Annotated in this window: 41 protein-coding genes (1 of these 41 only partly in view); 8 read left to right on the top strand and 33 right to left on the bottom strand. The window is 40.2% G+C overall.

The genetic code is table 11. The annotated features are described in order from the left end of the window. Positions 1-146: 146 nt before the first annotated feature. The 5 genes from K0R93_RS02650 to K0R93_RS02630 all read right to left on the bottom strand — a co-directional run bounded on the left by K0R93_RS02650 (position 147) and on the right by K0R93_RS02630 (position 5859). The gene (locus K0R93_RS02650; protein WP_300297175.1) at positions 147-1388 is read right to left on the bottom strand and encodes a cation:proton antiporter; all 1242 of its coding nucleotides are present in this window, start codon (positions 1386-1388) and stop codon (positions 147-149) included. 414 nt (positions 1389-1802) lie between these two features. After that, positions 1803-2678 carry a peptide chain release factor N(5)-glutamine methyltransferase gene (gene prmC / locus K0R93_RS02645; protein ID WP_300297173.1) on the bottom strand — a complete coding sequence of 292 codons (876 nt, stop codon included), beginning with the start codon at positions 2676-2678 and terminating at the stop codon, positions 1803-1805. Beyond that, positions 2678-3628, bottom strand: a complete 951-nt coding sequence (locus tag K0R93_RS02640; RefSeq protein ID WP_300297170.1) for a DUF1385 domain-containing protein — start codon at positions 3626-3628, stop codon at positions 2678-2680. Before K0R93_RS02640 ends, prmC begins: the two co-directional genes overlap by 1 nt. A gap of 142 nt (positions 3629-3770) precedes the next feature. Next, on the bottom strand, positions 3771-4607 hold the full coding sequence (locus K0R93_RS02635; RefSeq protein ID WP_300297167.1) for a copper amine oxidase N-terminal domain-containing protein: 837 nt from the start codon (positions 4605-4607) through the stop codon (positions 3771-3773). 229 nt (positions 4608-4836) lie between these two features. After that, positions 4837-5859, bottom strand: a complete 1023-nt coding sequence (locus K0R93_RS02630) for a stalk domain-containing protein (RefSeq protein ID WP_300297164.1) — start codon at positions 5857-5859, stop codon at positions 4837-4839. 277 nt (positions 5860-6136) lie between these two features. On the opposite strand from K0R93_RS02630, the gene K0R93_RS02625 reads away from it, so the two are divergent. Continuing rightward, positions 6137-6586, top strand: a complete 450-nt coding sequence (locus tag K0R93_RS02625; RefSeq protein ID WP_300297162.1) for a hypothetical protein — start codon at positions 6137-6139, stop codon at positions 6584-6586. Positions 6587-6628: 42 nt separating this feature from the next. Here K0R93_RS02625 and K0R93_RS02620 read toward each other — a convergent pair whose 3' ends face one another. The 13 genes from K0R93_RS02620 to K0R93_RS02560 form a co-directional block, all read right to left on the bottom strand. Beyond that, on the bottom strand, positions 6629-7243 hold the full coding sequence (locus tag K0R93_RS02620) for a thymidine kinase (RefSeq protein WP_300297159.1): 615 nt from the start codon (positions 7241-7243) through the stop codon (positions 6629-6631). A gap of 92 nt (positions 7244-7335) precedes the next feature. Then, a complete protein-coding gene (gene rpmE, locus K0R93_RS02615) occupies positions 7336-7536 on the bottom strand; it encodes a 50S ribosomal protein L31 (RefSeq protein ID WP_300297156.1) in 201 nt (66 codons plus the stop codon). Between the two features lie 234 nt (positions 7537-7770). After that, entirely contained in the window at positions 7771-9111 is a 1341-nt protein-coding gene (gene rho / locus K0R93_RS02610; protein WP_300297153.1) for a transcription termination factor Rho, read from the bottom strand. A gap of 154 nt (positions 9112-9265) precedes the next feature. Then, positions 9266-10234, bottom strand: coding sequence for a class II fructose-bisphosphatase (gene glpX, locus K0R93_RS02605; protein ID WP_300297150.1), 969 nt, complete (start codon positions 10232-10234; stop codon positions 9266-9268). 13 nt (positions 10235-10247) lie between these two features. Beyond that, positions 10248-11243, bottom strand: a complete 996-nt coding sequence (glpX, locus tag K0R93_RS02600) for a class II fructose-bisphosphatase (protein WP_300297147.1) — start codon at positions 11241-11243, stop codon at positions 10248-10250. Between the two features lie 85 nt (positions 11244-11328). Then, complete coding sequence (locus tag K0R93_RS02595) at positions 11329-13173, bottom strand: LTA synthase family protein (RefSeq protein WP_300297144.1); 1845 nt, start codon at positions 13171-13173, stop codon at positions 11329-11331. 219 nt (positions 13174-13392) lie between these two features. Beyond that, the gene (gene fsa / locus K0R93_RS02590) at positions 13393-14034 is read right to left on the bottom strand and encodes a fructose-6-phosphate aldolase (RefSeq protein ID WP_300297142.1); all 642 of its coding nucleotides are present in this window, start codon (positions 14032-14034) and stop codon (positions 13393-13395) included. Between the two features lie 162 nt (positions 14035-14196). Continuing rightward, on the bottom strand, positions 14197-15045 hold the full coding sequence (locus K0R93_RS02585; RefSeq protein WP_300297139.1) for a 3-keto-5-aminohexanoate cleavage protein: 849 nt from the start codon (positions 15043-15045) through the stop codon (positions 14197-14199). Between the two features lie 191 nt (positions 15046-15236). Then, positions 15237-15623 carry a hotdog fold domain-containing protein gene (locus K0R93_RS02580; RefSeq protein ID WP_184310027.1) on the bottom strand — a complete coding sequence of 129 codons (387 nt, stop codon included), beginning with the start codon at positions 15621-15623 and terminating at the stop codon, positions 15237-15239. A gap of 200 nt (positions 15624-15823) precedes the next feature. Further along, positions 15824-17704, bottom strand: a complete 1881-nt coding sequence (locus K0R93_RS02575; RefSeq protein ID WP_300297393.1) for an S-layer homology domain-containing protein — start codon at positions 17702-17704, stop codon at positions 15824-15826. 171 nt (positions 17705-17875) lie between these two features. Further along, the gene (locus K0R93_RS02570) at positions 17876-19339 is read right to left on the bottom strand and encodes a stalk domain-containing protein (protein ID WP_300297131.1); all 1464 of its coding nucleotides are present in this window, start codon (positions 19337-19339) and stop codon (positions 17876-17878) included. A 20-nt stretch (positions 19340-19359) separates the two neighbouring features. Next, positions 19360-20097: a copper amine oxidase N-terminal domain-containing protein gene (locus K0R93_RS02565; RefSeq protein WP_300297128.1), complete on the bottom strand. Its 738-nt coding sequence runs from the start codon at positions 20095-20097 to the stop codon at positions 19360-19362. Between the two features lie 107 nt (positions 20098-20204). Further along, a complete protein-coding gene (locus K0R93_RS02560; RefSeq protein ID WP_300297126.1) occupies positions 20205-22286 on the bottom strand; it encodes a copper amine oxidase N-terminal domain-containing protein in 2082 nt (693 codons plus the stop codon). A 770-nt stretch (positions 22287-23056) separates the two neighbouring features. On the opposite strand from K0R93_RS02560, the gene K0R93_RS02555 reads away from it, so the two are divergent. From K0R93_RS02555 to K0R93_RS02535, 5 genes are all read left to right on the top strand, one after another. Then, positions 23057-23956, top strand: coding sequence for a decaprenyl-phosphate phosphoribosyltransferase (locus tag K0R93_RS02555; RefSeq protein WP_300297123.1), 900 nt, complete (start codon positions 23057-23059; stop codon positions 23954-23956). Positions 23957-24123: 167 nt separating this feature from the next. Beyond that, positions 24124-24624: a transposase gene (locus tag K0R93_RS02550; RefSeq protein ID WP_300297120.1), complete on the top strand. Its 501-nt coding sequence runs from the start codon at positions 24124-24126 to the stop codon at positions 24622-24624. A gap of 139 nt (positions 24625-24763) precedes the next feature. Continuing rightward, positions 24764-25711, top strand: a complete 948-nt coding sequence (locus tag K0R93_RS02545) for a lysylphosphatidylglycerol synthase transmembrane domain-containing protein (protein ID WP_300297118.1) — start codon at positions 24764-24766, stop codon at positions 25709-25711. Between the two features lie 156 nt (positions 25712-25867). Then, the gene (locus K0R93_RS02540; RefSeq protein WP_300297115.1) at positions 25868-26962 is read left to right on the top strand and encodes a DUF362 domain-containing protein; all 1095 of its coding nucleotides are present in this window, start codon (positions 25868-25870) and stop codon (positions 26960-26962) included. A gap of 238 nt (positions 26963-27200) precedes the next feature. Then, positions 27201-28388 (top strand): AarF/UbiB family protein, encoded by a 1188-nt coding sequence (locus K0R93_RS02535; protein ID WP_300297112.1) that lies wholly within the window; start codon positions 27201-27203, stop codon positions 28386-28388. 23 nt (positions 28389-28411) lie between these two features. Here K0R93_RS02535 and K0R93_RS02530 read toward each other — a convergent pair whose 3' ends face one another. The 8 genes from K0R93_RS02530 to K0R93_RS02495 form a co-directional block, all read right to left on the bottom strand. Next, positions 28412-29761, bottom strand: coding sequence for an ArnT family glycosyltransferase (locus K0R93_RS02530; protein WP_300297109.1), 1350 nt, complete (start codon positions 29759-29761; stop codon positions 28412-28414). A 344-nt stretch (positions 29762-30105) separates the two neighbouring features. Then, a complete protein-coding gene (locus tag K0R93_RS02525; protein WP_300297107.1) occupies positions 30106-31710 on the bottom strand; it encodes a CTP synthase in 1605 nt (534 codons plus the stop codon). Between the two features lie 388 nt (positions 31711-32098). Next, complete coding sequence (locus K0R93_RS02520) at positions 32099-33424, bottom strand: S41 family peptidase (RefSeq protein WP_300297104.1); 1326 nt, start codon at positions 33422-33424, stop codon at positions 32099-32101. Positions 33425-33575: 151 nt separating this feature from the next. Then, positions 33576-33938: a four helix bundle protein gene (locus tag K0R93_RS02515; RefSeq protein ID WP_300297101.1), complete on the bottom strand. Its 363-nt coding sequence runs from the start codon at positions 33936-33938 to the stop codon at positions 33576-33578. A gap of 71 nt (positions 33939-34009) precedes the next feature. Further along, positions 34010-35530, bottom strand: coding sequence for an S-layer homology domain-containing protein (locus tag K0R93_RS02510; protein ID WP_300297097.1), 1521 nt, complete (start codon positions 35528-35530; stop codon positions 34010-34012). A gap of 242 nt (positions 35531-35772) precedes the next feature. After that, a complete protein-coding gene (locus tag K0R93_RS02505; RefSeq protein WP_300297094.1) occupies positions 35773-37425 on the bottom strand; it encodes a hypothetical protein in 1653 nt (550 codons plus the stop codon). 4 nt (positions 37426-37429) lie between these two features. Beyond that, the gene (locus K0R93_RS02500) at positions 37430-43822 is read right to left on the bottom strand and encodes an IPT/TIG domain-containing protein (protein WP_300297091.1); all 6393 of its coding nucleotides are present in this window, start codon (positions 43820-43822) and stop codon (positions 37430-37432) included. 17 nt (positions 43823-43839) lie between these two features. After that, the gene (locus K0R93_RS02495; RefSeq protein WP_300297088.1) at positions 43840-47937 is read right to left on the bottom strand and encodes an Ig-like domain-containing protein; all 4098 of its coding nucleotides are present in this window, start codon (positions 47935-47937) and stop codon (positions 43840-43842) included. A gap of 279 nt (positions 47938-48216) precedes the next feature. Between K0R93_RS02495 and K0R93_RS02490 the strand changes: the two genes are divergently transcribed. Both K0R93_RS02490 and K0R93_RS02485 read left to right on the top strand, forming a co-directional pair. Beyond that, entirely contained in the window at positions 48217-48969 is a 753-nt protein-coding gene (locus K0R93_RS02490) for a stalk domain-containing protein (RefSeq protein WP_300297085.1), read from the top strand. Between the two features lie 164 nt (positions 48970-49133). Continuing rightward, positions 49134-49706: an S-layer homology domain-containing protein gene (locus K0R93_RS02485; RefSeq protein WP_300297082.1), complete on the top strand. Its 573-nt coding sequence runs from the start codon at positions 49134-49136 to the stop codon at positions 49704-49706. Between the two features lie 53 nt (positions 49707-49759). On the opposite strand, the gene K0R93_RS02480 is transcribed toward K0R93_RS02485, so the two are convergent. From K0R93_RS02480 to K0R93_RS02450, 7 genes are all read right to left on the bottom strand, one after another. Continuing rightward, positions 49760-50272 (bottom strand): transposase, encoded by a 513-nt coding sequence (locus tag K0R93_RS02480; protein ID WP_300297079.1) that lies wholly within the window; start codon positions 50270-50272, stop codon positions 49760-49762. 86 nt (positions 50273-50358) lie between these two features. After that, a complete protein-coding gene (locus K0R93_RS02475; protein ID WP_300297076.1) occupies positions 50359-51861 on the bottom strand; it encodes an S-layer homology domain-containing protein in 1503 nt (500 codons plus the stop codon). A gap of 15 nt (positions 51862-51876) precedes the next feature. Continuing rightward, the gene (locus K0R93_RS02470) at positions 51877-52947 is read right to left on the bottom strand and encodes a right-handed parallel beta-helix repeat-containing protein (RefSeq protein WP_300297073.1); all 1071 of its coding nucleotides are present in this window, start codon (positions 52945-52947) and stop codon (positions 51877-51879) included. Between the two features lie 230 nt (positions 52948-53177). After that, positions 53178-53939, bottom strand: coding sequence for an OAM dimerization domain-containing protein (locus K0R93_RS02465; protein WP_300297070.1), 762 nt, complete (start codon positions 53937-53939; stop codon positions 53178-53180). After that, the gene (locus K0R93_RS02460) at positions 53939-55495 is read right to left on the bottom strand and encodes a lysine 5,6-aminomutase subunit alpha (RefSeq protein ID WP_300297067.1); all 1557 of its coding nucleotides are present in this window, start codon (positions 55493-55495) and stop codon (positions 53939-53941) included. The genes K0R93_RS02465 and K0R93_RS02460 overlap by 1 nt, the downstream gene beginning before the upstream one ends. A 166-nt stretch (positions 55496-55661) precedes the next feature. Further along, on the bottom strand, positions 55662-57287 hold the full coding sequence (locus K0R93_RS02455) for a MutS-related protein (RefSeq protein WP_300297064.1): 1626 nt from the start codon (positions 57285-57287) through the stop codon (positions 55662-55664). Positions 57288-57289: 2 nt separating this feature from the next. Next, a protein-coding gene (locus K0R93_RS02450) for a hypothetical protein (RefSeq protein WP_300297391.1) crosses the window boundary here: on the bottom strand, positions 57290-57671 show its 3' portion. Its footprint extends 644 nt past the window's final position; the window shows 382 of its 1026 coding nt (coding positions 645-1026); its start codon lies beyond the right edge, outside the window; it ends in the stop codon at positions 57290-57292.

The raw sequence follows: 57671 nt of genomic DNA, 5'->3' as shown, positions 1-57671 counted from the left end.
CTGATTACATTACGGGCGATTCGTGAATCGCCCCTACAAAATACATATTATCATCGTTATATATTCTTCCAAAATACCCAAATTTATACCTACCTCACATGAAAAAACGGCTAACTGCTAACAGCTAACCGCTAACCAAATCGTTTTTAAAACTCTTCTCTATTCTCCAATATCCCCAGCTTCCGAGCAACAAACTTTGTTGTGCTGGCTTGGATACCTAGGGTAATTAATACTGTCATAAATACGACGGAAGAAATCACATCGCTGTGGGGGATTTTCATACTTACAATCATACCGGAAAGGGCTGCTGGAATTACACCTGTTTCCCGAACCCACATCAGAAACCCAATTTCATTGACCGTCCATTTCCCTTTACGGTCTGGCAGCACGCAGGCCAAAACAGAAAGCGGTCTTGCAATAAACATCAACACAACTACAACAACTAAGGCTGCCATCCAGTATTTTCCTAAAACTTGAAAATTCACATGGGTACCTAGCAAAATAAAGATTGCCATTCTCATGACGAAGGCGAGGGTTTCTCTCACATGGGTTTGTGTAACAAAATCCTCTTCTGGTACCCATAATCTTAATTTCTTCTTATTTCCACAGACTAATCCCGTGGTGAATGTGGCCATATATCCGCTGCCCCCGATCTTTTCTGCAAAGATGAAAGCAATAACCACCGATACGATGGAGATGATAGAAGCATAGTCATGCATGATACCGTACTTCGTATCAGAAATCAGCAACGACAAGCTCATACCTATAGCTGCACCTACCAAAACTCCTCCAAACGACATCTGCAGCAGCTGTCCCAAATTGTCCATCAATGAGAACGTACCCGATTGGATGATGGCCAAAATAGAGAATACCATGATGGCACCTACAGCATCATTAAAGGCTGATTCACTGATGACCGTCTGCTTTACCTTATCCTTCAACGTAATTTCTTTAAACACTGGTACTAATGTAGCCGGGTCAGTGGAGGCTACTACTGCGCCTAGGAGTAAAGCATATATAAAAGGTATATGGAAGATTAGCATGGCTGCATAGCCTACAATAAATGCTGAAATTAACACACCTAGACTGGCAAGTAAGGCTACAGAAACTTTCACATCATTCAAAACCCTCAACTTGATTTCCCTACCGCCATCATAGAGGATAAAGGCCGACCCAAAGGTTAAGATCAATTGATTTCCAATGGGATACCCTTCTACACTGGCCCAATTTAATATGGCTGGCCCAATAATAATTCCTGCCAATAAAAACAACACCACATCCGGCAGCTTTACAATTTTGCTTAACTTTCCAAAAATCATTCCTACAACCAGAATAATAACAATCAGTGTTAATATTTCATCCGTTGCGATCATTGACGCATTTTCCATGAGTTTATCCTCCAACTCTATATATTCTTCATATATAGATAAATAAGCCTGATATTTGGTATCCTATGTCTGCGATTCTTTGTCCACTCTTGTTAGCAGTTAGCCGTTAGCTGCTAAACCTTCTTCTTACCGCTAACCGCTATCTGCTAACCAAATCACGTACATATCTTGATAGACAAAGTAAACAACAAAGTAAGATAAATTTTCGAGGCTGTATCTATATATTTTGCACAAAAACCAATGATATCATTATATAGTCGGAGGGGAAAACTTAAAACGCGCCTTTTCCTGCAAGAAATCTTGCCTTTCGACGGCGCACATGAAAAACATCTATCATCTTTCTTATTCTTAGCTTCCTTCACGTTTACGCCGTTTTTCTATGCCTTATGCAGTTTATATCTTGTTATTTATTTATCATTTTCTAACTGTAGCAACCACAACCCTTTCAATATCTGACAAATCTTTTATTTTTCTGATATCTGCATAAATATTTTTATGCTCCATCATTTTTTTTATGGTTTCTCCTTGATCATGACCTACTTCCAAAGCAATCAATCCCCCATTTTTTAGGAAAACGTATGCTTCGTCGATGATTCTCCGATAAAAGTCAAGACCATCTTCTCCACCATCCAGTGCAAGTTTCGGTTCATACTTTGCAACTTCGGTTTGAAGCTTATCTATTTCTTTTTTCGGAATATAAGGCGGATTTGATACCAAAATATCCAAGCAATTCTCCAAACCCTTTTCTCGTAAAGGCTCAAACAAATCCCCATGGACAAATCCAATCCGTTCCTCAACGCCAAGGATTTTTGCATTTTTTCGACCAATAGATAGTGCCTTTGGAGATATGTCCACTGAGTACACAAAGGATTCTCGCAAATAATAAGCAAGGCTCACAGTAATGGCACCACTACCCGTACCCAAGTCAGCAATGATCAGATTGTGTTGATCACCCTGTTCCTTAGCCCATGCCAATACAGATTCCACCAAAATCTCCGTATCCGGCCTTGGAATCAATACCCCTTCCTCCACATAAAAGTCCAAGCTCATAAATTCCTGCTTATTGACAATATATTGGACAGGTACCCCTTCCAGACGTTTAGCAACCATGCTGCTATACGTCTTCAGCTGATCCTCTGTCAGCTCTCTATCACGATGGACATATAAAAATAGTCGATCCATGTCTAAGACATGACATAAAAGCACCTCTGCATCTAGCAGAGGTGTCATAATATTTATAGCTTCCAGTCTTTCTACAGCTTCTCTCAAAGCATCTTGTATGCGAACCATTACTGGTCAGCCTCCTTATCTTCTTCTACCACACTCTTCATGGCTGCAATGGCAACTTCAATTTGACGATCATCAGGCTCTCTTGTGGTCATTTGCTGCATCAGCAGTCCTGGATAACTGATGGCATATACCAGCTGCGAATTGCTTTTCCCAGCCCATTTGATAACCTCATAGGATAAACCCGCTACGATCGGCAAGAGTATAAATCTAGACAAAATCCGTACCCATGGATTGTGCCAACCAATGGCAGAAAACAGAATCATACTGATTACCATAACAATCACCAAGAAACTAGTACCGCATCTCGGATGTAATGTGGTAAATCCTCTTACATTCTCCACTGTCAATTCCTTCCCTGCTTCATAGCAGTGGATGGTCTTATGCTCAGCACCATGGTACTGAAATACCCTCTGTATATCCTTCATTCTAGAAATCAGGGTCACATATCCGATGAACAATACAATTCTGAAAATACCCTCTACACCATTTAATAGGAATGTATTGGTAATCATTTTACGCATGAAGTTGGTTACAATCGTTGGCGCAATGATAAACAATAGTATTGCCGCAGCGAGGGCAATAAATACAGAAAAACCTATATAGATATCATCTGCCTTATCCCCATATTTCTTCTCGATCCACAGCTCTAGCTTGCTCTTTTCTCCAACCTCACTGCCATCATCCCAGAATTCTGCTGAATAAGTCAGGGAAGTTACCCCTAACATCATAGATTCCACCAACGCAAAGACACCTCGTACCAAAGGCAACTTCTTAATAGAACTTTTCTTTTTAGCCTGTACAGGATCTTTTTTAATGACAATCTCACCATCAGGCTTTCGCACAGCGATAGCCATGGCATCGGGTCCTTTCATCATGACCCCTTCGATAACCGCCTGACCGCCAACACTGGTAGGCGTCGCACTCTTTCTGAATATATCTTCTCGTTTCATATTTCGCCTCGTTTCTAATGTATCTCAATCAATAACACTTCTATTCTATTGTAACACGAAAAGTGCATAAAGGAAATGATCGTCAAACATCTTGTACATAACACTATAGACAAATAAAAGAGCCGAGGCTCTTTTTATTTGTCTAATCAACTATAGAAAATTTTCCATAAGCTATTAGCTTTTCATTACAAAATACTTCAATTTTATAGGGTCCTATTAGCCACTTATTATTATCATATTTCCAGCTCATGTGTAAAGATGATTTGCTTTCATCTTTTTCAATTATATGATTATATTTTGATTCATAAATAGACTTGCCACTCGATGCATAAACAACTATTTTAATTGGTATTTGTAATTGCCTTCCGGGTAATGAATGAATAAAACTAACTTCTGAATTTATGTATTTTGTTGTATCTTCTGGGAATCTATCCGTATACTGCTTCTCACCATAACTTGGGATTCCATCTTCAGTGCTATAAAACCTAGTTGAGGTTACAGTTATATTTTTCATCTCACCATTTACATAGTCAGCCTTTCTATAATCCTCAATGGTTGCTGTCTTCGTATCATTATCCCATTCAATTGTGGCACCTAAACTTTCTGCAGAGAATCTTAATGGTACATAGGTTCTTCCATTGATAATGACAGGTGGTACATCTAGGTCCTTTTCCTTTTTATTTACTTTAGCCACCTTCTCATTAATTACTAGTATAACATCTTTTCCTTCCTTTTCAGCACTTACAGTTTGCGTTTTGGGATCCCAATCCAATACTGCACCAAGAGCTTCAAAAATAGACCGCAATGGCACAAGCACTCTACCTGTTCTTATAACTGCAGGCTGTTCCATGGAAAGCTTGATACCATTCACAATAATGGTCACCTCATTATCTGCCGCAAATACTTGTTGAGCTGGCATCAATCCAATTAGAAAACTTAAAAATAACAAAACACAAACCACAATCTTTTGAAATTTCAAATTAACTCCTCCCTATCTACTCTCTTATTTTATATAATTATAATTCCTATTTATAGAAAACGAAACATTTCTCTTAATATTCTATACATTTTTATTATCATTAATTTCTACTTCTGATAAAAATACTCCTTTTAAAACTTTAGCTTACGGGACAGATTGCCTCAAATGAAAAAGGACGAATCAAATTCGCCCTATCCAATTTCCAATCTCATAAAATTAAATATTAAATTTATCTAGGATCATATCCATCTTCATATGTATAATCTCCCAGGTATTCATCATTGTCTGTATCGTATACATATCCTTCAATATCAGCATCATCAAATTCATCTTCAATGTCATTATGGATATAATTCATCAGTCTTTCGATTTGATTTGTAGATAATTCCTCCCACTCATCGCTATAATCATCGTAGGCAATTTCAACATAGAAAGTAATCTCATCTTCATCACCATCTAATTTTACTGATAGAATGAAATTATCAAAGTAATTATAATATTCATCGTCTAGCTCATCTTCTAAATCACCCATATCAGCATCATCGTTCAGTGAATCAAGGGTTACGTCTCCATCAGAATCTACAGAGAAATCCACCAATGTATCTCCGCTATCCTCATCTTCTATATATCCTTCAATATCTGCATCTTCAAATTCATCTACAATATCATCTACAATATCCTGAAGATAGTACTTAATATCAGAGCTAGTTAGCGCATCCCACTCATCATCAAAATCATGTAAATCCACATAGATTTCTACTTCGATATCATCCTCATCACCGTTTAGATAAATCTTAAAATCGATATCTTCATATTCTTCATAGTCATCATTCAGCTGATTTTCAAGATCATCTATATCTCCATTTCCTTTGGATAACTGGACTTCTAAGTCTGCCACCTGCTTTTGCAGCGCTGCTATTTGTGTATCTTTCTCTGCAATTCTGCTGTATAGATATGTAACCGTAGGATCTGGTTTATTGTTGATGATTACCTTATAATTCGTACCATCCCACTGGACATCCTTATTAAAAATATCCGCAACTGCACGGACAGGTACATATGTTCTTCCATCAACGATGAACGGCTCTACGTCCATAGCAACCTCTGCCCCATTAGCAACTACTTTAATGTTGCTGTACCAAGCATCTACTGTCTTTTTTATTTGCGATGCATATCCTATGGAATTTAAGGATAATAGCAGCATCGTAATCACAATCGTTACCACAATCATCTTCTTTTTGTTCATTAGCATCTTTATTTCCTCCATTTCCCAATTTTATAATACCATTATAAATCATTTACTAAGGAGGTACAAGTTATTCACTAGAAATAAAAAAATGTTATGTTTGGCACAATAGTATAAACGCTGTAATTTCTATTATATTTATCCATAGCCTTTGCACCTGACTTATGCTAGAATAACAATAGCTAACCATTGTTTGTGTTTATCTTTTTGGTATAGCTATCTCTGTATGAAACAGGCATACCTGTTTCACAGCAATTCAATACAACGAAAAGGAGCATCTTATATGTTTAAAAAATTTAAAGTAGTTCTTCTTGTTTTTTGTATTAGTTTTTCCCTATTGGCCTGTACTCCTAGAATAAACAGTACCCCGGAAAATGCGGTCCTCAACTTCATTGATGCGGGACTGAATGAAAAGAAAGAGGTTTTTAAAGAAATTCTAGATCTTCCCCAGGACGAAGATGCCTTTGTAGAATCGTATATCAAAATCTATACTGATTATAAGAATGAAAACAATATAAAGATTGAAGATATCCAAATTAGATTAATTCCAGAAGGTGAATTTGTTGAAGGTGTTCTCAAAGATATGGAAGAACAGCAAGGCTTTTCTCCTATTATTGTAGAAGTTACAAACCTTGATCCGCAACCGCTCCTATTTTTGCTGAAGAAAGAGAATGATAAATACTATATCCGAAATATTGATACAAAAGAAAGATACAAAGATATCTTTAAATAGTTTAAAAGGCATTGTCAGCTAGACAATGCCTTTTGTGTAATTTTATTTTATAGTTGCTGCTATTTCATGAAAGCATTCCCCATCATGGGGCACCTCATGATGAAGCCTGCATCTAGCTTCATAGCTCTCTGTTGCACCTACCAGAATAATTGGATCCGAATAATTGGCAGGCTTTCCGTTGATCAATCGCTGGGTCCGGTGAGCTGGTTCACCGCAAGTCATGCATATGGCACTGAGCTTGTCAGCGAACTCCGCGATAGCCAAAAGGTCAGGTGTTGGCCCAAAGGGTTCTCCGCGAAAATCCATATCTAATCCGGCCGCGATAACCCGTACCCCCTGATCCGCTAGGTGTTTACATATTTGAACAATCTCATCATCAAAAAACTGTACTTCATCGATTCCCACTACCTGGGTATCTTTCTCTATGTATTCAAGAATATCTTTTGCGTGAACAATACGAACCGCCTTAAGCTTTGAACCATTATGAGATACGATGTTTTCAATGCAGTAACGATCATCTATAGCTGGTTTGAATACTACTACTTTCTGTTTGGCGATCTGCGCTCGTTTCATTCTTCTGATGAGCTCTTCGCTTTTTCCACTATACATGGGTCCTACAACCACTTCTATGGAACCATGATGATTGGGTCTATACATTACAATCCTTCCCTTCCCTCGGAAATTCTATAATATATTAAAGGTTAGAGATATGCTCTCTAACCTTTCAGTGACTTATTCTATGGACTTTATTATTTTCTATTATATTTCTGCTTAAACTTCTCAACTCGTCCACCTTGGTCAACAAACTTTTGTTTACCAGTAAAGAACGGATGGCATTCTGAACAAATTTCTACTACGATTTCATCTTTAACAGATCCTGTTTCGAATGTATTTCCACAAGCACATCTTACAGATGTCTTCTTATAGTTAGGATGGATACCTGGTTTCATTCCCTTCACCTCTTTCTTTCATGTATCTCTGTATATAAAAATATACTTTAAGGCTAGTTATCAACTTCTATATTATAGCATAGGCATTTTCACATTTCAAGGAATAATTTTCGATTGTTTCAACGGATTAGCATCATTGACCTCTGATAAATTTAATGCTGTTTTTTTAACCTTAACCTCAGCCTTAACCTGCTCTTGCCCTTATCTTTTCCTCAATCTTGAACTCTATCTTTTCTACCCTATAATCTTATTTCTCACATTCTCCACAAATTCTAGATTTGTCTTTGTGGCCATAAGCTTATTGATAATAGACTCTGTTACCTCTTGGGTAGAATTATTTGACATAGCTCGCCGTATACTCCAGATTGTCTCAAGCTCTTTTTGACTTAACAACAGTTCTTCCCTTCTTGTTCCTGATTTATTCAAGTCAATTGCTGGGAAAATTCTCTTTTCTGAAAGCTTTCTATCTAGGTGAAGTTCCATGTTTCCTGTGCCTTTAAACTCTTCAAAGATTACATCATCCATTCTGCTTCCTGTATCTACCAAAGCCGTTGCCAAAATGGTAAGACTTCCGCCTTCTTCCAGATTTCTAGCAGCACCGAAGAATCTCTTGGGCTTATGAAGCGCACCAGGATCTAAACCACCGGATAATGTCCTTCCTGTAGGAGGAATCGTAAGGTTATAGGCCCGCGCCAGTCTAGTGATACTATCCAGTAGAATTACCACATCTTTCCCATGCTCTACCAGTCTTTGCGCTCTATTTAATACCATTTCAGCCACCTTGATATGATGGCTGGGAAGCTCATCAAAGGTAGAATAGATTACCTCTCCTTTAATAGACCGCTGCATATCTGTTACTTCCTCCGGTCTTTCATCAATCAGGAGGACAATAATTTCCATCTCAGGGTGTTTCTCTGCAATACTATTGGCAATTTTTTTCAGTAAAATTGTTTTTCCTGCCTTTGGCGGCGCAACAATAAGACCTCTCTGGCCTTTACCAATAGGTGCGATTAGGTCAATAATTCTTGGGGAAAGATCGCTAGGACTATATTCAAGTGAAATTCTCTCATTGGGATAAATAGGGGTAAGATTATCGAAGTTAGGTCTTCGGGAAGCCAGTTCAGGATTGTCGCCGTTTACTTTCTGTACATAAAGAAGAGCTCTAAATTTTTCTCCAGTCTTGGGTGGTCTCGTAATGCCAAGAAGTTTATCGCCAGTCTTTAGATTGAATCTTCGTATTTGGGATGGGGATACGTACACATCCTCTTCACTGGTTAAAAAGTTTGAAAATCTAAGAAATCCAAATCCACCTTCGGTCAGCTCTAAAACACCTTCTACTGTATTTACCTCTTCACTTCTATCAATTTCGTTATTGACCTTTTGGGGCAACTTCTGCCTGTCCATGTCAATGATTTTTTCGGGTTCTTCTACCTTTATTTCTTCTTTCTTGGAGTTGGCAATGATCAGTTCAATCAGTTCTTGTTTCTTATGTTTTGTAATATTGCTTATATCAAGGACCTTTGCCATTTCTCTTAGCTCGCTTATTTTCTTTTTTTCAAGCTCAAATAAATCCAAATTTACACCTCCGTGTTAACGCTATAAAATTTCATTGTTATTCTAGTTCTATTTCCAATATTATCATGTTTTATTCAAATAGGAAACAGTTAGCGGTTAGCCGTTAGCTGTTTTATCTTTTCACCTCTAACTTCTAACCTCTAACTTCTAACCCTTACTTCGCATACTCAGGTTTCTGGTCTAGTCTATGAATCGCTTCAATAAATCTTATGGTTCCTGTTTCTGCTCTCATGACGACTGAATGGGTCTTAGCCATGTTGTTGCCATAATAGGTTACACCTTTTAATAGATCTCCATCGGAGATACCAGTGGCTGCAAAAAATACCTCATTGCCTTTTACCATATCGTCTAGCAAATATACTTTGTTTAGATCTACACCCATCTTTGCGCATCTTGCGCTTTCTTCATCGCTATAGGAAACTAGCTTGCCTTGGAACTCTCCACCTAGGCACTTTAATGCTGCCGCTGCAATAACCCCTTCTGGGGCACCGCCAATTCCAAGCATGATATCAATGCCTGTATGATCAAAGCAAGTGGCAATAGCAGCACCTACATCCCCATCCTTGAACATCTTAATTCTTGCACCTACTTCTCTACATTCCTTGATGATTCCCTCATGACGCTCACGGTCCAGCATGGTTACGGTAATATCCTCAATATTCTTATTTAAAGCCTTGGCCACATTGAAAAGGTTCTGCTTCACTGACGCATTTAAATCAATGACCCCTTTTGCTTTTGGACCCACGGCAATCTTATCCATGTACATATCTGGTGCATTTAGCAGATGTCCTTGAGGCGCAATAGCCACTACGGCCACAGCGTTAGGTAATCCCTTAGCAACACAATTGGTGCCATCCAATGGATCTACCGCGATGTCTACCTTGGGCGCACCATCCGATGCTTTCCCAATTCTCTCGCCGATATATAGCATAGGGGCTTCATCCATTTCGCCCTCACCGATCACTACTACCCCATCGATATTTAGCGTGTCAAACATGTTCCTCATACCATCTACTGCCGCTTGGTCAGCAATGTTCTTATCTCCACGTCCCATATACTTGGCAGCCCCTAAAGCCGCTGCTTCTGTTACCCGGGCTAAGTTTAAGGCTAGATTTCTATCCATGAGTAAATCCCCCTTATTTATGTTTTTTCATCATTTCAATCATTGTCTCGTTCTTGTCTAGCTTATGAACAGCATCTACAAATCGAATCGTTGATGTCTTCGATCTCATAACGATGGAATGGGTAGATGCGCGATTATTTTCCAGATAAGTTACACCTTTTAATAAATCTCCATCAGTTACACCCGTAGCTGCAAAAAATACATCATCGGATTTCACCAAATCATCCAAGGTCAATACCTTATTAATATCCTCATTATTCCAACCTAACGTATGGCACCGCTCTATTTCTTCATCGGAAAATGGATTAAGCTTCCCTTGCATTTCTCCCTCTAAGCATTTTAGCGCGGCGGCTGCAATCACGCCCTCGGGAGCACCCCCGATACCCATAAAGATATCTACACCTGTATGGTCAAAACAAGTGGCAATAGCCGCTGCTACGTCACCCTCACCAAAAAGCTTAATTCTACATCCAACTCTTCGTATTTCTTGAATCATTTCAAAATGTCGAGGTCGATCTTGAATAATTACAGTTAAATCATAAATATCTTTATCCAAAGCCTTAGCTACTGCTCGTAAATTCTGCTCAATGGGCGCATCGATATGTACCAAACCTTTTGCCTTTGGTCCTACGGCAATTTTCTTCATGTAGGTATCCGGTGCATGGAGTAATGTTCCTCTCGGCGCCATGGCTACTACAGCAATGGCATTGGGCAAGCCCTTTGCAATCAATGAAGTTCCATCTAAGGGATCTACAGCGATATCTACTTCCCGGTCTCCTGGCTGACAGGTACCAACTTCTTCACCAATATATAACATCGGCGCTTCATCCAGCTCTCCTTCGCCAATAACCACAGTGCCGCGTACAGATACATGAGAAAATGCCTTTCTCATACCATCTACCGCCGCTTGATCCGCAGCGTTCTTATCTCCTCTACCCATATATCTCGCCGAAGCCAGTGAGGCTGTCTCCGTAACTCTTACAAGCTCTAATGCTAAGTTTCTATCCATAAGATAACTCCTTCCAAATCATATATGTTATATTATATCATATTTTATTATACACTACTTCGTGTGTTTCCAGTATTTATGCCAATTATTTCATTTTATCTAATTGCTTTATCAAATTATTTCTCAATATGTACTCTGATCTTCCTATCTCTTCAAGGGCACGCTCATAATTCTTGCGGCATAACTCCACATTTACAGGCTGCTGATTTTTAATGTACCAAGCTCTGCTGTTTTCAAACACACCATCTCTTGACATTTCCAGGGCCACATAGTCATCGAAATAGGAACCCTTCAGCATATAGGTCTGATGGGCTACAAAGCCCTCTGAAGCATTGTTTAAATCCTGTCCTAGCATAATGGCTTTTTCACTATCTATTCCCATAAGATTCAGTACCGTAGGCATAAAATCTATCTGTCCTCCAGTTATGCTATTTTTCTCAACCACACCCGCCCCAGGCACATGAAAAATCAGAGGAATCCGAAACATCTCATCAAAATCATAGGTTATACCCAGATATTCTGTCATGATTTTATTAGACTCAGAATGTTTACTAGATAATCCATAGTGATCTCCATAAACTACAATCATAGAATTCTCATATAATCCTTGTTTTTTTAGCTCTTCAATAAATTCTCCAATAGCAGCATCTGTATAATGAATGGTTCGTAAATAGTTTCCAAAAAGAGTATTTCTATGCTCCTCTTTCAAGGGTATCGTATCATAATGCTCTGGCAACACATAGGGATGATGACTGGTCAATGTAATCATAAAAGCATAAAAAGGCTGCGGCATTGCCTGTAAATGCCCTATTGATTGATGAAAAAAATCCATATCTGTTAATCCAAAGCCCACATAATCCCCTAGAATGTAATCTGCATCATGATAAAACCGGTCGAATCCCTGCTTTGGATATGCTTTATCACGATTCCAGTAGGTAGGGTCATGTCCATGAAAAGCAGCGGTATCATAGCCCTGCTCTTTTAATACCCATGGCAGTCCATAAAAGTCATTTTCCCCATATTTATCATAGGTAGATCCATCCATGGCGGGATACAGGGAATTGTTGGATACAAACTCTGCATCTGACGTATTTCCCTTTCCCAGCTGCTGATAATAGTTATCAAAGTAGATACTGTCCTTTTGAAGCAATCTATTTAAATTGGGCGTGATTTCCTGCCCATTGTATTCTCTATTCATTACAAAGTTCTGTAAAGATTCTACTTGAATCACGATTAGGTTCCTGTCCTTTGCCATACCAAAATATTTTTTACTTTCAGCCATAACCCCTTGGGTTTTCTTTTGTAATAGATATGACTCCAGGCCATAATCATCTATTTGCCCATCTGCCTTGGCGATCATCGAACTATACATGTCATACATATGATAAGTTAAGAACTCTTGTCTTATTAGCTTTTCCACAAAGTCACCATTTATGAATAGCAATGTCATCATGCATAAGAATATGGTTAAGGTTCCCCTATCCTTGATCATCCAAGTATTGTTTATGGATATATTAGAAAAATCTTCTTTTCTTTTTATGATGAAAATCCCTAAGGGTATTAAATCAGATAGGAATAACCAATGATTTTGTTGTATAAGATATTGGATACTAGATCGTACTGCACCCAGTTGAGAGGTAAGTCCTACCAATCGAATAGACGGCATCTGGTGAAAGTATTGAAAGTATACCACATCACAAAACATGATAACTGACAGAAAGGCATATGTGCCATAAAAGATATGTAAATCTTTTCTTGAAAAGGCTCTATATATTGCGATACGTAAAAACACGAAGTATATCAATGATACAATAAGCAGTTTACCATATCCATTGGCAATTTCAATATATTGATAAAACAACTGACCTTTTAATATAAACAGAGAAACTATCAGATAATCAATCAATGAAATTCTTAGCTTTTCTTCCAACCTATCTCATCCTTTATTCAGTATAAATCCTTATACCTCTTTTATATCCTATCTATTATACCATTATTCTCTTATTTATGCTAAGAATTCCTGATTATCTATATTTTATTCACTAAAAAACACATGGAATTGGCACGCCCATTCCATGTGTTCAACCTCAACCTCAACCTCAACCTTAACCTTAACCCTAACCTGCACTATCTTTTCTCAATCTCGATCTTATCTCCTATTTTCCCAATCCTTCATAAACTTTTCAATGCCTTGATCTGTCATTGGGTGAGACAGCATTTTCTTGAATACATCCGCAGGTATGGTAGCGATATGGGCGCCTGCCAATGCCGCTTCCGTTACATGCATCGGATGACGAATACTAGCTGCAATAACCTCTGTTTCTATCCCATGGGTATCAAAGATTCCCACAATATCCTCGATCAAATACGTCCCTGGATTCCCTATATCATCCATTCTGCCTACAAAAGGACTCACAAAGCTAGCCCCTGCCCTAGCTGCTAACAACGCTTGATTCGCCGAGAAGATCAGTGTCACATTGGTTTTTATTCCTTTTTCATGAAGTCCCTTCACCGCTTTTAAACCTTCTGCAGTCATTGGAATTTTGATCACAATATTTTTATGGAGCTTCGCCAGTGCAGTGCCTTCCTTAAGCATTCCCTCAGCATCCATGCTCAGTACTTCTGCGCTAATGGGCCCATCTACGATCTCCGTGATTTCTTTTAAAACCTCAATGAAGTCTCGACCTTCCTTTGCTACCAAGCTTGGGTTTGTGGTTACCCCCGCCAATACTCCCCAAGCACCAATCTCTTCTATTTCTTTGACATTGGCTGTATCGATAAATAATTTCATGGTTATCTCCTCCCTTTTTCGCTATTCGCTGCTCGCCCCTCGCTACTCGCTAAGAAAAATTTCTTTTCCCAGAAGCGAACGGCGAGTAGCGAGTAGCCAATATAGTATTATATGCAATTTGCAGATAGGTATTCTATTTCTGTTTCTGTTATCATCTAGTGACTAGCAACTTAACGGTTTCAATCCCAATATCTCTCTAGCCTCTGCTGGGGTTGCAATCTCTCTACCTAGTTCCTTGGCAATTCTTACAACCTTTTCAACCAACTGACCATTACTCTCTGCAGGTATGCCCTTATCAATAAATACATTGTCTTCAAAGCCTACCCGTACATGTCCCCCCATAACAATCGCCAATGCAGCCATAGGGAATTGGTTTCTACCGATGCCTGCTACAGTCCAAGTAGACCCATGGGGTATACTGTCCACCATAAAAGCAAGGTCTCTAGCCGTTGCAGCCATCTGCACGCCCAATACGAAGTCAAAATGCATCGGTGCTTGGATATATCCTTTTTTATGCATACGCAGTGCAATGTCGATCATGCCTTTATCAAAGACCTCAATCTCAGGTTTTACCCCTCTCTCGATCATGATCTTTCCAAAGTTCATAATGGTATTGTCTGTATTGATAAATACTTCATCTCCGCCAAAATTACAGCTTCCACAGTCTAAGGTAGCCATTTCTGGATGTTTAAGTCCTAGTTCTGCCTCTTCTACCTCGGTGGATTGGAGACGTTCCATGTCGGTCATCCCTACAGCACCACCTGTAGATGGTTGAATAATGGCATCTGGGCACAGCTTACGAATGGCGTCGATGCACTCTTTAAATCGGTTCTTGTCCTGAGTTGGTGTTCCATCGTCCTTGCGAACATGCAGGTGGATAATACTAGCCCCTGCTTTATAAGCTGACTGTGCTTCCCTTGCGATTTCCTCTACTGTGTATGGCACATTAGGATTCTGAGCCTTTGTAACCTCCGCTCCACAAATGGCAGCGGTAATTATTAGTTTTTGCATATTTTTCATCCTCTCGCTCTGGTTCTCCAAATTTATTCGTACTATGTAAGGAACGGTAAGTAACTGTTCCGATGTTCTTACTTACTAGCGGAACGGTCACTGACCGTTCCCTACACTAGAAAAACCTTTTCCTCAATCTGAATCTTCTTTTCAATCTTTTCCTTAACCTCAACCTTAGCCTTAACCTTTATCTATTTCCTTCTCTGCTTATCCTTAGGCACCACACAGGTTCCCTCTGCTCTACATACCACAACAGGCTCATCTAAAACATCACAAGCTGACTCATTGATATCTGGTCTTGGGATGATTACCTTTCTTGCTTCGAACACCATCTTTCTTGATGAGTTTCCGACACTCACGATTTCCCCTACGGCCTCTATATAGTCTCCTGCAAACACAGGCGCTTTAAACTCCACCTTGTCATAGCCTGCAAAAAGTCCCTCGTCTCCATCATTACGGATTAGCAGCTCTGTCGCCACATCTCCAAATAACTGCAGCATCTTCGCCCCATCCACCAAATTACCGCCATAGTGCGCATCGTGCATACTCATTCTCATTCTGATCATTGCTTTTTCCATTTCTACTCCTCCTAATAGTTCTTTTTTCTGCTATCTATGACTTTCATAAGTCGTTGAATACACTAACCTTTATTTACTTCTACAAAGATTATTGTTTTCCTTCTAATCCACCTTTATGTTGCGCAAAAATAAAAAGCCTGCCAAGAATAGAATTTTCACTTGACAGGCTTTCTGTTTACTTCCATTTAAAATCACATGTTTTAATCAAGCTGGATAATTCGCTTCGCCACGAACAAATCATCTACATAGTATCCTTCAATGAACACTTCATCACCGGAACCTAGCTGAGATAATCTGATTGATGTGGCATCACTAGATATGATCCTCGTATCATCAGAGACTTCCACAAATCGAATGACCCTTTCTCTTGTAGTCGAGTCAATATACTCTACCTTTAATCTATTGATGTCACTATATACCCTAGTGATTTCCGCGGAAATTGTATTCTTCTCTTCTACCTTTTCAGCATCAATTTCCATAACAACCTTATTCTCTATCTCTAACTCTACGGTATAGCCCGGTCTTAAATCGTAAATTTTAGCATAATCTCTGCCAATTTTCACATCTACATTACTAGATATTTCATATGTATATTCCTCATTATCATCTTTTGAAACAATGGTAATCTTTGAAGGAGAGCCAATTATAATAGCCTTGATGGTTCCTTCATCCTCACTCTCTACACTCCTTGCGATGGCTCTAATATCTGTTACCTCATTATATTCCACAGTTACTGTTACAATATCTCCTGTCATCAGGTCTATGATATCACTTCTACTGCCGTCTCTTCTAACATACACTCGGTCAGAAACCTCAAGTTCGATTACTTGATTGTTATTGGTCCTTACCTTGATGGTATGATACTTATTTTCTTCTAAGATTCCTTCATAGGTCATTTCACTGGACTCAATGGTTACTTTTGTTGCCCTCAATCCCATGGATTTTACAGTAATACTGTCACCCTCATAGAGCTTACTAGTGGAGACCGACTTTCCATCTAGTCGTATATCTGTATCGTCATCGATTTTAAATTCTTTTTTAATCATTGGATCCAGCTTGTCCTTAACAACAATTAGATGATAATTATCGTAATCTTTAATGGACTGAAGTATACCTGTGAAGTCAGCCGAACTATTGTCAATTTCAATGCTAACTAGCTTGTCCTTGTTGTCTAAACTAAGTTTAACGGTATCCCCTATCCTTAAGTCCCTCGCCCTAAGAAAAGAATTTCCTTTTTTCACCAGTATAGTGACATCCATGCTGTAAACTTCTGTATTCCCTTTGTCATCCTTCACAACCATCATGGTGGCATCACTATTGATAAAATCAATCACTCTTAATTTTGTTTCATAGTTGGTTGCTGGTGCCGGGGTCGTTGGTGTTGTAGGGATTGTTGGTGTCGTATTGTTAGTTGTTGCCATCAAAAGATCGTAGGTCTTAGAGCAAACAACTGCCATTTCGGCTCTTGTGATCGGATTGTTTGGGTTAAACTTCTTATCTAAATCTCCACTTATTATTTTCTTGTTTGCTAAAAGTTCAACATAAGGCATAGCAGACTTAATAATCGTTTCTGCGTCTTTAAAATCTAAGATTGGAATCATACTAAGCTCATCTTCCATATTTAATGCTTTTCCCACAAACATCGCCACATCTACTCTACGGGCAGGATTTTGATTATCGCCCTTCATAAAGCTTCCAAGATCCCCTGATGTAATAATTTTGTCCTCCAGTGCATAGGCTACTGCTTCTTGTGCCCATGTTGGGATATTATTTACTGTGAGACTTGCTTGATACTTGGCTACTAACCCCGTTGTACTTTTTAGTCGATTTGTTGCCTTAAGAAAGTTGTATATCATTTGTATTGCTTCATTGTAACTCACATTTGCACTTGGTCTGTAAACGATCTTTAAAGTCTTGTCGTCCATAGATCCCTTAATAATACTCTTATCTGCCATCTTGTTAATAAAATCCTTTGCCCATGGCACACTATCAATATCTGAGAAAACCGTGGCTCCAAAGCTGCCGATCGTACTCATCGATATCATTACAATTAAGATAATTATACTCACTTGTTTCTTCATCTTCACCATAATCCTCCTATCCTTTTTTTCTTAACAATTATTTCTATATCTTTATCCCAAATCCTTCTAAAATCGACAAATGTAATATAATAGTAACAAATAGCAAGACTTATAAGGGGAAACATAAAAAATCACTATGATGGATGTTCCATAGTGATTTTTTATGTTTCTTTATAGATAATCAGGTGCTAAATATGGTTTTTCAATAATCTTTACTAACTTTCGATGCTGTTCAGCCATATCCTTCATGTCATGTTTTAATTGTTCAATATCAAGTTCAACATTTCTTAACTGCATCTCTGTTGCCATACCAAGATCAAATTGCACTCGTAGGATTCCTAGACTTTTTTCAGCATTCCCAAGATTGATTTCTAGAATATCATAGCTGCCTTCTAACTTTTTTGCCTGATTATATCTGGTTTTTAAAGATTCTTGTAGTTTTTCTTTGGACTCGGCCAAATTATTCTTAGCTGTTTTTACATCGATTTCCTTCACAGCATATGGATCGTTCCCCACATTGTATTCATAGAGGGTTATACCCAATTCAGCACTTTCAATTTGTTTTTCCAACGACCAGATGTATGGATCTTCGTAAGATGCAGTCCTTGCCAAATGATCTATATCAATGGCCTCCATTGGTCGGTAGCTAATCTTGTCTTCTATTGCTGGTCTTTCCTTTTCTGGCAGTCCTATCATTTGATCCAGTTTAATAAAGCTGTTACTTATTGTCTTATCAAGTATTTCCTTTTGTTTTTCCAACTGCTCTAGAGCTTTCTTTTCTAGGTCTAAGTTAAATTGACTCTCAAGGCCTGTTTCTGCCTTTAAGGTAGCTATCTTTAGCTTAGTCTGCCCGTTTGCTATTTTTTTATCAAATAGAGCAGCTTCACTCTTCAGCATATTAATCTCATTCATAGTGTTGGTGACTTGGTATTCAATAGCTTCTTTTGTAAGAGTCACTTCTTTCTCTGCCCACTCTTGACTTGTAGCTAGGCCTTTTTTCGCTTGAATCAAGGTTGGATTATAAAATCCAGGTGATAGATACACATTGTCATATTTAATTTCTGCCTTTTCTAAAGCAGCTTCCTTATTTTTTAGTTCGTAGTTCCTCTCAATGGCCCTTTTGATGGCATCATCATAAGTAATGACATTTCCCTTACTAGGTATAGTATCTCCTGCCTCAGCATTTGTATCTGCCTTTTTTGTGGCAATATTCACCGTTCTTGTATCCCCTTGCCATGCCACATCAGCACCCAATGCCTCGCTAACGAAGCGTAGAGGAATCATCGTACGATTTTCATAGATAAATGGCTGTACCTCCATCTGTATCGTCTCACCATTTTTCTTAGCAAAATGAGAATCTATTTTCAGCTCTATCTCTATATCTTCCTTTACAGCCTTGACCGTACGGTTACTTTCATCCCAAGTGATCTCCGCACCTAAATCTTCGAAAATTCCCCTCATAGGCACTAAAGTCCTGTCTGCTTTGATCATAGGTACGGTGTCATAAGTTTGTTTGACTCCATTAATGTATATTTCAATCTCTGAATTTGTATTCGCACTAACAAACGTAGGTACTACTGCCAACATCGCCGTAATTAAGATGCTGCTCATCAGCTTTTTACTTTTACGCTTCATTTTTACATCTCCCGTGTTTTTTATTTGTCCAGTAAGATATTAAACTCAACCTCATTCTTTCTATCCCGACCATCATTCTTAAGTACTGTTACTTTTAAATCCAGCTTCTGAGGATCTTTATGCAATTTAGGAAGACTAATATATCCTTCGAGTCTCTCTTCTTCCCTTACGTCACTATACCATTTGGTATCCAATTTGTTGAGCGGTACATCTTTCATAAAGTATTCTTTACCATCCACCACAATCTTCGTCTCACCTGGTTGGATCTGCAAAGGTGTGGTTCCTTTATTCTCTAATATCATATGAACTTTCCATTCGTCATCAGTTTCAGTGATAGCGGATATCCCCAACAGCATGTCAATGTCATTATAAGTTACTGGTATCTTTTTATAGTCTTTTTTAATTTCATCCTCTTGAGTATTATCGTCTACGGTTGAGTCAGAATTATGGCCTGTCGGTTTCTCTTCTTTTATTTGGGACTCAATCTTAATAACTTTTGTATCATCATTCCAATCTACGATTGCACCTAATTGCTCACTTATAAAACGAACAGGAACATAAGTACGATCTTTATAAATTAAGACTTCATAATCACTTGGTAATTCTGCTTTTTCTCCATTTATATCAAACTGAATAAGATTTGATACAAACGCTGTAACTGGGTTTATTGGGGTATTTGCAAATCCTTGACTACTCATGGTTACAATTGATCCTATAACCATTCCCATAGCCACATATTTTACTTTATTCTTGATCATATATTTCCCTCCTTCATTTTTATATACGTACTTTTTCATACAATGTCTGACTAATGATATAAAAAGGGACTCCCGAAGGAGTCCACTTTTGTTTGTTGAGTTAAGAATTATTGGTTAACTGTTACTGTTTGAGTAGCAGCATCCCAAAGAATTTCTGCGCCTAGTGCTTGAGCAACGTATCTTACTGGAAGAACTGTTCTACCATCTTTGATCATTGCAGCAGTATCCATAGGAACTGCAACACCATTTACAGTTAATACGTTAGAACCGATTACCATTTGAGCAACTCTGTCACCCTTCATGATTGTTACTGTTCTAGCTTCGTTGTTCCATACAATGTTATCTGTAGATACACCAAGAGCTTCAGCAACGAATCTGATTGGTAAGAATGTTCTACCATCTTGAATGAACGCAGCTACGTCCATAGTCTTTTCTACTTCTACGCCACCAACAAGTACTTTGTAAGTTGTGCTTCCGATTACAAACTTAGAAGTAGTAGCAACTGTACCACCTGCTTTAGTTACAACGTTAGCAAACTTAAACTTAGCTACATTGTTAGCGAACTCTTCATCATTATAGTCAGCATTTTCAACTAATGCGCTTCCACCAACTGATAAATCAAATGGTCCTTCTGGAACTGTTCTGTCAAGTGTCATCTTGATGTTGTATACTCTGATCTTAGAAGCTTCATGAGAATCTCTGTCGATTTCTACTACTAATGAATGATCATTAACTTTAGAATCGCCTAATTTAAGATCTCCAGAGATAACTTCAAAGTCAGCATCTTCGAATGTCATACCTAAAGTACTGCTTAATGATAATACTAGGTCTCCACCTTCGATTAAAGCACCTTCTACGTTTTCAGTAATGATGATTTCTGGTGCATCTTGATCTTGGATACCAATCTTTACATCTGCAACTTTTACTTCTGCAGTAATAGGAGCGATTACTTCAGCAATCTTAACTTCTTGCTCTTCAATACCAGCACCTTTTACAGTTAACACTAAATCGCCAGCTTGGTCAGCTTCGAAAGTAAGTGGTAATGTAATAAGGATATCGTCTGCTCCAGATGTACCTGGATCTACCCATTTGAATTCAAATTCACTTGTGTTCTCTGTTTCATCACCAGTTTCAATTGTAGCTTCAACACCACCATTGATGCTGTATGTTACATTCTTACCATCTTGGATTTGTGCCCACTCAGGTAATTCGAATTCGATCATTCTTCCATCAATAAGTGAGTTAGCAATGCTTTCTTCGATTAATACTTCGATTTCATCATTTGCTACTACACCAGCATTGAATTTTTCTAAATCACTGTCAAGTTCTACAGTAACTGCATAGTCTTTGTACTTAGCAACTAATAAATCTTTAGCGCCAGCAACGTCTCCGCCACCATGGATATCAACTAATACATCACCAAGGTCAGCATCTTTTGTTACTTTGATTACAGGAGTAACGAAAGCTGTTCTTCTAACACCAGCAGCACCAGGATTAAAAGTAACTGTTAACTCTTCTTTGTCAATTGTATACGTAGAAATCGTTGCACCATTAAAGTCTTTTACAACTGTACCTGTAGTCCATTCGAAACCATCTGGTAATACGAATTCTACCTTAGATGATTCGTCAACAGCACCTACAGTTACCTCGTCGATAAGAATTCTAGCACCAGTTTCACCTGATCCATATTGAATTGTTTTTGACTTATCAACTGTAGCAACAGTTTTACCTTTTCCAGCTACTGCAAAAGTATAAGTTCCAGAAGAAACGATACTGTCTCTGTTGTCTACTGTAACTTTCACTTCACCTTCATCAGTTACTTCAGCAACCAATGGGAAAGCATACTCGTCTGTTGCACCAGTACCATAAACTACTACCTCAACAGTTGAGTCTGACAATCTTGTTACTAATTGAGCATCAGTAAACTCTGCATTTAAATCTGCTTGTGCTGGCCATTTAGCATTAGTAAGCACTAATCTAAATATTTCTCCACCATTTGTTCCATCATCAAAAGCATCCTTATCCTCTGTGATGTACAGTGTTGGCTCATTGCCAGCTGCTAGGAAATCATGATCAGCAGCAACAGATGGCACTTTGTCTACTCTAGTCTTGCTTGCTGCGAATGCGCTCATTGGCACTAATGATAAAATCATTACGATCGCCAATAAAAGAGATAACTTTCTCTTCATGCTAAAATTCCTCCTTTTAATTTGTGTTTGTTTTTTCTGGAGTTTCCCCCAATGTAAAAATGAATGCTTTATCTTTCGCTCTTCCTTAGCCTATACATGTTTGGTGCACCTATGTATAAGAGAATTCCAAGCTACCGATAAACTTTTTTATAAGGGTTTTCATTACCCTTTGCAAACCTATTAGCTTGTTTTGCTAATCTGCTTGCAAAGGACAACGCTTACGTACATCATTCATTATACCAATCCTAGCCCCCTTAGTCAACCAACTGGATGAGATTGTAATATAAGTGTAACATTGCTACCACTTGAATCCATCTGAATGTTATCCATTTACTAAACTAATTATACATAATCCCTAGGTAAAATTCCATTACAGAAAGATTACATTTCTTTACATGTAGATTACGCAGGTAAGGTCGGTTCACGGTACGCGATATCCAGTACCCGTTGAGGTAGTCTATCTATAGAGCAGACCTCCCCATAAGGGGAATCACATGAGATCATAATTTTCTGTATTTTTCCAGTATGTCTATATTCGACGGTGAAATTTGAATTCCTGCTGCTAATATAAACTTTTTTATATTACTACAGCGTATTCCTTCACCAATTTCCAGTTTATATAAGGAAGGAAAAATGATATGATAGAGATGGTCGCTGTTCTCTACTGGCTACTCGCTTCTCGCTACTGGCTGATAGTTTGATGTAGGGAACAGGCATGCCTGTTCCGCAGCAATATATACGACAGTATTTTAAGAAGGAGTTTAATTACTATGGAAAATAAAGCACTGGTTCAACAGAGAAATTTGTTTGTAATTATAAGTGGATTACTTAAGACTATGCGACCTAAGCAGTGGACGAAGAATTTATTGGTCTTTGCGGGTTTGATATTTTCAAATAACCTTTTTGATTATGGTTTGCTTGGTACGACTGGTCTGGGATTTTTATTATTCTGTATGTTTTCAGGTTCTGTTTATATTATTAATGATATCATCGATCTAGAAAAAGATCGAGCTCATCCTAAGAAGCGTAAACGCCCTATTGCTTCTGGGTTGGTCTCTGTAAGACAGGCGGTTTTCTTCCTTATTATACTCTTTGTCACTACTGTAATAGTATCCTTTCAATTAAACACAATCTTTGCTTACCTTGGGATTGCATATTTTGCGCTCATTACTCTATATTCCTTTCATTTAAAGCACATTGTTATTTTGGATGTGATGACGATTGCGGTTGGATTTGTTTTACGGGCTGTGGCTGGGGCGGTATTGGTGGATGTGAGGATTTCGCCGTGGTTGCTGCTGTGTACGATTCTTTTGTCCATGTTCCTTGCTCTTCATAAGCGCAAGAGTGAAATGAAACTGGTGGCCAACGGTCAAAAGACGACGAGAAAGATTTTAGAGGAGTATACCCCTGAGCTGATTGATGACATGCTTCATATCGTTACGTCTTCTACTGTAATGGCATATTCGTTATATACCTTTAATAGCCACAATTCTATTTACATGATGGCAACGATTCCTTTTGTGATCTATGGGATTTTTAGATATCAATATATCGCCCATACGAAAGATATGGGGGAAACCCCTGAGTTGGTATTACTGAATGACAAGCCGTTGATTATTGATATATTATTGTGGGTTGTTAGTTGTGTAGGAATATTGTATTTTCTGTAGATCCTTTCGGAACGGGCAGTGCCGCGTTCCCTGCGTTTTGAATCCCTACCCATGCGGAACGGATATATCCGTTCCCTACATGCAGATATATCCCATGAAAATACACATGTTCTGTAGGGAACAGGCATGCCTGTTCCGCATGATATAAATTTGTAGAAGGTGATGTTATGGAATACCCAAATCGTAAACTGAATCGATTATCTGGATATGATTATTCTCAAGCCGGTGCTTATTTTATCACCATATGTACCAAATCTTATAAAAATCAATTTGGTATGATTGAAGATGGTGAAATGCATTTAAATAAGCTAGGTATTATTGCGCGAAATCATTGGCTGTCTATTCCTGAACATTTTAAAGATATATCAATTGATGAATTTGTGGTCATGCCTAATCATATTCATGGAATCCTTGTGCTGACCATGGGGAACGGATATATCCGTTCCCTACAGGGGCAGAATCTATCTAGAATCATTGGTCCATATAAGGCATCCGTTTCAAGGGAAATTCGTAAAATGAATGGTGGAATGGACTTCAAATGGCAAAAGTCCTACTATGATCATATCATCAGAAAAGATGAATCTTTAGATAATGTCAGGGAATATATTCGTAACAACCCTATGCAGTGGCATCTGGATAAGTTTTATAGTAATTTCTATCATGATTAAGTTGCAGAACGGACAGTGTAATATTTAGGGTTCGTCGTTGTTAGATGGAACGGGCAGTGCCGCGTTCCCTACATTTGAAATAGATCGTGGGTAGGGAACGGATACATCCGTTCCGCATGTTGATTTGGGAGGTGCTTTATTGGATTTAAGTAATCTAAAGAAGAAGCTATTTGTTTCTCTGATTGTTGGTATTGTTGTTTTTGCAGGACTATCTATTTATTCAGATATAGATAAGTTGATAAAGGTATTTAGTCATTTTAATTATAGGTATTTGCCGATTATCCTACTTCTTGCGCCCATGAACTATGTGCTGCGATATGTAAAGTGGTCATATTATCTTCATTTGATTGATGCGAAGGTGCCCACTAAGGATAGCTTCCTCATCTTTATCAGTGGCTTGTGTATGACGGTGACGCCAGGGAAGATTGGGGAGTTGTTGAAATCTTATCTTTTGAAGGAAAAAGCAAATATTCCGATTAGCAGTACGGCTCCTCTCGTTATGGGGGAACGTTTGACGGACGGAATCAGTATGCTCCTGTTGGCCAGTATCGGTACACTGTCCTATAATTATGGGAAAGGTATTTTGGCTTTTGTACTTCTTGGTATGATGGCATTTATTCTATTCGTACAATCTCCTAAGCTAGTCCATTATGTTATAGTTATCTTGAAGAAGATTTCCTTGGTGAACCGCTTTGGATCAGCCATAGAAAACTTCTATGACAAGACTTATATTATTTTAAAATGGAAGCCTTTGCTCTTTGCCATCGGGATTGGGATTGTTTCTTGGTTCTTTGAGGGAGTCGTGATTTATTTTACGGTGAAGGCCATGGGTATTGAGTTTCCTCTTTTGGCTTCTATCTTTACAGTTTCCTTCTCTTCTATCGTAGGCGCTGTATCCATGATGCCAGGAGGATTGTTCGCAGCTGAAGGTAGTATCGTGGGACTTTTGATGATGATGAAGCTGCCAAAGGATATCGCTGTGGCTACGACGATCATTACGAGATTTTCCACGTTATGGCTAGGGGTAGCCGTTGGGTTAATTGGCTTGGTAGCTGTGCAGAAGAGGATGTATGGAGGAAAAGATTAAGAGCAGGTTAAGGCTAAGGTTAAAATCATGTAAGTGTGTCTATAGGGTGTTTTAAGAGCGAGTAGCGAGTGGCCAGTAGCGATGAGCCAACAGTAAGCTATAAAAACTGGCGACCGGCAGCTGGCGACTGGTGACTAATAGATGAGGTGGAGAATGATGAAAAAGAAAGCGAAAGTTGTAGTATTGAAAACAAGGCCGGAGACGGTTTTAGAAGATTATATTCGCCTGATGGAGATGGCTGATTTCCAGCAGTATCTTCCTAAAGACAAGACAACGATTCTGAAAGACAATATCAGCTGGCATTTTCCTTATTTGAGTGCCAATACAACCCCTTGGCAGCTAGAAGGGGTAATCCAAGGGCTTCAAAAACATGGGTATGACAAAGTAACTTGTGTTCAGAACAATACGGTGGTAACAGATCCCTTCAAGGGAGAAAAAATGAATAAGTATGTTCCAATATTAAAGAATTATAATATTCCTACTTTATTTAACTTCAAGGAAGAAGACATGAAGTGGGTGGAGTATACGCCAAAGGCGGAGATGCTAGCTTTGGATGAAATCTTTAAGAAGGGTATCCGTATTCCTGATTATTTCTTTGATAAGAATGTACTCCATCTCCCAACCATGAAGTGTCATATCTATACCACCACCACAGGCGCCATGAAGAATGCCTTTGGTGGGTTGTTGAACTCTAAACGTCACTATACCCATAGTGTGATTCATGAGACCTTGGTCGATCTTTTGGCCATTCAGAAGGAAATTCATAGTGGTATCTTCGCGGTAATGGACGGTACGGTAGCAGGAAATGGCCCTGGGCCTAGAACCATGCTGCCAATCGAGAAGGATTTTATCCTCGCCAGTGATGACCAGGTTGCCATCGATGCAGTGGCCGCCAAAATGATGGGCTTTGATCCATATAAGGAATTGAAATATATTCAGTTAGCCCATGATCGAGGATTGGGTGTAGGCAAGATGGAAGATATCGAAATTATTGGGGAAGATATTGAAAAGGAAAGCTGGGGCTTTACCGTTGGAGATAATTTAGCTTCTAGGGTTGGAGATTTCTTGTGGTTTGGGCCATTGAAGCGGATTCAGGATGTTTTCTTTAAGACACCGCTGGTGAATATCTTTATTTTTGGTTCCTTCTTCTACCACGACTATATCTGGTGGCCCGATAAAGGCAAGAAGAGAATGGCAAAGTTAAGGAAAGAAACCCAATGGGCAGAGTTGTTTGATCGGTATGAAGAGTAAAAGACGGTACGCGGTGCACGGTTAACGGTGATCGGTAAAAAAATAAAACCTTAGGGAGAATAAATTCTCCCTTTCTCTTTTTCAAGGCTAGTATCTAATGCTGTCCATCTGTTCTTGCGGAACAGGCATGCCTGTTCCCTACATAGAACCTCGTTATTGATAATATTGCTGCTAAAGATAAATACTATTCTAAAGAATTAAAGTCATCGAATTTGCGTTTTATGGAGAGGTATTGTGTATGAGTCTAAAAAGAAAATATAATTTACTCAAATTTCTTGTTCATATTATGAAAGAAAGCGGTGCTGATCAGGAGAAGCTTTTTCATATCCTTGGGGAGATGAAGGGGGTTCCCCAGAAATATGGGCAGTTTTTGTATCTCGTAGATCGGAGAAAGTTTAAGTCCTTTGAGAATCTTTTGGATGAGGGGATTCCCTATAAGGATCAGGAACTATACCAGCGTGCCCTAAACCTGACGAACCACAAGATTCAGTTGGACAAGGAGCCCCTGGCTTCAGCTTCTATCGGGCAGGTTTATGGCGGCAGATTAAACGACCAAAAGGTCATCGTAAAGATCCAGTATCCTAAGATCAAGGAAAGTCTTACCCATGACTGGAAGTTTTTAAAGAGCACCCTTGGGTTTGTGTTTAAGTTCTTTCGTTTCCCTCAGGAAAGTAAGGACTTGCTGATTCGCCATCTTCAAGAGTTTGAGCAAATTATAGAAAGTGAAACCAATTATACCTATGAGGCAGAGCAGCTAAAGCTCTTTCAAGAAGCCTTTCAACGTCATCATCAAATTCATATCCCTCTTCTGTATTCCCAATATTCTTCTGAGAATATCCTTGTAGAAGAAAAGTGCAGCGGTATATCCTTAAAAGAGTTTTTATCTACTGCTAGAGAAGAAGAGAAAAGGGAAATTCTCGATATTTTGGCTGGTTTTTATTTTGATGGGTTATTTAGGCATCACATCCTCCACGGAGACCCCCATAGCGCCAATTTTTTTGTAGAAAGACTAGATGGCAAACTGACCTTGCAAGTCATTGACTTTGGTTGCGTGAAGCAATATGATTCTTCCTTTGTCATGCACTTTAAGGAATTAATTCTATGCCTAAGGAATGAGTCCTATGGAGTAGTTCCTGATTTACTAGTTTCATTGGGTTTTCATGGGGAGGATTTAAATAGTTATGGCAGGGCTTTGATTCCTATTTTGGATACGATTTTTGAGCCCCTTCTGGTAGATGAAGATTTTGATTTTAAGTATTGGAAGCTTACCTATAAACTGAATACTATCATGGGGTCTAAGGTTTTTGATAAGACCATGTCTCTACCGAAGGATTTGTTGATTTTGTTTCGAGTGTTTCATGGGTTTATGTCTCATATTTATTATTTAGAAGAGAAGTCGTTTAATTTGTATAGGTATATTGAATAAATAGTATGTAAAAGCAGCAGGGGTTACCTGCTGCTTTTGTCGTATAGGCTTGTTTTCATCCTATCTAATATCACTACTGTAGCTAAAATCAAGAAGAATAATACGGGGAAGTTGTATCTTGCTTGTCCTTCGAAAACAAAGTATATGGCGATGAAAAAGGCGATATTTAGTGTGGGAATGGTAATCAAGTCATTTAGGGTTTCATCTTTCTTGAACAATCCCCATAGTATATTCTTCACATTAAGTAATACGTACATAAATCCAAAGGCACTCAATAGATTAATAACAAAGTCCGTCACGGCACGGAAAGCATTGGCACTCCTTAGATACTCGATTTCCGTCCACCAGTCCTGCTTCTCTTTGAACTCATTGGCTGTCCATGCTTCTATGTCCCAAGCGCCGCTGAAAAAGGTGGCATTTAGCCTTAGAAGGCCCAGCTTCGTAAACTCCCATGGATTCTCCTGAATCCATTCCTTCGCTTCAGGCTTGAAAATCACTTCAAGCTCATGGGCGAGCTTTTCACTTCTAGCACCATGGTTTAGTATAGAATCCATCTTTGCTCTTAATTCTGGCGAAGCATAGATCTCACTGAGAGGCATCCATGCCCCAGTGGTGTTATTGGCGTTGTTGTTCACATAGAATACGTATCCTGAGTTATAGGATACAGGGATAAATCTTCCGAACTTCTGATAGTTTCGATAGGTCCAAGGTGCCACTGTCAAAGCCATACAAAGAAACACTGTGGCAAATAAGATGGCAGTTTTCTTTATATCCTTCCCCTTGAGCCATACTGCCACTGCTATAACTACCGGGTAAGCCATGAAGAAGGGCTTCGTCAAGGCAGCAACACCAATGAGTGCCCCCAGCAGAGGATATCTGATTCGAGGATCAAAGGTATACAGTTGAAGGAAAAGAGCCGCTGTCAGAATGAACGTGATGAATACTTCTGTGCTGATCACGTTGTTGTAGGCAATAAAGTTAGGCAATAGGGCTGCAAAGGTATAGGCGGTATACACAATAAATCTTCTATGGGTTAGCTTAATCAGTATAAAGAATATGAGGATTAGGGTAAGGATAGATAACACCACATTGAACATTTTTGCTGTGTATAGGTCATTGTTTCCCACAAGGCGATATACAAATCCCAACACCATGGGATAGCCCATGCCTTGAAATGCGATGGGTTCACCTCTGAAGCTGTGTCCTAAGTGGTTGAAGATATTGGTGGCAATTTCCTGGTAAGTTTCAAAATCATAGATGGGCTTTGTGGGTATGTTGTTAATCCACCAAAGTCTTAGATAGATGCCCAAGAAGGTTATAAATGCGATATACCATAATCCGAATTTATTGCGCAATTCCTCAATTTTAATCATTTTCATTTCACTCTTTCTTCAATAAGGTTAAGGCTGAGGTTGAGGTTAAACCCCAGTTTATATGATGTTCATTTTCAGCGGAACGGCACAGGGGCCGTTCCCTACATGATTGCCATTACATTATCGGGCGGGAGGACCCCGCACCCTACAGTTGCAGGTAGTTTTTGTGGTCTTTGGGCGATTCGTGAATCGCCCCTACATCATAAACACGTTTTTCGTAGGGGAAGGGTCCCCCTTCCCTTTCTCTGTAACCTGTATTCCTGCGGAACAGGCATGCCTGTTCCCTACATTGAATTTTTCAATTTAAAAGCCGAGCATAGGCTCGGCTCTATTTTAGTATAGCTTTATTTGCCCTTATTTTCAAGAGACGCCTTTACAAACTCTCTGAACATTGGGTGGGATCTAGTTGGTCTGGATTTGAATTCTGGATGGAACTGCCCTGCCATAAACCAAGGATGCTCTGGTAATTCTACGATCTCTACCAGTCTTTCATCAGGGGAAATACCACTGATCACCAGGCCTTTCTCAGTGAGGATATCTCTGAATTGATTGTTGAATTCGTATCTATGTCTATGTCTTTCATAGATCAGATCTTCACCATAGGCAGCCTCAGCCTTTGTGCCGTCATATACCTTACATGGATAGATGCCCAATCTCATGGTACCGCCCATATTCTCGATATCTTTCTGATCTGGCATAAGGTCGATAACAGGGTATGGTGTCTGAGGATCCAGCTCCGAGCTGTGGGCACCTGTTAATCCTGCTACATGTCTCGCAAACTCTACTACTGCTAATTGCATGCCTAGACATATTCCCAAGAAAGGAATTTTGTTTTCTCTTGCATACCGAATAGCTGCGATCTTACCTTCAATTCCTCGATCACCAAAGCCGCCTGGTACCAAGATACCATCTGCACTCTTTAAATAATCTGCCACGTTCTCAGGCGTCACATCCTGGGAATGAATCCAATCAATTTCTACCTTTGCGCCATTGGCAATTCCAGCATGTTTCAGAGCTTCTGCCACGGATAAATATGCATCATGAAGTTCCACATATTTACCAACCAAAGCAATTTTCACTTCGGACTTTAAGTTGCGCTCTTTTTCAACCACGTTCATCCATTCCGTCAAATCAGGCGTATTGCATGTTAGCTCGAGCCTTTGGCAGGCCATATTGGCTAGCCCTTCTTTTTCCAGCATCAAAGGTACTTCATAAAGGGAGTCGGCATCCATGTTTTGTACTACGTTGTTGCTATCAAGGTTACAGAATAGACCTATCTTTTCTTTTACTTCTTCAGATAATGGCTTTTCTGTTCTGCATACGATGGCATCGGGTTGAATACCGATCTCTCGTAAGTCCCTTACGCTATGCTGGGTAGGCTTTGTTTTGATTTCTCCCGCTTTGCCCAGGTAAGGTACCAAGGTTACATGGATGTACATAACATTCTGTTTGCCTATGTCATATTTGATTTGGCGAATAGCCTCTAGGAAAGGTAGGCTTTCAATATCTCCTACTGTTCCACCGATTTCCGTAATCACCACATCGGCATTTGTTTCTCGGCCTGCTCTAAATACTCTTTCCTTTATTTCATTGGTGATATGGGGAATTACCTGTACAGTACCTCCTAAGTAGTCACCTTTTCTTTCCTTTGTGATTACAGACCAATAGATCTTTCCTGTGGTAACATTGCTGTATTTATTTAAGTTAATATCCATAAAACGCTCATAGTGACCTAGGTCCAGGTCTGTCTCTGCACCGTCATCGGTTACAAATACCTCTCCATGCTGATATGGACTCATGGTACCCGGGTCCATGTTGATATAGGGGTCTAGCTTTTGGATGGTTACCTTTAAACCCCTTGCTTTTAATAACTGTCCCAATGACGCTGCGGTAATTCCTTTTCCTAAGGATGAGACAACACCGCCGGTAATGAAAATATACTTTGTCATCGCTCTACTTCTCCTTTCATCTGATTGTTATATTTGAATTTGTAGTATCCGTTTTAATGTATTTCCGGAACGGCACAGGGGCCGTTCCCTACAGTTTTCATCCAAGTGTTACCCTTATGCTAACGGAACGGTTACTAACCGTTCCCTACGATTTTATAGTTGTTGTTGTAAGAAATAATTAAAGATAGTTCATAGAAAGAAGATATAAATAGTCTTTTCCCCCAAAAAAGAGAGAGGCCACCCCCTACGGGTGACCTACCGATGTCCGCATCAATTTTTTATGGCAGGGCACCCTAATAGGGTGCTCGTATTTCTGATTTTTAAAATAACTTTAATAGTATATCTTATCCATTTTCTTGCGTCAATAGGCATTTATAAATATTTTTCTTTAATTATGCAATAATTCTAATGCTTTATTTAACTGCAAATCCTCTGGTGATTTCATGTATATATCCACAATCTTATTATTTAGCATATCCCTTGTTTCTATGTCTAATATGCCATTCTTGTCACTAAGGCTATTCTCCTCCTGAAAGGCTTTCAATGCTTTAGCAGTTACGACATCCATACTTCCCGTGGCAATAACCTCTTTGTATCCTAAAAAGCTTAGCCGCTGTTGAGCACCGTAGACATTCAGACCTTTTTCACCTTCCACATAATCCTTTTCTTCAATCAGTGGAGCAAAGACAGGCAAATTGACCCTTTTAGGGTTCTCAATGACCACATCGGGTGTGACACCTTTCTCATGAATCCAGGTTTTATTTGGCGTAAGGTATCTAGCAAAGGTTAGCTTCATACCTCCTCCATTCGGTAATTCAGCAACCATCTGCACTGTGCCTTTTCCATAGGTGGTACTACCAATGACTGTACCTGCTTTATTTTCCTGGATGGATGCCGCCAATATCTCAGAAGCACTGGCGCTACCCTGGTTGACCAATACGACCAAAGGAATTTTCACTGGCTCTTTTCTTGAGAATAGTGTTTGCTGACTTTTGTTCTTGTATTCAATGTATACCACAGGTTTGTTTTTGGGTAGAAAGATATCCGCCACGTTTACCGCTTCATCTAGGATTCCCCCTGGATTGTTTCGAACATCTACAATGATTCCTGTTACCTCTGCTTTTTTTAGCGCTTCAACTGCCTTGTCTACCTCGTCACTGACCTTTTCAATAAACTCGTCTATTTTGATATAACCTATATTGTTTTCAAGAACCTTATAGGTGACCGGCTGGAGTTTAATAATCTCCCTAGTTACCTCGGCTGTTACAATTTGTGCTGTCCCTGTTTTCTTTACACTAAGCCTTACCTTGGTTTGGGGCTGGCCCTTTAAAAGTCTAACCAGTTCTGGCAATCCATCTTCTTCTGCTGTTTTTCCATCGACAGATAGGATCAAATCTCCCGCTTGAAGGCCAATTCTGGCTGCAGGCCCCCCTTGAATCACCTCATCGATCATCAATTCCCCATCATATTCCGAAAGAGTCACTCCGATTCCGGCAAAGCTTCCTGCGTTTCTTTGATCAAAGGTTGTATATTCTTCTTTGGAAAAATAATTGCTGTACGGATCTAAGGGGTAAAACATCCCCCGCATGGCCCCCTCTATGAGGTCCTGCTGTGACACCTCAAATAAATAATCCTCTTGAATAAGCCGCATCAAATCGGAAATATCATTAACTTTAAGAGGCGCTGCTTGGATAGGAACTACTGTAATTAACATACTGACTAATACTAAACAAATGATCCGGTTCATAGATTTTATCATATTCCCAAGTCCTTTCTATATGAGGTTAAGGTTAAGGTTGAGGTTAAAAGCAAGAAAATAAATCTAGGGATTAAGTCTAGATCAATCGAAGAATTGGAGTTAGGAATTAAGTAGAATCGTTCAATGATTTAATCATTTTATTAATCTCATAGATAATTCCTTCAAGATCCTTAATTATCGAACTTGTTTCTTCTTTACAAAAGTATTCTATTTCTGTCCCATATAGAATATGATGAATCGTTTCATATGCAGAGCCCCTAGAAATGACATAAAAATTAGTTTTCTCTCTTGTGTGCCTCCGGCCAAAGCCTTCAGCAATATTAGCACCCATGGAATTCGCTGATCTACGTATTTGAGAAGTTAGTCCATAGTCCTCTTTACGGGGCAAATTATCTGTCAGCTTAAAAATTCTCACCGAAACATCTAATGCCTGTTTCCATATGGGCATATCTCTAAATTTTCTATACATAGCATCTCCCCCAAAGCGCTGCTCTAACGCATTTCCTTAACCTTAGCCTCAACCTTAACCTTATGACCTTTCTAATTAAACTGAATAATATTCTCTCTATAATCTCTTTGTAAATCTTTTTCCAAGAACTCTAGGAAACGCACCAGCATAGACGCTGCTTCTGCTCTAGAAACTACTTTATTTGGATTCACCCGATTCATTTCATCCCCTGAAATCAGGTTAATCTCTCGGGCTACGTAAATACTGTCCCTCGCCCAGTTTGGAATGGAACGATCATCGGCGAAGGATGTGTAGTAGCCAGGGTTTGGTGCCTTATTTTCAAAGCCTAGGGCACGGATCAATATAGATATCGCCTGGGCCCTTGTCAACGGCTCCTTTGGCTGGAACGCTGTGGGTGATACACCTGATATGATTTGTTTTTCCAAACCACTTTTGATATATTGGTAGTTCTGGTCCTCTACCGCCACATCCTGGAATGGTGATTGCTCCGGTGGTTCATTTCTTCTTCTCGTGGTCTTCTTCTCTGTTTCCATGGTGGTCCTGATATCACAGGCTCGGATAATTCCTTTGGTAAATTCTCCTCGAGTAAATGGAATGTTCGGCGAGAAGAACGAGGATTGCTCATCAAATACATCTAGAGAATATAATTTTTCGATGCTCTCTTGAGCCCAGTGTCCGTTTAAATCTCTGAATTTTGGTACAATCAGTCGTTCAAGCTTAGGCACCATTTGTTTGGAAAGCTGAATACTGTCTCTTTCTCTTCTGGAGCCGTCCAGTTCTCCATCTCTAAATCTCGGTAGGTTATAATCATATCTGGACACCATTTCACGGTTGGTAACCCGTATATGTCCACCGTTAAAGCTTGAAAAATTTGCTTCATTGCCCGAGTATCTCAAATTCTTTGTCATGCTGTCAGACACCTGAACCTTTACAGTACCCTGCCAGGATACCTCATCTGTATCCTCTGAATCATCTTCAGCAATGGTTCTTGTGGAACTGATTACATAATCGTTGATCTGTGTGTCCGTATTTCCCCAGAAATTCTCATACCCGGCGTTCCCTCCCGTGATATCCACAGTGACAGTACCCTCGGCATCTTCAGGTTTTTTCCCATTGATTAAATAAAGCTTACGTCCTGTCATATTGCCAGAATAAAAATCTGCAGCTGGTCGATTGTCTATGACATCGGATTTAGAGAATTGATAGTCAAATAATTCATACTCATCCTCACCAATCTCCAAAGTCTCTTTTGGTTTTCCAGATATTTGTGTCTGGGCGATGGTCTGTCCTTTATCATTTCTGGTAGTATAATCCACCACATAGGTGATCGATTTCGTCAATTCTGCGTCGATGGATTTGTCCTCTGGTTTTAATTTGTTAAATTTATAGGTAATGGTTTTTGTCTCTCCTTTATCCTTTTCTGAGACCGTGAATGTTCCTATAAATTTTATGGGTTGTCCCGTGATGAAGATCACCTCTTCATAGGCATATTCGTTATTAATCCCTCCGGAAAATTCAGGAGGCGCGGCCCATCCACTGATAGGCGTTGTGCACAAAATGATTATCATCAAGCTTAATACGAGCTTTTTCACAGTTCTTTACCCCCTTTATTGTTCGCAATTATATGTGTTAGCATTATTGAAACGAATTCCCTATCTATAGTTACACCCTATGCATTTCGGTACGCGGTGCGCGGTACACGGTTCAAAGGGAGGCTATGGTCTGTCTTTTAGTTTTAATGATTCTATTAGTAATTATAGGTGTTTTTGGATGGTTTTTCAATTTTCTTTTGGAAATGGAAGTTGAGGGATAGCATTATCCCTCAACTAAACACTTATTTTACAAGGATTACTTTTCCTTCTAAATCATCTCTTACCATATAAAGTCGATCACCCGGCTTTAGTTCATAGGGCTGGATGATGCTATCATTTTTAATAATCATGGCTTTTTCTAAATTCACCTTAAAGGTTGAATTTTTTGCCATCCACTCTTTCCTTCTGCTGCTCCAGTCTTTACCATCCCTGACATGGACAGTCCAGCCTAACAGGGTATCTTCCTCTACCCTTTCCACTACCCCATTGGTCGTTCTTTGTCTTAACAGAGAATCCATACTCTTTTGAACCACAATGCCGCAAATCCGATCTCCATCCGTATAGACATATCCATACCAATCCTTTAAGCCCTTATCTTTTGCATAATCGGTGGTCTCATCAACGGCGTAGTCCTTGGCATAGAACTCCTTTGGCGAAACTGCCTGCTGGCTCTCCAGATCATAGACGAAGGTATCATTGTCATAATATAGTTCTTTTTCTCCGCTGAAGGATTCCCAGTCATTTTGATTTAGGATAAAGAAATTTTTCAATGTCACATTATTTTGTAGAATGACATCTAATCTTCCAGCATAAACTCCATATTGTCCAATATTGGAATTGTTTATATCTTCATTGTAGAGATAAATTACATCAGCGGTCAGTTGACTGCCTCTGCCATCAGCCACCACATAGGCATCAGCCTGGGCATTGATACTGTACATATCAACCAGTCGCCCATTTTTTACGATGATGGTCCCTTCATGGAAAGTAAGATTCTTATGATTTCCCAGTTCTAAGGCCTGGGTATACCAATTCACATCCTCAATCTTATCGGAAAAATCTGATTGATACTGCCCCTTTACAATCATCTTCTCTGCCCGACTCTTGCCAAAGAAATCCTTTACCGCCATATAAACAGTCTTGCCTTTGTAATACTTTAGATTCTGGTAGGATATCTTTTGTCCCCCCACATAAAGGGGTAAATCCGTGGTATAAGGAATACTCATGGTGGATTGCACCAGCTCCCACTTACCATTTTGAATCTTTTCCACATCCTCTAGCACGATTTGATTCTCTAACTGACTAGAAACTGTGAGCTTTCCCCTAAGCAAATCCTTTACAAGGATAGAGTCACCCTCGATCTCCATTCGACTGATAAAACGGGTATCCATTTCATCAAAATATAGTCTTACCCGATCACCTTCATATAGAGAACTAAGGGAAATATTGACGCCCCTTTTCAAAGCAACGGTAGCTGGAGAAGTAAAATATGTTTCATTACTGCCAAAGGGGGTTTGTATTTGTATTTGGTCTCTATCAATCCCTCGGACGATACCCGTCCTCACTTTTGTTCCTGGCAGAATATAGCCAGGGTTTTCTGTAGAGAAGCTCTCCAAAGTGCTTAATCGTCTTCCCTGTAGTTCTCCATAGACTTCCATGCCTGGTTTAAAGTCTTTCAACGTCACAAGAATACCATCTATGGTAAGTACTGCTTTAGGCGCTAGAGGAAGCAGATGGATGGTACCATCATACTCCTCAATCTGAATCTGATTTTCCACGATCGTCTTGATGTACCCCTCTATAAATCCATCTCTATAGGGGCCATTCATGTCACCATAGGAGGTAATAGAGCTTACGAGCAGTAATATGCACAGTGTCCAGATAATCTTTTTCATTGTTTTACCTCCTACCTAGTATCATAAACTTGCCCAATCTGTCTGTAAGTGCAGTAATCGCCATGCTGTCTGCATTACCAGCTGCCACAGCCACCCATTTCCCTTCATAACCATCGTATCGGTTTAGGGCAAAGGATTTTAGTTTTCTTGCATCTGCTTTTACGCGGTCAACATCTAAGGTTACCTGAATGGATGAGCGTATATACTCTATTTCCGTACGATCCTTGCCTACGAAAACAGCAGCTTTGATGGCATATGCTGTGGATACACCCGTCTGGCCATTGGTACCTGCTGTGGTAACACCTTCTGCCGTTGGCCCGATTTCAATTCGTACGCCAGCATCTTGTTTGTCCCTATTTTCCCTTACTTTGTCATTATAGAAGGAATTTGGATTCAGCTTGATTCTGAAGTCTTGACCATTGACAACAATGCTCTTGGTACCTGCATCGGCCACTACCGATGCCGGGATACTAATGACAACTTCTTTACTGCCTGCTAGGCTGCCCTTGGTTAGGTCGATGGTAAAATCTTTTCCCAAGTCTTCCTTGGTTCCGATCGTCACCTCTGCCCGGTCTCCATTTTTGCCTTGTTGGGTCTGTTCTCCCAGACTGCCATCATTATCCGGTGGTCCTACTTTGCTGCCCGTTCGAACGGTATTACTGATGTTTGAAGCCTTGGAGGATCCAAACTCACCGATAGCCTTAACGATAAATTTGTAGCTTGTCTTAGGTTCTAAATCTTCATACACAAAGGCTGTTAATTCTGTGGTGCCGATGACCTCCTGGACATTTTCATTGATCACCACAAATATTTCATATTCCTTGGCATCGGTTACAGGATTCCAGTTAACCTTGATGTATCGGTCATATACCAATTCTGCAATGACACCGCTAGGTGCTGCCAGTTCTGGTACGCCATATTTGATGTCACCATAAACGTTGCTGGCACCTCCATCAGCATTTACCACGATTACCCCGCCTGTATCCTTCTTCCCTGGCGGTGTTTTTACAGTAAGTGTTTCCCCATCAATGATCTTTACATCGGATCCTTCCGCCCCTTGTTTCAAGATATAAGGCTTGCCATTGAGATAGATTACATTCCCTGTGGGCGCCTCAGCCTTCACCTCTTCCAATACTGGGTTAAAGATTACCTTTGCCCCTTCGTAATATCCTGTACCCTTTAGCTTTATTTCCTGCCCACCAAGGATGGAAATCACGCTGATTCGGGCTGTCTCGGAAGGGTCTGCAGGATCAACCACGGCTACGACCGTCGGGGTGCTCAAGTAGGTAAATGTACCATTGGCACTGGACAGTGCGCCATCTGGATTTTCAATTTTCACTTCTACTTCCCCTGGGGCCCGAGGCGGTGTAATGACTTGTATCGTCTTATAGTCGATTACCTTCACATTGGCTGTGGGTACCTGGGTATCTCCGAAGAACACCAGCAGGCCTTCTCTGAAATCCTTCCCCTTAATAATTACGGTTGTCCCACCGCTGGAAGGCCCTTGGGCCGGTGTAATTTCTTCAATAGCTGGCTCCGTTTCCCCTTTGATGAACTCAATATAGATTGGCGGTACCGAAGCATCGGAAGCGGCATTTCCGCCATCTTCGTTGCTTACCACAACTCTATACCGTTTACCAACGACCTTCTCATCTACGGCTGGCATGGTAAAGGTCATTTTGCTAGGGAGCTGGTAATTGATCTGCTCTTTTTTAACATCTAATATATCCCCAATTTTAATCGTTGCATTTTCTCTAAAATCCGTTCCCATGACAGAAACAATATTCCCGCCTTTATACGTCAAGCGCAGAATCTTCATCGGAACACCGCCAACGGCTTCTTCACTTGGATTTCGTCCATCCTTTGTGATATTCACGATGGTCGGTCTACTGCTTGGATTCTTATAGGTAAACTTCCCTTCTGCTGTTCCACCATCTGGATTAATGACCGTTAAAGATACTTGTCCTACCGTATGATAGGATGGTGTGTGTACCACAATCTGATTTCCATTGATAAATTCTACAGCCGGTGCATAGCCCCGCTCCACAAATAATCTTCGATCCGATACCTCAACGCGGATCCACTCGTCTCCTCTGTCTCCACTCACATAGGATTGGAGGTTTGGATTCGTAAGCAGGCTCACGGGTATGTAGACTGCCTCATTGTTGTAAGGGAGCTCTACAGAATAGTTTACCTGATTCTCCACAATACTAAGGGTTAGCTTGGTGTTACTTGCATTCTCTCCGTTGTAGCTGACGGTAAGGCTGCCTGCCAAGTTAACAGTTGCCCTGCTGTTGTCAATTCTTCCTGAATTCAACTGCTCCCTAGGAATATCCTTATTATAGATATTTCCTAATCTTACAAGGGTTTGCTTTACAGAAACCGTGTCATAGGTTGTACCATTTTTTCTGTACTTTTTTATATCACTTTGAATAAAACCTTGACCATTTACCTCGACCTTGTCGCCCCCTTGTTTCTTTCCTTCCGATGGTATAATTTTGTCGATCTTGGGATTTGAACCTTCATAGCTATACTTTACTCGGTTGGAGATTCCCGCATCGTTGTTCACCACGTATACGTCCACATCCCCAGCTTTTCCTTTTGGTGTCCGCACTTTTAGGTAGCCACTGGAAAACTCTAGGATCTCAGCTTGTGCTGTTCCAAAGTATACCTTGGGCAGTACAGATAAGACAACTTTGTCATAATCCCTAGGCGGTACAGAATTTTGGGCAATGACTCTCAAATCACTTAGGCTTTTACCCGTATAATCGTCAGGTCCTTTGGTTCCATCATCGGTGATAAAGGTTGTACCATTAAAATACACTCCGTTTATATCACGGTATTCTTCCTTTGGACTAGGGTTCCATACCTGATCTCTATTGGCATCATTATACGGCTCATAGAATCTAAAATCCTTCCCAGTAATTTCAACGATCTCCTCTCCAGCAGCACTTCCTTTTTGAGGAACAATCTTGATAATCTCCGGATGTGAAGTTGGAACAATATAGGTAAATCCATTTTCTAAACTGTCACTACCCCCATCAGGGTTGACGACAACGACAGGGACCGTTAACCGATCTGTTCCATATTTGGCACGAATATCAATGTTCAACTTAGGCACTACCGCTTCGATAGCATCCCCACTTAGGGCCACATTGATCTGCGCTTGGGGCACTTCGATACCATTGATAAACACTTTGGTTTTTTCCACGCCATTGTCTACGAAGCATTCTTTATCCAATTCCTTTATTCCGAAAATCTTAATGATATATCCGCCATCTACTGAGCCTTCCTTTGGCTCTACCTTATCGATTTTGGGTTTGCTGGAAGGCTGGGTATAGTAGTAAAATCCTGCTTGATCCTTTTTGGTATCTTTTTTGGTATCTGGATTTTCTACTGTAACATCATAGTAGCCATCCCCTGGTAATACTGGAACTGTAAAATAGATTTTGTCTATCCCCATAACCTTTACATTATTCCCTGTTATGGTTCGATTGTTTGTCGTTGTATCTGTTTGCACAATAAATGGGGTCATCACCTTCAGTGTCAGGGTTGTTGTGCCATCACTCAGGATCATCTGATCATAATCCCCACTGGCATGCTGGGCTGCGATGACTGTAAACGTACCGCCCCCGTCCTTTTCAGCCTTTATATTAGATCCTGACCCATCAGCTTTAATGATAAATTTTTGGTCAATACCGTTGGTCAATATCACATTTCCTAACACATCTTTGTCTAATGTATAGAACCGCTGGGTGTCCTCATTTTGTAGTATGATACTATTGTAATAATTGGCTAAAATCAAATTTCCCCCTACATTTGTAAGGATACGCTGTCCTGAAGGCCCAGCGGTATATTCTTGCAGGGTGATTTGTCTCGTCACCGGATGTCGATAATACTCATTGATATCCTTCCCTTCAAGCATCACCCTTGCCCCAATTAGCTTGAAAATATCCTTCTCTAGGGCTGTTGGATCAGGCTTTACAAAGTTCTCTCCGTCAATCACCACAAGGGTGCCGGTTTTTCCTTTTTTCGGAGAAAAGTCTATAATCTTTGGATTTGTGTAGGTTCTCACATACTTATAGGGATATGTAGCAACTCCCCCTGTGGTTGGATTTAGCACATAGACCAAAGTATCGCCTTCTCTTCCCTTCGGAGATTTGAAGTCGATTTGGGTACCAATCCCATTTCTCTTGATTCCCGTCACCTCTTTGCCATCAATAAATACCTTCACATCCGATGCAAAGTTGGTTCCTATAATGACGATATCTTCGCCCCCATCAACAGTCACCACATTTGGCTTCACTTCTTCGATTACTGGCACATCAAGGGTTGAAACAAATTTGATCATATCAGATTTTAGTGTGTATAATCCGTAGTCTTCTGATCCCCTCATGGCATTGGCAACACCGATCCCTTGTAGGGACGCATTCACTTTCTCAGGTGCAATGGTTAGTCCTGAAGGAATACGGAGGATGATTTTGCTGCCCACCTCATTCCCCACTGTACCATCCATCAGTTTGTCTTGGGCATTTAGGACCTCAAGATAGGCACCAGGTAATGTGGCAGTGCCTCCTCGATGTTTAATCGTGACCACATCGCTTACCCTTGTAATGACGATTTCACCATTGTCATCATTTCCACCCAGAACCACCTTTGGGTACATCACCAATTCTTTATTGGCATTGTCCCCAGTCTGAGGTGTATGCTTATAGACATGAAAGTCCTTACCACTCAAGGCCAAGATTACTTCATTTGCGGTCTGGTATTCACCTGGATTTACTTCCTTCATACTGACTACATTTGGGATCAATGTATCAATAATCGGCTCCGTAAAGGTCTTAATATAGGTATAGGCATTATTGGCAGTGGCTTGTTCCTTGATTGTATATTCATTGGTCCCTTCCTTAATAACCGTTTCAATATTTACAATGACGTCCTTAATCAAATCATTTCCATCGTCCCCAAGGCCTTTGGTCAACACGGTTAATGTATCGAACTGGTTGGCGCCATATTTAAAAATCTGTTTGCTGAGGTCTTCTATTCTAAAGTCAGCTTCTCTCCCGATGATTACAGATATGTATCGTGTTACCTGTGCTGGTTTCCCTTCATAGGTTCCTGCAGTCCCGTTCGTTGGCTCATACATAATCTTTAACTGCTGCAATTCATTACGCTTCTCCACAGTAACCCGTACTGGGTTCGTTACATCAATCCCACTATCTTTAAACCCTTCCAGTTTATCAATATTGAGCTCTTCAAAAAACTTACCGTTTATTTTCACCTCGGAACCTGAATCAGGTCCTGAATTTGGCTGCACCGATTGAATCTGTGGTAAGATAGCTCCATCTACTACCGTAAACTTACCAATGAATAACCTTTTTACGATCAGTTTGGATAAATTATCCTCAGGCTTTATACCTGCAGGATTAATATAGTTGGTGATATACACATCATAAGTCTTAAAGTCCAGCGTATCTGGTATATTAAAGGTTATGGTATCGTCCAGGTTTGCTATGCGATTTATGATGATATTCTTTCCCAAGTGCTTTCCTCTAAAGGGTTCATTGGCCTGGTCCGTTAAAAACACGGAATAATCTTCTGGGAAATCTTCTGTAGTCAGTGTAACTTTATCCCCTCTTTTTCCCTTTGTTGGATTCATGTTAATGTCTTCTGCATCAATCTCAGTAATTTCCTTATAGATACTAAAGGCATCAATATATCGATAGGAGATTTCTACCTCTACTGATCCAGTATCTATGGGCTTAACATATTTTTTCAGTACCTTTAAATTCTGAATACCTAAGCCTGTTGTGGTTGGCACAACCTTTGGTTGTTCTGTACTTGGGTCTGTTGCAGGAATTCCAAGGTAAGACGAAATGTCTTGTTCTGTAAGACCTTGGTAATAAAATACTTTTATGGTCTCTAAAGTCGTATCGCCCGCTTCAGGTGTGGTCTTGATATTGTTTAGATTATTTGCAACAACCGTGAGGTTTCCCTCAGAAACCACCATGGCAGGACTAACGCTCTTAATTTCTGGCATATCACTGGCATCAAACACATAGGTCTGTCCATTGATCAAGAAAGTAGCACCGGCCTGGCTGGTGGAAAGGCTATACTGTGCAAGGTTTACACCTGTATAAGAAGCCGTTAATCGTGTATACAGACCATCCGCTCCCTGTATAAATGTTTCCAAGTTGGTTAAATCGTTCCCATGAACCGCTAAGTTATAGGATGTGGGAAGGTTATAGTTCCCACTATAGATCTTCATTACTTCAATCTTTGTTATTTGGGGTTCTGCAAACGCTACGCGCAAATCGCTCCATGGAAATACACCGAAGGTCATGGTAAAAATAATCACTAGAGACAATATGCTTTTAAGGGTCTTCTTCTTTATCATTGTTTCACCGCCTTATCCTATTCTACAGCCACGAAAATACCTGGTTCATTACTTGCTATCTTCACTACACCGTTTACTACATCTACTGCTGCATTTATTTCATAAAAGCCTCTTGTGTTTTCATCATATCTATAGACTTTTAGCTTCTTCCCATCGGCGTTCTTAAATGGAATAGATATGCTGATGCTGGATGTCTTAAAGTTCTCACCCGTTACCTGTATAAAGTCTGATTTGACACTTCCTTTTAATTTTTTCTGTATGGATTGAATCATGCTGGTGGAGGTTCTACCTAGTGCAATGCTGATGGTATCATCCTGTCCATTGGGGTCTAGGGTCAATCCATAAAGGGTGATGTTTGCCCACTTAGATTTTGTTTCTAAGATACCAATAACATCTCTTTTGTCTCCTTTATAGCTGATTTTCCTTATCCATACCTCCTGCCCCATCAAGTCATCTAAATCTAGTCGCAAGGCGCTGTCATCGGTATAACGAGAATTCAAGTATAGCGTATCCTGACTTACCTTGATTTCTCCTTTTATATCCCCTTGCCGTACTTCTTGCTTGAAGCGAAAGTCTTCATTAGGAACGCTGTCTTTATTCCCACCGCTTACCACACTAAAGGCGCCGTATTCAATATTTTCATTGCTGCTGCCGCTGGAGATTTTGATGTTATAGATCCCTGGTGAAAGCTTACTGCTTCCCCTTGGCAGATACACTTCCAGATATTTTTCCTTGGTTCCATCGGTTTTCATTTCCTCTTTCACACTAACGCTGTATGCTGAAATCTCATTGAAATACACCTTGGTGGTATTGCTATCAAAGAAATCACCCTTGAGTATAATAGGTTCGTTGATATCATAGTTTTGCGGCACACTTCCAATGTCTACTTTCCCTATATATGGCATGCTGTTTGTATGAAATAAATACTGGAGCTCTGTGCTATATCCTGCACTATTCCCCACAATTTCTGGCCGCAGAATGACTTGGTACGTGGTTTGGGATCTTAATGGCTTTACAGGGATATAAAGTATTGCTTCCTTGGAACTGCTGTTTTTCACAAGCAAATACTTACTGATGGCACTATCCCGATTGTAATCACCCATTTCTCGAATTTGATTGATGAAATCCGTGTCAATCATGGAAACTTGACTCCCTAGGGACACCACACTTGAATTCATGATATTGACTAACCCAGTTAGCCCGTTGAAATTCAAGGTGCCATTCGGGTCGCTGAAGGTGATTCTCAAGAAATACTTTCCACTGGTGAAGCTGTCACTCACCCCATGTACAAAGCTTTGTTCATTATAGGTTCCATCGTGGACTGGATACTGGGCAATCACATTGGGCGAGCCCATGGCTAAAGTCTTAAAACCTACGCCTCCAGGCGACGTGGCTGGTGCTTGGCTTCCATCGAAATGCACCACCACTTGATATTCATCTCCACTGGCCTGATTCACAAGGGCCGTCTTAGCGGCACCTTTGATGCTAACCTTTATTTGATCTGCCCCTAGGTATGTAATGTATGCCTTCCCTATGACAATATCTGCACCGCCTTTAGAAGGTACCAGCCGAACTTCTTTAATGTTTTCTTCAAAATTATAACCTTTTATGTAAAATACATGTTCTGACGTATTCAGCAGTTCCCCAATGGATGCTGTTCCATTGTCAATGGATTCAATGACTGGGTTCTCACTGATATCACCCGCCACTACGAATTCAATTTCCCTCGGTGGTGTGTATGTTTTTCCTCTGGTTTGAAAAACATCTCCAGGGATGAACAGTTTATAGCTCTTGCCGCTGGTCAACCCTTGATTCGGGTAAAGACGTAATAGTGTTTGCTTTCCACCGCTCGTTACTTCATAAATAATTTTTACTTTTCCTATATGAACGTCCCCTTGCTTCACTGTGAGGTTAACTGTTGCCAATATATTCCCTTTGTTATCTAAGGCCACCAGCTGCGTTTGTCCTTTGCTGATTCCTTTCACCCGACCGCTGCCATCAACAGTAGCAACGTTTCCATTTTTCGTAATCCAAGATACCGGACTTGACGTTGGATTCAGCTCTGGTGCCACCGTAAATTGTACCGTTGTATCTACATCGAGTGGACTCGCATCCATCAAGGTTGTTCCGATGATTACCTTATTCTCTGTGTAGTTGACAGGCCGCAGCAAAATCCTTCCAAGGGCGTTATTCTGATAACTACTGCTCACAATTTTTCCTTCTGAAGCTGCAGGTATAAGTTCTGCACCAAAGCTTATGGAAATAGGGTTGCTAGGAGAATATTTTGAGGTTCCTACAATTCTTTCCTTGATATACGGTGTTGTACTTATGATTTGAGATGTATATGGGGCTGAATCTGAAAATCCCCAGGAAGGAATACTCGTCTCCCCATTTCCCTTCGTCCAAAAGTAGAAATCTATAGCTGCCGATGTATTCACACCATGCAGGTCCTCAATCATTTCACCTTTGATACGGAGCTGATATTGATTTAGACTATTTAGGGGAAACTTGGCTTTTATTCTTAAAATATCCTTGTTCTGACCTACAATCTCTATGCTTTCAATGGCTGTTTTTTCCTTATAATAAACAGAAGCAGTCACTGTGGCTCCGTCATCAGGAGTAGTAGCCAGCTTAAAATTAGCTCCATCGTTCATATACCAAAACTTTTTGTCGTATTGAATGCCGTTCTGAGCGTAAGCCTTGGCCCCTGGATCATTCGGGTCTACCGCAGGCATTTTATACAATTCTACTCCATTGATTCGATCTGTCTTCTTCGTATCCCCATCCCAGTCCTTATCCCATTGAATGGGTCGATTCATCTTTATGTATATGTAGCCGCTCTCTCCCAATTGTGTACGGTTGAGATCCCGAATATCATCGGTGAAGCTTTCATTAGATCCATAGGCTGAAGCCATAGGTGTATCTCCCAGGCTGCCTGTCCGGAAATTTAACATAATGCTTCCCTTGTTCACAATAGATGTTCCATCTAAGGTAAAGGTGTTGGCTGGTATGGTTACGCGATAGCTTGTATCCTTTTTTAATCCCGGTTGATTCACATCTTCTTGCACAGCGATGCTCAGTGTTTTTTTATCCGCTGACAAACTGCGTGTAACCGCAACCGCTGCCCCAGAAACTGTCTCTTCAAGCTTGATAAGATTCATGGCCCCTAATGCTGGTTCAATGACAGGCTGTTTGAATTGAAAGGTAATGACAGGCTCCAATCCTTCATTTGTTCCGTTATTTAATGGTTTTGTGCTTGCCACAATATTGTCGGTGGCAAATCCTAGATTCAACGTATCATTGAATATTTTTCCATCAACATCTGGGCTGGCGGTTAAATACACAGTTTTTTCTTTTAGGGTTATTTGATACGCTGTTAAATCTTTAAATTTCCCATCCTTTGAATCAATGTTTAAACTGTTTCCTATGATCTGTATGTTAAAGTTATCTAACGGCTCTGATATGTAAGAACTACTGCTATTTAGTAAACTTTTCGTTGAGATGGTTATATAATTTCCGATCTGAGAAACATCCCAAAACGCTACATTATCTATAAATGTAGCGATGACCTTACCGTTTTTATAGTCTACACTGTTTTGTGTATTATAGGGTACTGTATTTTTTAAGATATCACTCCCTGCTGCTCCATTGTTGGTGACAAAGCTAAACGTTTCTCCAAAGCTTATATCTGCTCCATTATTCTTTGCGAACAACCCTTCTGGAAGGGAAAGCAGATATAATGTGTGCTTCCTCAGTTGATAGGGAGATGTATTGGTCACGTCTGTTTTAAGCTTAAACTGCAAATATCCATTTGTTACACCAATATCAAATTTATATGTTTCATCCTCACTACCTGCATATACCTTGATATTGTTCAACAGACTTGAAGACTGTAAAACAAACCCTGGCGCCACAGGGAATTTGATTACCCCAATTGTATAGGGCACATTCTCCTGTCCCTTTATAATGGTCACTCCCGTTTGGTCAGTTTCAGCTGTAGTAAATAGGTCTACTTTATTGACAACAGTACCTACAGCCGCCCATCCATTCTGTATTGGCGTTGTAGAAGCTATCAGTGTAAAAATGAGTACAAAGATGATCATTCGTTTTGTCAAGACAATCCCCCCAAATGTAGATAGAATTCTAATATAGATATCGGCATGGTTCCCCATAAATTTCATCTTTTATAGGTATTTCCATGATTTTCTTTATTCTTCATCATGTCCTTTTTAATGGTACCATTACAATTGTCCCTTGTCATTATTCAACCTCTTGTCGTCTACAATTTTCGTACTTTTTCTCCATATTTCTCTTTCTGTGACTTTGGCTGTAAATCCTCCTTTTTATGTGTTACAATATGATTACGAGAATGGAAAATATTCGGAGGTGAACAAATGAAAAAGAAACGATTCATTTTTATTCTAATCACTTTGATGCTTGTCTTAAGTCCATCCTTAATCAGTGGTAAAACCATTAGTCAGACTATTACAGCTTGGTTTTATGATATCAAGGTCAATGTGGATGGACAAGCGTTAAACTTCTCATCCAGTCCCTTCATTTATAACAATCATACCTATGTCTCCTTAAATGATGTGGCAGCGCAGTTGGGTTATACCATCCAGTGGGATGATACAAACAAAACTATGACCTTAGCTTCCTCTGCCAATCATGGTGTAGCTTTAAATACCCTTAAGTATGATATCGATCGAAAAAACTTAGAAATCAGCAATTTAAAATATCAATTACAGCAAAAAGAACTAGAATTGTCCATGCTTCGAGAACCACGATCTAGCAGCAGTTCATCTACATCAAATACAACGCTTAGCCGCTTAGAGGATGATCTTGAAGATGATTTTTATCGTTATAAGGATGATTACGTGAATATGCGGTTCGAATATACCTTAACGCAATCCTCGAGCGGAGATATTCGGGTCCGAATGGATGGAGATTTTTACCGTTCCTCCAGCACATGGCGCAATCGTGACAGCTACGATTTCCGTGACTTTATTTTAGAAATTTGTGAAGAAATAGATTCCGAATACAACGAAGATATCGATGTTTACGTTTATGATGAGGATGGCTATCGCATAGGTTATTACGAATACAGCGACAGCAAAAATCGAATCGTTGACTATGATGAATATTAAAAGATACACTACATACGCTTGACCCTTATACAACAAAAGATCTAGCCCCCTGGCTAGATCTTTTGTTGTATTTCGTGATTGTCTAGAGAATGTAATAGGATTGAAATATGTCTGTCATCATTTGCTGATATAATGGAGACAAAGAAAACAAAAGGAGGCAATCTATGACTACAACAATGAAACGAACTTTACTTTTAACGATTGTTTTGCTCATGTTTACCTTACATATCAGCTCCGCAGCAGAACCTCCCAAACTCCAAGACGTGGGTATTAAATTAAAGGCTTTGGGCCTCATGGTTGGTGACCCTGATGGCAGCATGCGCTTTCAGGATAAAATTACCCGAGCGGAGTTTGCAACCGTGTCTATCAAACTGATGGGCAAAGAGGCTTTGGCTGCAAGCCGTAAGGGCCCAACAAAATTCAAGGATGTACCAAAGGATCACTGGGCCACTGGGTTTATCAACGTTGCTTCCGACAGCAAGCTGATCAACGGCTATGAAGATGGTACATTTAAACATGACAACACCATCACCTATGGGGAAGCTTTGACGATTCTTGTGAATGCCTTAGGTCATGGAAAGGATGTCGCCCCTGGGGATTGGCCCAACAATTTTGTTCAGAAAGCTGAGCAAATTGGCTTAACCAACGGTTTAAAGTTAGATCCCAGTAAACCCATGACAAGGGGAGATGTGGCCATTCTTCTAAACAACAGTTTGACAATTCCAGTAAAGAAATAATCCAGGAGGGACCAAAAGTCCCTCCTAGTTTTATGCTTGTGATTCTTTTATGCTTATTCATTATCACTATAGTACTTATCCAATTCCCATTTCAATGGATTAGTATCGATATATTCCCATATTTTTTCATACTCTGTCTCATCACGGATAATGCGATCATAATAAGATTGCTGCCACACTTTTTTATTGAATGTCGGATAATTTCCATCTCTTACCCCATCTATATATAGTTTGGTAGTCAAAGTTTTAAAACGATGTATATACTCGGATAACCTCATCGTAGGGAGCGGCCCCTGTGCCGTTCCATCATGTTGTATTCTCAAAATTGCATGTAAATGATTGGGCATAATAATACATTTATCTATCGAAATACCCGGATAAAATTCAGGAATTTCTTCAAATTTATCTAATACCATTTTACCTGCATTATTCAAAATCATCCACGCATTCTCAATCCTTCCAAACAAATGCAAACGGTTTTGTGTGCATATTGTAATAAAATATAGTCCGTTTTGGTTGTAATCATAATTTTTCAGTCGTTGTAATTTCCTTTGTGACAATTCCATCGATATCACCGCCTTATCAACGGAACGCCACAGGGGGCGCTCCCTACATTTGTTCTAGGATAAAGTTTTCAACAATATCAATATATTCATATCTTCAAATACCTCAGTGCCTCTGCTAACAGACTCACCGCCTGTCTTCTTGTCAACAGTGCATCGGATTCAACTTCTGGCAATGTGAATTTTACTGGCCCATGTATCCTTTTCATAGTGCTTTCCAATACCGCTGCAGCTTCCTCTAGGCTAAGGTTTCCATTCCCCATCAAAGATTCATCCTCTAACAATTCTGCGGCCGTTTTTACATAGTCTCGAGCCCAAGGGGGCACGTTCATAGACCCAGACGCCATATTATCTTCCGATAATGGCACATCTAATGCACGAATCCATGCAGTAGTCCATTCCTCCCTTGACATGACATCATCCAATCTTAATGTTATATCTTCGTATCCCCTCATGATTCCTAATGTTAATATCTTTATCAAATCAAGCTCCATATCTTTACCTGCTATATCAGTGAAAGCAGGATATGTCCTGTCCTCTAGGACTGCTAATCTATTAAAGTTAATGTTCTTACTTATAGGTCCTACTGTTAAAGTGTTTCCATGAATTTCTCCTCCTAAGTAAATCCACTTCTTCTTCTCCTCATGAAAATAATAAATCCCTAATCTATTTGTATCTAGATCCTCTCCTTCAAATGGAATCGTAATCTCTAGTATCATTTGCGGGGTATCTAGCCAATAAATCTGACTGCACAGTTTTAATCCTTCTTGAACAATGCTGTGGATATCTAGGGTATCCAGCTGATTTTTATCCCCATAATTCCCAGGGTTATCTTGAAAACCTTCATCGTCTTCCACAGAACCTATCGGTAAACTGCCATCTTTGTCTGATGTATCATCATTGGGATCCCCACTGGGGTTATCCTCAGGTTCATCCCTAGGAACATCAGGGGGTGTATCGTTAGGTTCTTCGTCAACATCATCATTCGGAGGATCCCCTGGTTCTTCATCAGATTCATCATCAGGTTCTTCAACGGGAGGTGGGGTAGGATCTTCGTTAGGTATTTCCTGGGGTAATGATTCAATATGAATTTCCATTGGTGGTGCTAACCATGGGTTTATATAACTATACTCTATACCTGTTTCAATAACGCTTTCTTTCACCAACTGACTTGCTGGGGCCAAGGTTATTTCTACATCTCCAGTCCCTATGGCTTCAAAGGACAATGTGCCCAGAGCCCGTTCAGCCCCTTCCAGCAGCGGCTTGTCCTTCTTCAATGCGAAAACAAACCTTACTTCACCAAGCCTATCCCCTATGCGGGTGATGGACCTTTGAAAATCCACCATATCCTCATCTGGTAATTCGATTTTTTTGGAAATGAGTTTCAATTTCTCATGATCATAATACAAAAGGATATCGCCGCCTGCAATTCCGTCGATATCCTTTGCTGTAATCTCAATATTGAAGGTTTCATGGATTGTCATTTCCTGCAGGTTTATGTTCATTTCAAGGCCAGGCCCTGTGCCATAGACTATAGAAAAATAGAGAAAAAAGAAAACTAAACTCAAACTAAATATACATCTTTTCCTCACCCCTTCTCCCCCTTTCTATTCGGCAATCCTTCTGGTGATGGCGATGAGATCTAAAAAACTGATGTGCTGATCTTTATCCATATCATAAATCCAGTTATCTTTATCTACAGCCTGCTCCAGATAATCATATGCATCTTGAAGATCTGCCATTGTATATGGATCCTCAGCATATCTACGAAAGTCTTCAAAGAGGGCCCAATCGCCATAGTCGATGTTCCCATCAAAAATATCTTCTTCTGGACCATCCTTGTTTCCCCACCAGTTTCTAGTAAAACTTAATGATCCATTTCCTCTATAATATACTTCACCAGTATTCTTATAGATCCAGTTGTTTTTGAATTGAAGATCCTGATTGTCTTCCTTCACTAGAATTTTTCTTCCGTCCCTCTCAAAGGTATTGTTCTGAATCAATCCTGCAGCCCCTTCTCCATCATGTATGTTGAAACTGACTCCATTAAAATGATTGTTTTCAATAAGCACGTTACTGTTTTCCAGATTAAATCCATAAACTGCCGTATCAGGTACATCAAAAATATTATTTCTTACTACAACCTCCGCCCCATAAATAGAAGGTTGAATGTATACGCTTCCCCCAACCACTTCATTTGATTCAAATAATACTTCCTTAAGTCTCGAGGCAGTTGTATAGAGAGGTATACAATTTAGGAACTGACAGTCCTTGATCGTGATGTAATCGGCTGCACCTTTCACCACCACCACATCATTTCCTGATATATTCATGTTTTCTAATTGAAAAGATGTAATATTTCCTAGATTAAATACTGGGCCGATTCCTCTATTTTTAATAATGATTTTATTTTCCTGATTGCCTAATCCTCTAATTGTCATGGACTTCCTGATGTTTAATGATTTCACACCAAGGGTTGAGATGGTGATAGGCTTATCCACATAAAGGGTACCATTCTCTTCCACATGGGTTAAAGCTTCGACGATATCCTGATAATGATTTATCCCCTCCTTGTTATCATAATATACCGCTTGATACACAGTGGGTTCCTCTCCATAAGATAGGCTGATAAGGATGATGAAAAAACAAAACATCATAATAATCATTCCTTTTTTCAATGTATCCCACCTTTCTTGTAAAATTGTAAAACTTTTCAAAATAATTAGTTTTATTCCATATTATAACATATTTTCCCATATATCTATCCTTTTCTTCATAAATTTCGGACAGGATGACCCTGCCCCTACTCAATGTTGTGAATACTCGTCGGTAGGGGCGGGGTCACCCCGCCCGTGATAGGATGATTGAATCAAAAAGAGATCAGTATTATCACTGATCTCCCTCTTGACTATTTCTTGATTAAATTTCTTTTTGTCATTTCTGTAACCACAAAGGATGCCACGTCTTCAGCGTAAGAACCGCTGCCAAATCCTGCATCGTACCCAAGCTCTTTGGCTAGCTCATGGTTTACTCTAGGGCCGCCGCAAACCAGAACCACTTTGTCCCGTATACCTTCTGCTTCCAGAAGCTCTACCAATTGGGTTAAGTTTGGAATATGAACATCCTTCTGGGTAACCACTTGGGATACCAACAGGGCATCGGCGTTAAGCTCAATGGCTTTTGCCACGAATTCCTCGTTAGGAACCTGACTTCCTAGATTGTACGCCTTAATCCCCTTATATCTTTCCAGTCCGTAGTGCCCCGCGTAACCTTTCATATTCATGATAGCATCGATCCCAACAGTATGGGCATCGGTACCTGTACACGCACCTACAATCACCACATCACGGCCAATGTTGTCCTCAATATAGTGCTCTACTTCATATTTGTCCATGACTTCCACATCCACCTTTGGTACCTCGATGGCTGTATAGTCCACCGTATGCTGACATTTTCCGTACATGACAAACATGGTATAACCTACACCCAAATCCTCCGCATGAACCACAGCAGGCTCTTCTAATCCCATTTTCAGCGCAAGACGTCTGGCAGCTTCTTTGGCTTCTTCCCCCCATGGTATAGGCAGGGTAAAGGATAGCTGTACCATCCCGTCATTCATGGTATCTCCATACGGTTTGATCTTTGTTAAATCTACTTTTTGGATCGCCATTATCTTGCACCTCCCAACATCAAATCTACGAATGGATTCATATATTTTTCATGCTTCTGGGTAACACCCTGGAGGCCTTTTCCACCGTCCATGGCTCTCTTTACCCCGGCAAATTTTCCTTGCTCAATGGTGGAGAACAGACCCTCTTTCTCGATTTCCTCCAGCATATCTGCTGCAGTTTTTACTACTTCTTGGGCTCTTCTTTGGATCATACCATCCTTCTTAAACTCGATTTCATCACCGAAATCTCGTGCATTGTTAAAGACATACTTAGCATTCTCGATAGAAAGGGCTCTATCCTGAAGCAGCGGTGTATGGATGGCCTCTGTCAGCATACCCAATAACTGAATCCCTTGATTTGTCATGATAGAGATCATATTGAACAATGCATCCTGGATATGGCCTTTGAAGATATTGCCCGTCTTAAACTTTGTAGGGGGCATGTATTTTAATGGTGCCTTCGGAAAGATTTCCCTCGCCATCTGAGCCTGTGCAAGTTCGAGTAAGAATCCATTTTCAATGTCAGGATTGATTTCAAAGGCATGGCCCAATCCCATTTGTTCTTCTGGAATTCCTGCTTTTAATGCAAACTGCTCATTGATGAACTGAGAAGCCAACACCGTATGGGCTTCTTCTACCGCATCAGCCGTAGTTAAGTAGTTGTCCTCCCCTGTGTTGATGATGATCCCTGCATAGCCATTGATGATTCTAGAGAAGTATTGGTCTACCAATGTTCTCTGCATGTTGATATCTCTGAACAAAATACCATATAATGCGTCATTTAGCATGACATCCAATCTTTCCATGGCACCCATGGCAGCGATTTCTGGCATACAAAGCCCTGAACAGTAGTTACATAGTCGAATGTATCGACCCACTTCTTGCCCTACCTCATCTAAGGCTTTTCTCATGATTCTAAAGTTTTCCTGGGTAGCATAGGTACCGCCAAAACCTTCCGTGGTTGGTCCATAAGGCACATAATCCAATAAACTTTGCGCTGTGGTTCTGATAACCGCGATGACATCAGCACCTTGTCTTGCCGCAGCTTGTGCTTGAAGTACATCTTCATAGATGTTTCCGGTGGCTACGATCACATACAAATAAGGCTTTGGTCCTTCTCCTAAATTCGTTAGGAACCCTTCTCGATCATTTCTATTACCCTTAATCCGATCCACCATCTTTTGCGCAATCGGTGTAACCACTTCTTGAATTTTATGGAAATCTGCCACAGGCACCTTTGTTAAATCCAGTTGTCCACATGCCACCATCTCAGCGATTTCCTGGGGACTTTTCCCTGTATGAATCATGGCATTTCCTATCCAATAAGCAATACCTTGGGCGAGGCCGCCGCCTTCCTTGATATTGTCTACAACTACATTTGGCAGAGGTTTCTCGATCTCATCCACCCCATCGATTCCCAACAATCTTGCCACCGCGCGCTCCACCGTCACTGTCGTGTGACGGTCAATAAACGCCTGGGTATCCTCAGCGATACGTCTGGCTGAGCCTCTCGCCTTCTCAATCAACCCTTGATCTAAATTTAATTTACTTTGCATCCTCTTCCCTCCAAATTATCGGTTCGCGGTCCGCGGTTCACGGTCACCGGGTAAAGCTTACTCTGACAATAATCTTTTCGTTCTTACCTTAAGCTCGCATAAGACCATCCATTCATTATAAGCGACACTCCGGGACACCGTGTACCGTATACCGTGCACCGTTTCTTTACTCCAAATATCTTTCTGCTTCCTGCAGTATTTCTTCCTGTAATCCCATGAGTCTTGCGATGTTTATTGCATCTTGTGGGATTTTTCTTTGGTCTTTGATGACTTCCAGTCGATAATCCATATATTGATGCACCAGGTTAATCCCTAGTTCTCCTTCATTTCCCATTTGCTGCTTTAAAAGGTTGAAATCTACGTCTATTAATCCTCTTACTTGAAGATGTACAATACCCTCTGTATCAGCTAAGCCATCAAAATGGGTAGTGATAATAGTGGTTGCCAATTTGTCCTTTAGATATTGGATGATGACCTTGGAGATGGCATACCCTTCTGCAGGATTTGTACCCCTCGCTAGCTCATCAATCAGTATCAAGCCGCTCTCCTCTGTCCGTTGAAGGATATCCTTTATTTCCATAATCTCCGCCCCAAAGGTACTGAGACCCATATCCGCCGATTGTAAATCTCCTACAGAAAAGAAGATATACTCCTTAGGAGAAAAACGCATCTCTTTCGCAGGTACAAACAATCCATATTGGGCCATGGCCGTCAGCAATCCAATCAATTTTAGGGAAATGGTCTTTCCTCCCATATTGGCCCCCGTGATGCAGGTAACTCCATTTTCTAGTTTCACCGTAATAGGTGTGAAGGCCTTTCCCTGCTTTGTCAGGGAGTCCTCAACCTTCAAATGCCTTCCTTCAATAATTTCTATCACTTCATCCTCTGTGAGCATAGGCTTTATACCGTCCATGCCAATGGCTAGGTAGGCTTTGCCTACCAACAAATCTAAAGCCCCGACGGCATCGATATTGTGATGAATTTCCGACATATAGTTGTTGATCTCTGCCGTCAGCTTCTGGCGAATCCTTAATTCTTCTTCCTCTTCCTGAAGCTTATAGTCATCCAGCTTTTTCATCAATATTTCTATCTGTCCAGCCGTCTTCACCTTATAGGTGATGTTCATATATGTCTCAGAGCTGTAGACCAAGCCTTCACAACCTTCAAGCTGATGCATAAGCTCTTTATTGCTTTTATTGATCGTCAGCTCTCCATTGGGTCGAATCTTCACCTTCAACTGGTTCTGTACCAGTTCCCGGCTTTGAAGCTTCCCTTTGTTGATTTCTGCTTCCACTTCTCCCATTTGCCTTCTTAGGTCTTTCAACGTTTCTGAATACTCATCATAGATATAGAAGGTATTGATTCCGCTTCCCTGAGGGTCCAAAAGTTGTTTCAAAACTGGTATAGGGTGAACCTTCAGATGATCTGGCCAATTCCACTTTAGTTTTTCTTGATAATGAGCCAGTTTCTCCAACATTCCCACAAAAGTTTTGATTTCAAAAAGCTCCACCAAGCTTAAGGTAATTCCCTCCGCCGCTCTTTGAAAGGAGCCCCTTAGATCTTTCACATGCTTAAATACACTTCGCATTTCCACGAAGGTATAACGATCCTTTTCGATGAGGGCAACGACCGTTTCTATTCGATCGAGCTCCTCCCCCAGCGCTTTTCGATCACAGGACATATAGGGCTGCATGCCCCTCTTCAAAGCTTCCCCATAGGGGGTATAGACCATCAAACGATGAAAGATATAATCAATTTCTAAGTTTTTCAACACGCGATCTGACAAAAGCATCCTTATTCACCACCTAACACCACATCGAACACTGGAATGGGACTAAGAAACTGCCGCATCTTTCCTAAAAACTCCTGGGGTTGAAAAAAGTATCCCTGGGGCGCATAGGGATTGATCGTGACAGCCAGGGTATGGATTTCCTCCATCACCTGAATCTTTATCCCAGCTTTCATAAAATACATCCAGTCCCTCGGTTCAATAAAAATTCTGGTGGCATCCTTCACCACAAAAACCACTTGCTTATACCGATTTGTACATTCCATAATATCCTTCAGGGTTTTGCTCACCAGGGAACCTCCAATGATGACGTATTGGGTGTCCTCTTGTAGCGCTCCTCCAATGATCCGACCTCCGCCCAGGGCAGTTTTTATTTCAAGGATTTCT

This window comes from Anaerosolibacter sp. (genome assembly GCF_029240175.1).
Classification (GTDB): domain Bacteria; phylum Bacillota; class Clostridia; order Peptostreptococcales; family Thermotaleaceae; genus Anaerosolibacter.
The sequence above is the reverse complement of the archived record's forward strand: the minus strand, read 5'-3'. Positions and strand labels throughout refer to the sequence as shown.

Bases quoted from the DNA above. Each gene is read 5' to 3' on its own strand.
- K0R93_RS02650 (WP_300297175.1), bottom strand. From the start codon at position 1,388: ATGGAAAATGCGTCAATGATCGCAACGGATGAAATATTAACACTGATT.
- prmC (WP_300297173.1), bottom strand. From the start codon at position 2,678: ATGGTTCGCATACAAGATGCTTTGAGAGAAGCTGTAGAAAGACTGGAA.
- K0R93_RS02640 (WP_300297170.1), bottom strand. From the start codon at position 3,628: ATGAAACGAGAAGATATATTCAGAAAGAGTGCGACGCCTACCAGTGTT.
- K0R93_RS02630 (WP_300297164.1), bottom strand. From the start codon at position 5,859: ATGCTAATGAACAAAAAGAAGATGATTGTGGTAACGATTGTGATTACG.
- K0R93_RS02625 (WP_300297162.1), top strand. From the start codon at position 6,137: ATGTTTAAAAAATTTAAAGTAGTTCTTCTTGTTTTTTGTATTAGTTTT.
- K0R93_RS02620 (WP_300297159.1), bottom strand. From the start codon at position 7,243: ATGTATAGACCCAATCATCATGGTTCCATAGAAGTGGTTGTAGGACCC.
- rpmE (WP_300297156.1), bottom strand. From the start codon at position 7,536: ATGAAACCAGGTATCCATCCTAACTATAAGAAGACATCTGTAAGATGT.
- glpX (WP_300297150.1), bottom strand. From the start codon at position 10,234: ATGGATAGAAATCTAGCCTTAAACTTAGCCCGGGTAACAGAAGCAGCG.
- glpX (WP_300297147.1), bottom strand. From the start codon at position 11,243: ATGGATAGAAACTTAGCATTAGAGCTTGTAAGAGTTACGGAGACAGCC.
- fsa (WP_300297142.1), bottom strand. From the start codon at position 14,034: ATGAAATTATTTATCGATACAGCCAATGTCAAAGAAATAGAAGAGATT.
- K0R93_RS02585 (WP_300297139.1), bottom strand. From the start codon at position 15,045: ATGCAAAAACTAATAATTACCGCTGCCATTTGTGGAGCGGAGGTTACA.
- K0R93_RS02580 (WP_184310027.1), bottom strand. From the start codon at position 15,623: ATGGAAAAAGCAATGATCAGAATGAGAATGAGTATGCACGATGCGCAC.
- K0R93_RS02575 (WP_300297393.1), bottom strand. From the start codon at position 17,704: ATGAAGAAACAAGTGAGTATAATTATCTTAATTGTAATGATATCGATG.
- K0R93_RS02570 (WP_300297131.1), bottom strand. From the start codon at position 19,339: ATGAAGCGTAAAAGTAAAAAGCTGATGAGCAGCATCTTAATTACGGCG.
- K0R93_RS02565 (WP_300297128.1), bottom strand. From the start codon at position 20,097: ATGATCAAGAATAAAGTAAAATATGTGGCTATGGGAATGGTTATAGGA.
- K0R93_RS02560 (WP_300297126.1), bottom strand. From the start codon at position 22,286: ATGAAGAGAAAGTTATCTCTTTTATTGGCGATCGTAATGATTTTATCA.
- K0R93_RS02555 (WP_300297123.1), top strand. From the start codon at position 23,057: ATGGAAAATAAAGCACTGGTTCAACAGAGAAATTTGTTTGTAATTATA.
- K0R93_RS02550 (WP_300297120.1), top strand. From the start codon at position 24,124: ATGGAATACCCAAATCGTAAACTGAATCGATTATCTGGATATGATTAT.
- K0R93_RS02540 (WP_300297115.1), top strand. From the start codon at position 25,868: ATGAAAAAGAAAGCGAAAGTTGTAGTATTGAAAACAAGGCCGGAGACG.
- K0R93_RS02535 (WP_300297112.1), top strand. From the start codon at position 27,201: ATGAGTCTAAAAAGAAAATATAATTTACTCAAATTTCTTGTTCATATT.
- K0R93_RS02530 (WP_300297109.1), bottom strand. From the start codon at position 29,761: ATGATTAAAATTGAGGAATTGCGCAATAAATTCGGATTATGGTATATC.
- K0R93_RS02525 (WP_300297107.1), bottom strand. From the start codon at position 31,710: ATGACAAAGTATATTTTCATTACCGGCGGTGTTGTCTCATCCTTAGGA.
- K0R93_RS02520 (WP_300297104.1), bottom strand. From the start codon at position 33,424: ATGTTAATTACAGTAGTTCCTATCCAAGCAGCGCCTCTTAAAGTTAAT.
- K0R93_RS02515 (WP_300297101.1), bottom strand. From the start codon at position 33,938: ATGTATAGAAAATTTAGAGATATGCCCATATGGAAACAGGCATTAGAT.
- K0R93_RS02505 (WP_300297094.1), bottom strand. From the start codon at position 37,425: ATGAAAAAGATTATCTGGACACTGTGCATATTACTGCTCGTAAGCTCT.
- K0R93_RS02500 (WP_300297091.1), bottom strand. From the start codon at position 43,822: ATGATAAAGAAGAAGACCCTTAAAAGCATATTGTCTCTAGTGATTATT.
- K0R93_RS02490 (WP_300297085.1), top strand. From the start codon at position 48,217: ATGAAAAAGAAACGATTCATTTTTATTCTAATCACTTTGATGCTTGTC.
- K0R93_RS02485 (WP_300297082.1), top strand. From the start codon at position 49,134: ATGACTACAACAATGAAACGAACTTTACTTTTAACGATTGTTTTGCTC.
- K0R93_RS02480 (WP_300297079.1), bottom strand. From the start codon at position 50,272: ATGGAATTGTCACAAAGGAAATTACAACGACTGAAAAATTATGATTAC.
- K0R93_RS02465 (WP_300297070.1), bottom strand. From the start codon at position 53,939: ATGGCGATCCAAAAAGTAGATTTAACAAAGATCAAACCGTATGGAGAT.
- K0R93_RS02460 (WP_300297067.1), bottom strand. From the start codon at position 55,495: ATGCAAAGTAAATTAAATTTAGATCAAGGGTTGATTGAGAAGGCGAGA.
- K0R93_RS02455 (WP_300297064.1), bottom strand. From the start codon at position 57,287: ATGCTTTTGTCAGATCGCGTGTTGAAAAACTTAGAAATTGATTATATC.